The organism is Paraburkholderia yinzeri (assembly GCF_046581065.1).
GTDB lineage: Bacteria > Pseudomonadota > Gammaproteobacteria > Burkholderiales > Burkholderiaceae > Paraburkholderia.
Window position 1 is genome coordinate 2,057,364 of record NZ_JBFOCJ010000002.1, and the last position, 56,280, is coordinate 2,113,643.

Below are 56,280 nucleotides of genomic sequence, written 5' to 3' on the forward strand. Positions count from 1 at the left end.
GCCGCTGGAGTCCGAGGCCGAATTGTTGGCGGGTCTCGACACGCATCCCGGCATGCAAACGATCGGCGGCGTACACGTGGTTATGTCGACCGGTTATAACGTCGATCCCGCGTGGACCCGCGAGCGGACTTTCGCGATCAGTATCGACGACGAATGGGAAAATCCTCGGTGCAAAGGAACCTCGCCACGCTTTCGCGACGTGCTGGTCGAGCATGTGAACCGGCATCAGCGTTCCGGTTTTCCGATGTTTTCCTTCCCGCAATACATGCAATACGCGCAGGACGATTGCGCCGAGCGCAGCGTCTACAACCCGGGGTGTTCCATCGCGTTGATGACGCTCTACACGCCGAATATCGCCGCCTACGCGCGTATTGCAGAGCGCAACTTCCGCCGCTATTGCGACATGCACAGCTATACGCTTTACGTGCATCGCGAGATTCCTTCGGAGATCGGTCTCGATGCGAGCGGCAACTGGTTCAAACCGTGGCTGCTGCACGGCTATATGCAGCATCACGGCTGGGTCGTCTGGCTCGATGCGGATGTGCTGATCGGCGAGATGCAGCAGAAGCTGGAGCCGCTAATGGAGGGGCGCAATTCGCTTCTTGCCCACGACGTGGGGCAGTGGCCGTTCAATTCGGGCGTGATGGGATTTCGCCGCACCGGGCAGAACGATGCGATGTTGCGAGATTTGATGGACCGGATTGCGGCGCTGGCCGATAGATCGCACGTCTATGCCAGCGACGGCGACCAGCTTTATTTTATCCGGGCGCTGGAGCGCGCAGGACTGCTGGACGAAGGAGAAATTCTCGATCTCGTGACCCTCAACACACCGTGGAGCCTGCGGCAGCCCGACAGCTTTATCGTGCACTACTACGGCATGTGGGCGGAGATGCGCACGATGATGATGGCGCACGACGATGCACATCTGAGCTGACCGAAGTCGTCGTCAGGTCACATTGCTGTTCTTTCGGAGATCTGAATGTCTACGAGCGCAGGGCGTATCCCGGGCGATTCTTCGGGCAACCGCCGGCCACTCGTTTATGCAACTCGCTCGCCACTCCAGGGTCTCCTCGGCGAGTTGCGAAAGCGTGCCTGGACCGTCTCCGTTGTTTCAGACGTGAGCGAGATCGGCTCTTCGAACGCGAAGCGGCGCGTCGGCATTCTCGACCTGAGCGACATTTCACACGATGCCGCTGCACGTCTCTCCAACGTTTGCGGCGCGCTGAGCGACAGGGTATGGGTCGCGCTGATCAAGGGCAATCAGATCGACGATCCTTGCATTCGCACGCTGCTCTACGAACATTGCTTCGACTACGTTACGGTGCCGACGGATGTGAGCCGGATTGTCGACGTAGTGGGGCACGCGTACGGCATGGCTAGTCTGCAGGAGTCGAAAGTCGTGACGCCCGTTGCGGACGAGTCCGAAAGCGGCATGGTCGGATCGTGCGAGGCGATGCGCGAACTGTACGACGTCATCCAGCGAGTTGCACGCACGGACGCGCCGGCGCTCGTGACCGGCGAAACCGGATCGGGCAAGGAACTGACTGCTGTCGCGATTCATCGTCAATCGCCGCGCCGTGCCGAACCGTTCGTCGCGATCAACTTTGCCGCCATACCGTCCCATCTCGTTCAGTCGGCATTGTTCGGCCATGAGCGCGGTGCGTTCACGGGCGCCACCCTGCGCAAGATCGGTTACATCGAAGCGGCGAACGGCGGCACCCTGTTTCTCGACGAAATAGGCGATCTCCCGCTCGATAGCCAGGGGAGCCTGCTGCGCTTTCTGCAGGAGCAGACCATCCGGCGGGTAGGGGCAACGAAGCCGATACCGGTGGACGTGCGCATCGTCGCGGCCACGCACGTCGACCTCGAACGCGCGACGGAAGAGGGGCGCTTTCGCGCGGACCTTTACCATCGGCTATGCGTGCTGCACGTCAAGCAGCCGCCGTTGCGCAGCCGGGGCGAGGATATCGGGCTGCTCGCGCAGCACATGTTCGAGCGCTACCGTTCCGATGCGCCACAGCAGGTACGCGGATTTTCGGCGGAGGCGCTAGACGCGCTCTACCTCCACGCCTGGCCCGGTAACGTGCGCGAGCTGATCAACCGCGTGCGTCGATCGCTTGTCATGGCGCGCGGGCGGCTGATTACTGCGGAGGATCTCGATTTGCCGCGGTACGGCGCGCAAGCACCGCTTACCGTGGCGCAGGCCAAAGAGGCGCTCGAACGCGAAGCAATCGAACTCGCGCTCAAACGCAACCGCGGACGTGCGGCTGGCGCCGCCCGCGATCTGCAGATCTCGCGGGCAACGCTCTATCGCCGCATGGAGGCGTTCGGCATCGTCCGCGGCCGCCGTTCCGGCTCCGATTGAGCAACGGGTAGCCGGCGCGTGGCCCGCCCGGCCCGCGCATCGTAGCGATACAAAATCCCGCTTCGCGTACCCATGCTGAGAAAAAAGTATCGATGACGGTGCTGTTTTGGCGTGGCTGACGCGATAACCCCGGTGATAGTCTGCACACGCTATCCGCCGGGGACGCAGGCGATTTCCGGCAGATGACGAAGATTCCAATCAAAATCATCAGGAGACGCTTGTGAACAGATTCCACCATTCCGCGCTGTGCGCACTCATTGGCGCGACGCTGCCCGTCATGTCGTTCGCGCAATCGTGCAACGTGCCCGTCCTGAAGGTGCTGGCGCAAAAAACGCTCGGTCTCGCCGTGATGGAGAAGTCGCTGCCGGACTACGAAAAGAAGAGCGGCACGAAGGTCGAGATCAGCTATTTCGGCGAAAGCGACCGGCGCGCCAAGTCGCGGCTCGATGCATCGACGGGCGCGGGTTCGTACCAGGTCTACTACGTCGACGAAGCCAACGTTTCCGAATTCGCGCAGGCCGGCTGGATCGTGCCGTTGCTCAAGTACTACCCGAAGGAGGCCAACTACGACGATTTCCTGCCGGCACGGCGCGCCGTCGCGAGCTACAAGGGTGTTGCTTATTTCGCACCGCTGATCGGTGGCTCCGACTTCCTGTTCTATCGTCGCGACATCCTGGAGAAGGCGCACATGCCCGTGCCGCGCACGCTCGACGAACTGGTGGCCGACATCAAGAAGCTGAACGCGCCGCCGAATCTGTATGGCTGGGTCGCGCGCGGCCAGCGCGGCTCCGGCATGAACGTCTGGCGCTGGGCGCCGTTCATGCTCGGCGAAGGCGGCACGTGGACCGACAAGTCGGGGCAGCCCGACTTCAATTCGCCCGCTGCCGTGAAGGCCACGCAGCTCTATACCGATCTCTTCCACTATGCGCCGCCGGGCTCGACCACCTATGACTGGAGCAATGCGCTCGAAGCGTTCCGCTCCGGCAAGGTCGCGTTCATGATCGAATCCACGCCGTTTGCCGACTGGATGGAGGATCCGACCAAATCGACGGTCGTCGACAAGGTGGGCTATGCGCGTCCGCCGGCGCCGCTGCCTTCGGCGGCCTACGGTCACGGTCTGGCGATTTCCGCGGTGGGCGCGAAAGACGATTGCACGCGCCAGGCAGCGGGCAAGTTCATTGCATGGGCGACCAGCGAGGAGCAGGAGCAGGCACGGTTGCGCGACAACGTCTTCAGCGACTACAACCGCACGAGCACGATCCAGAGCGACTACTTCCAGAAGCACGTGAAGCCGCAGATCCTGGCCGGTCTGAAAGACACGGGACCGGTTTCGCAGGTTACGTTCTGGCGCACGCCGCAGTGGCCCGACATTGGCGACAACCTCGGCGTCGCTCTCGAAGAGGTCTTCACCGGCACGCAAACGGACCCGCAAAGCGCGTTGAACGACGCGGTGCAGTACGCCCAGGACGCGATGGAACATGCGCGCAAGTAATCCGTGTGCGGGAGCGCGGGTACGCGCTCCCATCCTGTGGGCCGCTGGAGTACGCAATGTTCAATCGCGGTAAAACTAGCCTTCCCTTCGTGTTCCTGGCGCCGCCGCTGGCCGTGATGGCAGTGCTGGGACTCGTGCCGACCGTCGCGGCCATCAATCTCGCGCTGCGCAACCGCGTGCTGACGTACCCGGACAGCGAGTACGTCTGGTTCCGCAACTTCGTTCGCCTCGCGTCGGACCGGCGCTTCGTCAACTCGATCGAGGTCTCCGCAATCTGGGAGTTCGTCACCGTGGTCGGCGCCGTTGCGGTGGGCGTCGTGATCGCGATCTACCTGTTCGAGCACGTGCGCGGGCGGTTGCGCGACCTGATCGGCATCCTGCTGATCGTGCCCGTTCTGTTGCCGCGCGTGTCGGCCGCGTTCATCTGGAAGTTCATGTATTCGCCGCTGAACGGCATCCTGAGCTGGCTGCTCGGCGTGCTCGGCATACCCGACACGGCGTTTCTCTCCGATCCGGGGCTCGCGCTTTATGCCGTCGCGCTCGTCGACATCTGGCAATGGGGGCTGTTCTTCTCGGTGGTGGTGCTGAAGCTGCTCGAAACCTTGCCGCCCGAGCCGCTCGAAGCCGCGCGGCTCGACTATGCGAAAACCTGGCAGGTCTACGCTTATATCGCGTTGCCGATGCTGCGCGCGCCCATCATGAGCCTCGTCTTCATCAAGATGGTCGAGTCGCTGCGTTCGTTCGACCTGATCTACGTGATGACCAAGGGCGGCCCCGGGGTCTCGACCGAAACGCTGGACATGTACGCGTATTCGCAGGGGATCGGTCTTTCGGGAAAGGTTTCGTACGCGTCGAGCATGGCCGTCCTGATGATGGTTGCGACGACCCTGATCTTCACTTTTATCTGGAAGCGGGTGAACAAATGGGAAGACTGATTTCCCGCGGCGCGATTCTGTTGCCGGGCGTTGCACTCGTGTTGCTGGCGGCGTTTCCGATCTTCTGGGCCGTGCTCAATTCGCTCAAGCACCTGCTCGACATCGTCACGCCCACGCCGCGTTTCTTCTTCACGCCGACGCTCGACAACTACCGGCAGGTCATCGCAAGCCCCGAAGTGCTGATCGCGCTGGAAAACAGCGCGGCAATCGTCGGCACGGCGGTCGTGTTGGGCACCGTGCTCGGCGTGCCGGCGGCCTACGTGATCGCGCGCTTTCATGTGCCGGGCAAGCGCGACATCCAGTTCTTCCTGCTCTCGCTGCGCTTTCTGCCGCCCGTTGCGGTGGCGATTCCGCTGATCGCGATCTGGATCGATCTGGGGCTTTACGACACGCGGCTCTCGATGGTCGTCACATATCTGCTGACCACGCTTTCGACCATCACATGGCTGTCGATTCCCGTGTTCCAGCGCATGCCGCGCGAGATCGAGGAAGCGGCCACGCTGGACGGCTACGGTCCTTACGCGGTGTTCTGGCGTATCGCGCTGCCCACCTGCGGCAGCACGCTTATCGGCGGGATCGTGTTCAGCTTCGTGCTGGTGTGGAACGAGCTGATGATCGCGCTCGCCCTGACGTCCTCGCGCAGCGCGACGCTGCCCGTCGTGGCTTCCGCCTTTACGTCGCTGGGCCAGGAGGTGCCGTGGGGCGTCATCAACGCATCGACGGTGCTGCTGGCGATACCGCCTATTATTTTTGTAGGCGTGCTAAGCCGCCTGCTGAACTCAATGCTGAAAGGAAAGTGAGGAGATTGCTGTGAAAGCACTGGTACTCGAAGAAGCACGCCGCCTGAGTCTTCGCGACATCGATCTGCCGCTGACGGTGGGTCCGCGCGACGTCAAGATCCGCATTCATACGGTGGGCGTATGCGGCAGCGACGTTCACTATTTCACGCACGGCCGCATCGGGCCGTTCAAGGTGGAGAAACCGATGGTGCTCGGTCACGAGGCGTCGGGCACGGTGGTGGAGGTGGGCGCCGAGGTCAGCCACCTCGAGGTGGGCGACCGCGTCTGCATGGAGCCGGGCGTTCCGCAATTCGATTCGCCGGCCACGATGCGCGGCCTTTACAACCTCGACCCCGCCGTGCGCTTCTGGGCGACACCGCCGATACACGGTTGCCTGACGCCTTATGTCGTGCATCCGGCGTCGTTCACCTATCGTCTGCCCGACAACGTGACGTTCGCGGAAGGCGCGATCGTCGAGCCGCTTTCGATTGGCCTGCAGGCGGCCAAGAAGGCCGCCATGAAGCCCGGCGACGTGGCGGTCGTGATCGGCGCCGGCACCATCGGTGCGATGACCACGCTCGCGGCGCTCGCGGGCGGCGCCTCGCGCGTGATCCTTGCCGACGTCGTGAAAGAGAAGCTCGCGCACTTCGCCAACCATCCGGCCGTCGTCACCGTGCACGCGGCGGAGCAATCGCTCGTCGATGTCGTTCGTGAGGTCACGCAGGACTGGGGCGCCGATGTGGTTTTCGAGGCGTCGGGCAACGGCGCGGTGTTCGAGACGCTGCTCGACCTCGTCTGCCCAGGTGGCTGTGCGGTGCTCGTGGGCATGCCGGCCGCGCCTGTCGCGCTGGACGTGGTGGCGATGCAGGCGAAGGAAGTGCGGCTCGAATCCGTGTTCCGCTACGCCAATATTTTCCCGCGCGCGCTGGCGCTGATCAGCTCGGGCGCGATCGACGTGAATCCGTTCATCTCCCGCAAGTTCGCGTTCTCGCAGGGTGTGAAGGCGTTCGAAGAGGCTGCCGCGGGGCGTCCCGAGGACGTCAAGATCCAGATCGAGATGGACTGAGCCATGGCCAATATCGTCTGCAAGGGGCTGACCAAGCAATACGACGGCGGGGCGCCCGTGCTGCACCCGCTCGACCTGCATATCGACGAAGGGGAATTCGTCGTGCTGCTGGGGCCCTCGGGCTGCGGAAAGTCCACGATGCTGCGCATGATCGCGGGGCTGGAGGAAATCAGCGGCGGCGATCTGATGATCGGCGGCACGGTCGTCAACGAGGTGCCCGCGCGCGAGCGCAACGTCGCGATGGTGTTCCAGAACTACGCGCTCTATCCGCACATGAGCGTGTACGACAACATCGCGTTCGGCCTGCGCCGCCTGCATACGCCGAAAGACGAGATCGACCGGCGCGTGCGCGAGGTCGCGGCGATGCTCAATCTCGACGCGCTGCTCGAACGCAGGCCGCGGGCGATGTCGGGCGGGCAGCAGCAGCGCGCGGCGATCGCGCGCGCGATGATCAAGACACCTTCAGTATTCCTCTTCGACGAGCCGCTGTCGAATCTCGACGCGAAGCTGCGCGCGCAGCTTCGCACCGACATCAAGCGGCTGCATCAGCGCCTCAAGACGACGACGGTCTACGTGACGCACGATCAGCTCGAAGCGATGACGCTCGCGGACCGCGTGATCCTGATGCGCGGCGGCCGGATCGAGCAGGAAGGCACGCCGGGCGAGCTTTACCGGCACCCGCGCACGTTGTTCGCGGCCGGCTTCATCGGCACGCCCGCCATGAACTTCTTCGACGGCATCGTCGAGCGCGGCGGCGAGGCCGTTGCGGTGCGCGTCAAGGGCGAGCGGTGGCCGCTGCACGGCCCGCGCTTCGCCCGGTTGCTGGACGGACAGCCGGTCAAGCTCGCGATCCGGCCGAACTTCGTCGGCGTGACCGAAGGCGCGCACCCGGCCGAAGCGCTTGCGCTACAGGGTGTCGTGGAGCTCGTCGAGGTGCTGGGCGCGGAGGCGCTCGTGACCGTGGAATATTCGGGCGAACGGGTGGCGGCGCTGGTGTCCTCGGCGCGCGTGCCGGCGCCCGGCGCGAGCGTAACGCTGGCATTCGGCGCGCACGACCTGCACGTCTTCGATGCGGGGACCGAGGAAAATGTCTCGCTCGAACTGCAGTACGATACGGCAGATCCGCAGTCCGGCAACCCGGCCGCGTACGTGGCGCTGAAGGCGGGGGTGCATTAGCAGGACGTCATCAAAAGGACAGCGTAGCGATACGTGAAGGAGACGACGCATGAATCCGGATCTCGAACTGGTTCACACCCGGCAGGACGAATCGTTTCGCGCCTGGGTACACGACTATCCGCACACGGTCGCGAAATGGCATTTCCATCCGGAATACGAAATTCACATCATTCGTGAATCGTCGGGCAAGTATTTCGTCGGCGATTACATTGGCGACTTCGCGCCGGGCAATCTCGTCCTGACGGGGCCGAACCTACCGCACAACTGGGTGAGCGACGGCGGCAATGCGATCGCAGTGCCCTCGCGCGACCTCGTGCTGCAGTTTTCGCGCGAGGCCGTGCAGCGCATGGTTTCGGCATTCGCGGAACTGGGTCCGGTGCTGACGCTGATCGACCAGGCCTCGCGAGGCATCCAGTTTCCCGACCGCCTGGGTCTTTCGATTACGCCGCTCATCGAAGAACTCTGCAGCGCGCACGGGGCGCGCCGCGTCGCGCTGCTGATGGCGATCCTCGACGAACTGACGAACTGCGCACAGAGGAAGATGCTCGCCGGCCCCGCCTACGACGTCAACGCGCGGCGCTACATGTCGTCGACGATCAACCAGGTGCTGTCGTATATCCAGCAGAACCTCGCGGGCAATCTGCGCGAAGTCGACGTGGCGGAGTTGTCCGGCATGAGCGTCAGCGCGTTTACGCGCTTCTTCAAGCGGCATACGGGCTGCACGTTCGTTCAATACCAGAATCGCCTGCGCCTGAACGAGGCCTGCGAACTGCTGATGTGCACGAGCCTTGGCGTGACCGACATCTGCTATCGCGTGGGCTTCAACAACGTGTCGAATTTCAACCGGCAATTTCTGGCGCAGAAGGGCATACCGCCTTCGAAGTTTCGCGCGCTCCATCGCCTGAACGAACCCGCGCCGCACGAGCACAAGGCGGCAGCCTGAGCACGCCTCGAACCGGGCATCTGATTGCCCATCAACAGGATCGTACATTGAGTTATCTCGGCATTGATCTCGGCACTTCGGAAGTCAAGGCAGTCCTGACCGACGACGAATCTCGCGTGGTTGCCAGCGCGGGCGTCGCGCTGCGCGTGGAGAACCCCCATCCTCACTGGTCGGAGCAGAGTCCGCAGGACTGGTGGCGGGCGACCGTCGATGCGATCGGCGCCGTGCGGAGCGCGCAGCCGCGCGCGTTTGCGGGGCTGCGCGGCATCGGCCTGTCCGGCCAGATGCATGGCGCGACGCTGCTGGACCGCGGCGGCAACGTGCTGCGGCCGGCGATCCTCTGGAACGACACGCGCGCCTTCGCGGAGTGTGTCGAGCTCGAAGCGCTCGTGCCCGATTCGCGCGCGATCACCGGTAATCTGGCGATGCCGGGTTTTACGGCGCCGAAGCTGCTGTGGCTTTCCAAATACGAGCCGGCGGTATTCGGTTCCGTGCAAAAAGTGCTGCTGCCGAAGGACTATATTGCCTGGCGTCTGACCGGCGAATTCGTCTCCGACCTGTCCGACGCTTCGGGCACGCTGTGGCTCGACGTCGCCAGGCGCGACTGGTCCGACCGCATGCTGGAGGCAACGGGGCTGACGCGCGAACACATGCCGCGGCTCGTCGAGGGCAGCGAGGCGGCGGCGCCGCTGCGCGACGATCTGCGGCGCGAATGGGGTGTGAACGGCAGCGTGGTGGTTTGCGGCGGCGCCGGAGACAACGCGGCGAGCGCGGTGGGTATCGGCGTGGTCAAGACAGGGGAGGCCTTGCTTTCGCTCGGTACGTCCGGCGTGCTCTTCGCTGCCACCGGACGATATGCGCCGAACCCGGCCCAGGCCGTGCACGCGTTCTGTCATTGCGTGCCGGGGCAGTGGCACCAGATGAGCGTGATTCTTTCCGCGGCCGCGAGCCTGCAATGGCTGTCGCGCGTGCTGAAACTCGATGTCGCCGAACTGGTCGAGATGGCGCCGGCCGGCGAGCGCGCCACGGCGCCGATATTTTTGCCCTATCTGAACGGCGAGCGAACGCCGCATAACGATGCCGAAGCAAAGGGCGTGTTTTACGGCATGAGCGCTTCGCACGGTGCGGCCGAGCTGGCCTATAGCGTGATGGAAGGCGTGGCGTTCGCGATGGCCGACGGCTACGCGGCGCTGCAAGGTGCGGGCACGGTGCTGGAAGCGGCGTCGTTCGTCGGAGGCGGATCGCGAAGCGCATTCTGGGGCCGGCTCTGCGCCACGGCGCTCGGTTTTCCGCTCGATCTTCGCGAAGGCAGCGACGTTGGCGCCGCGCTGGGAGCCGGGCGGCTGGCGCGTCTGGCCCGCACCGGCGAAGCGCTCGACACGGTGTGCGTCGCGCCGCCGGTGGTGCGGCGATACGAACCCTCCGGGACTACGCGTGCCATGCTCGACGAACGGCTGGCGCGCTACCGGCGGCTGTATCGGGCGCTTCGGGAAGAATTTCGGGCGTGAAATCCGTTAGCAATACTCAGGACTGCGGCAAGGGCGGAAGAATGGACTCGACCCGATCGCGCTTGCGGGTGCCGTGCACGAAGCGGCACGGCAAGGAACGCTTTCATCGCCCGTTTTGAGGCGGGAACTTATTGCGCTGGTAGACACATTTCTGAACGCGCCACGGCCCACGGCGATCGCCCGGGATCCAGGCAGGTCGCGGCGTTGGCGATCCATCTGACACTGCCGGAAGCCGCCGATCGCCGGTTGTGCGCCTTCCCTCCCACTCCCGCCCATTGCCTGTCCCCGACGCGGAGCCTTTTGCGCTCCCAGCCCCGGCCGATGCCGATCTTCAAAGCAGATGTCAATATCATGGTATTCCATAGTATCGCCTGGGCGAGGCCATGACTAGTATGGCATACCATAATCTTGTCATCGGATCCCGCATGGCGTGACGCGCGCGGCGGGGCGATTCCGGTTGTGCACGAGATTTCCCATCGGCAGGGCGTTGCGGGGCGATGGGCGACGCCGTTCGGTATTGCCCGGGTTCACGCCCGATTTGGGTCATTTCACGCTTTTCTTTATTAGTTGTACAAAACATGGAAGGAGAATGGCATGCGTTTCGGGAAGTGGAAGATCATGGCTCTTCCTTTGCTGGTGAGTTCTGGCGTGCACGCCCAGAGTACGGTGACGATGTACGGTTTGATCGATGAAGGCCTGAACTTCACGAACAACGCGGGGACCGGCCAAGCGTATCGCCTGCAGAGCGGCGACGTGGTGGGCAGCCGCTGGGGCCTCAAAGGCTCCGAAGATCTGGGCGGGGGGCTGGCCGCGATTTTCAGGCTGGAAAATGGGTTCAACGCAAGCAATGGCGCCTTGCAGCAAGGCGGCCGGCTGTTCGGCCGGCAGGCCTACGTAGGTCTCGCGTCGCAGAATTACGGCACGCTGACCGCCGGTCGCCAGTACGATCCGACCGTCGACCTGTTCAGCGCGATCACCGCCGCGGGCAACTGGGGCGACGTTGGCGCGACACCGTTCGACAACGACAATACGGACTGGGACTTCCGCGTCAACAACTCGCTCAAGTACGTTTCGCCGACCATTGCCGGGCTCACGGGCGAGGCCATGTACGGCTTCAGCAACACGAGCGGCTTTGCCGACAACCGGCTCTTCAGCGTGGCGGGACAGTACCAGTACGGCGGCCTGACGGCGGTGGCGGCCTATATGCGGATCGACAACCCCGGCTCGGGCACGTCGGGCGCCGTCACGAACGATAGCGTTTTCTCCGGCGCCGTCCAGCAGAACATCGACGCCGGGCTTGCCTACAAATTCAAGTCGGTGCAGGTTGCGTTCGCCTGGTCGCATACGAGTATCGACAGTCCGACGGGCAACGCCTATCTGTCGGGTTCGATCGCGCCGGCTAACGGCGGCTCGTGGACCAACTGGAAGTTCGACAACTTTCAGATCAACGGGCAATACTTCTTCACGCCCGCTTTCTGGCTCGGTGCATCGTACACCTACACAATGGGCAAGCTGGATACCACGGCCGGGAACTACAGCCCGAAGTGGCATACGGCCCAGCTCACGCTCGACTACGATCTGAGCGCACGCACGTCGCTTTATCTGCAGGGTGCGTATCAGCACGTGCAAAGCGCCAATACGGGTACGCAGTTCGACAACGCGCAGATCCTGGCGGCGGCGGGCCCGTCCTCCACCGTCAATCAGTTCGTGTACCGGATCGCGATGATTCACCGGTTCTGATCGGGCGCCGACGTTTCGCCGGGCGCGTACGCCGGAGGTGCGCGCCCGGGGCCCGGCATCCAGAGATAGCCAGGTTTTCGAATGGTGGATAATATGGCATTCCAGATCGCCGATTACGACGTCATCGTGCGGCCGCCTTTTTATCCGTCCATCTTTCGTGCCCTATGTCAGACCTTAAAGTTGTCCGCGAGACCAAAACGCTTCGTGAATTAACGCTGGACAAATTGCGCGACGCGATCGTGCAGGGTTACTTCCAGCCGGGTGCGCGCCTCGTCGAACGCACGCTGTGCGATGAGCTGGGGGTTAGCCGCACGATTGTGCGAGAGGTGTTGCGGCACCTCGAGACAGAAGGGCTGGTGGAAGTCATTGCGCGGCAGGGGCCGGTCGTGGCGCAGCTCAATCCCGCCCAGGTCAGCGAGATTTATGAATTGCGCGGCCTGCTGGAGGCGAATGCCGCGCGAGCGTGCGCCGAGCAGTCCACGCCCGCACTCGTGAAAGAACTGCGGGACATCCGCAAGAAAATCGAAGCCGCGTTCAAGGCAGAAGACCTGCCAGCCGTGCTCGCCCATACCGAACGCTTTTACGACGCGCTGTTCGAAGGGGCGCAAAAGACCGTTTCCCTCGCCGTGGTCAAGACGCTGAATGCGCGCATCAATCGCTTGCGCGCGCTGACCATCGCCATGCCGGGCCGCAGCGGAGAGTCGAATCGCGAGATGAACAAAATGCTCGATGCCATCGAGCGGCGCGACGGCGATGCGGCGTTTGCCGCCTCCATCGCCCATATCCAGCGCACTTCGGAACTGGCTCAGTCGGCGCTTGCGCAACGAAGCGAGAGCGTATCCAAAGCCTGATCTGAGCGCGTCATTCCTTCGCTCATCGAGAGGCGCCGTCCGGCGATCTCTCGGCGGACCGACCCGGCTCGCGTCCCTTCCCCGATAAAGCGCTGCTCGTGAGCGGCGTTTTTGATTTCTGCCGTCCCCGCTTCCCTTTTTTCGTCGCGTCCGACTCGCGTTGGCTGGCCGGCGGCGACTCCGCATGCCTTCCAAAACCGGCCTCGCACGGCGCTCCGGCGCGCCGCGGGCGAGATTCATGCCACCCGCCGGCATCGCAAGCATTATGGTATTCCATAATATTCGTGAGCCAAGACCATCCATAGTATGGCATACCATAATCTTCTGTGATGTCGACGCGGCTTTCGGGCTGGTTTGGAGCGCAAAATGAGGTTGGAAGTCCGCAGTCTGGCAAGCAGGTCCGTACCCGGAACGCAGGCAGGGCAAGTCGAATGAAGCCCGATCTGCCGCAGGAGCCTGTCGTCACGCGCGGCGTCACGGCAGGCACGAGCTACAGCGTGTACGCGCCGAAGTCGGACGAAGCGCGGGCGACGGTCGTCCTGATCCACGGCGTGGGCATGAACCAGAGCGTGTGGGCGCCGCAGATCGCTCCGCTGACGGCCGCGAACTATGAGGTCGTGGTCTACGACATGCTCGGCCATGGCGGCAGCGCGCTGCCGCCGGACGAACCCACGCTCGGCGACTATGCGGCCCAGCTCGACCGTCTGTTCGGCGACCTGCATATCGGCCATGCGCATGTCGTCGGGCATTCGATGGGCGCGCTCGTCGCGCTGGAGTTCGCCCTGACGCGCGCGCCGCGCACGCTGAGCGTGGCCGCGCTGAATGCGGTCTACGACCGCACGCCCGCCCAGCGCGAAGCAGTGATGTCGCGCGCTGGGACGCTGGGCGAAGCGCCGCTCGATACGGGCGTCGACGCCACGCTCGAACGCTGGTTCGGCGACCCGGTGCCCGCGCACCTGACCCGGGCCGCGCAAGCGGTGCGCCATCTGCTGCTGTCCGTCAATCCGGTCGGCTATGCGCGGACTTACCGTCTCTTCGCCTGTTCGGACGATGTTCACGTGGGCCGTTTGACGAATCTGTCCGTGCCGGCATTGTTCCTGACCGGCGCCTGCGATCCGAACTCGAGTCCGGACATGTCGCACAAGATGGCTGCGGCCGCGCCGTTCGGTCGTGCCGAGGTCATTGCGAACGCGCGTCACATGATGACCGTTAGCGATCCAGAACAAACGAACGAGCGCCTGCTCGCCTTTTTCGCCGCAGCAACGGAGCCCGGCGCGGCAAACCCACCGAACGCTGGAGGATGCGATGCCTGAGCCGATCATCGAAACGGGTTTCGACACGCTTGAATTTCGCCGTGCGCTGGGCGCATTTGTCACCGGCGTGACGGTCGTTACCACGATCCAGCAGGACGGTTCCCCGCGAGGCTTCACGGCCAACTCGTTTGCCTCGGTGTCGCTCGATCCGCCGCTGATTCTCGTATGCATCGCCAAAACCGCATCGAGCCATGCGGTCTTCTCCCGCACCGATCACTTTGCGGTAAGCGTGCTGGCGGAGGACCAGAAGGCGGTGTCCGGCGTATTCGCCTCGAAGTCGCCCGACAAGTTCGCGCAGGTGGCATGGCGCGCCCGCGCAACGGGAGCGCCGGTGATGGACGGCGCGGCGGCCACGTTCGATTGCAAGACGCACGACGTTGTCGATGCGGGCGATCACATCATCCTGATCGGACGTGTTGTCGATTTCGTTCATACGAACTCGTCGCCGCTGGGCTATTGCCGGGGCGCCTACGTGAATTTCAGCCTCTCGCAGGACGCCCTGGCGGCGACCGGCGCACGCGCCCAGGTGGGGGCGATTCTCGAACACCGCGACGGCCTTGTGCTGCTCGAAACGAAAGACGGCCTGCAACTGCCCACGGGCGTCAAGCTCGAACCCGAAAGCGATGCGGCGAGCCTGCGCGGGGTGCTGGCGAAGCTGGGCCTCGTGGCGCATCTCGACTTCATTTTCGCTGTGTTCGAATCGGGCCATGGGCCGTCGGCGAGTGTCCAGGTCTATTACCGCGGCCGTGTGGTCAACAGCGGCGCGGTGTGGATGGACAACGCGATCCACCTCATCCCGCTTTCCCGGATTCCGTGGAACGAATTGCGCGATGAAGCCGTGCGTTCGATGCTGGAGCGCTATGTGCGCGAGCGCAGCGAAGACGCCTTCGGCATTTACGTCGGCGATACGGAAGCCGGGCAAGTGCAGACGCTTTCAGCCACACGTTGATCGGTAACGTTCGATCACCCGATACTGAAATAAGGAGACCCAATCATGTATTACGAAATCCGTACCTATCGCATCAAGACGGGCGCCGTACCCGCGTATTTGAAGCTCGTGGAAGAAGAGGGCATCGAACTGCAAAAGCAGTACCTGGGCCAGTTGGTCGGCTACTTCTTCTCCGAGATCGGCCCGCAGAACCAGATCGTGCATATCTGGGCCTATCCGGGTCTCGACGAGCGGGAACGCCGTCGTGCGGCACTCGCCGCAGATCCGGCCTGGCAGGCTTTCGCGCCGAAGATTCAGGCACTGATGGAAGAGATGGAAAACAAGATCATGAAGCCGGCGCGCTTTTCGCCGCTGGCCTGAGAGACCACGGTCGAGGCCACCGGCCATCCCCACATTCAACGCAGCGCTACTCAACCGATTCCCACGGACACCGACATGAACAGCACACGCTCTCTGATGATGACGCCGCTGATCGCCCTGTGCGCGGCGGCCTTCACGGCCGCGCCGGCGCTTGCCGCCGATCCCATCGTTTTCACGAGCTGGGGTGGAACGACGCAGTCCTCGCAACAGAAAGACTGGGCGCAGCCCTATACGCAATCCAGCGGCGTCAACGTGCTGATGGACGGTCCGACCGACTACGGCAAGCTCAAGGCGATGGTGGACAGCGGGAACGTGAACTGGGACGTCGTGGACGTGGAGGGCGATTTTGCCTATGCGGCGCAAAAGGCGGGGCTGATCGAGCCGATCGATTATTCCGTGGTCAAAAAGGACGAACTCGATCCGCGTTTCTCGACGACCGACGCCGTGGGCAGCTTCTATTACTCGTTCGTGCTCGGCTACAACAAATCGGCCTTCAAGGGCGCGCAGCCGCAGACATGGGCCGATCTGTTCGATACGAAGAAATTCCCCGGTAAACGCACGTTCTATAAGTGGTCCGCGCCGGGCGTGCTCGAAATCGCGCTGCTGGCCGACGGCGTGCCGCCCAACAAGCTTTATCCGCTCGACCTCGACCGCGCGTTCAAGAAACTCGACACGATCAAGAGCGACATTGTCTGGTGGAGCGGCGGTGCGCAGTCGCAGCAGTTGCTCGCCTCGGGTGAAGCGCCGGTCGGCATGTTCTGGAATGGCCGCCTGCATGCGCTCGAACAGACGGGTGTGCCGGTCGGCATTTCGTGGAACCAGAACCTGACCGCCGCGGACATGCTCGTGATCCCGAAGGGCGCGAAGCATAAGGCCGAGGCGATGAAGTTCCTCGCCGTCGCCACGAGCCCCGAGGCGCAGGCGAAATTCGCAACGGACACGGGCTACGCGCCGATCAACGTGAAGTCGGCCGCGATGATGCCGCCGGCGGTCGCGAAGACGCTGCCGGACCAGTACAAGAGCTCGCAGATCGATCTGGACATGAAGTACTGGGCCGACAATCGCGACGCGATTGCGAAGCGCTGGTACGCGTGGCAATCGAAATAGTCGTCGCAGAGAGAGGCGTGCCCCGTAGCGACGGCGAAGCAGGCGGCGCATAGCAGTAACTGAAGAGATGCAGGAGACACCATGCCCAACGTTCTGAGTACCGTCGCCCATCCGCCGGCGACACCCGCGCGCCGGCGGCGCGACTGGCGCAACATCCGCCTGTTGATACCGGGGATCGTGCTCCTCGTGATCTTTTTCATGCTGCCGGTGCTGTCGCTGCTGTTGCGCAGCGTGCTGGAGCCCACCCCGGGACTGCAGAACTACGCGCAGCTTCTCGGCTCCTCCACCTATCTTCGCGTGTTCGGAAACACGTTTCTGGTGGCGGGCGTCGTCACGGTGGTGACGGTGGCGATCGGCTTTCCGACGGCGTGGCTGCTCGCGATCGCGCCGCGCCGGCTCAGCGCCCTGCTGTTTTCGATCCTGCTGCTCTCGATGTGGACCAACCTGCTGGCGCGCACCTTTGCCTGGATGGTGCTGCTCCAGGCCACGGGCCCGATCAATCGCATGTTGATGGCGATCGGCCTCATTCGCGAGCCGCTGGCGCTCGTGAACAACCTGATTGGCGTGACGATCGGCATGACGTACATCATGCTGCCTTTTCTCGTGATGCCGCTTCACGCCACGCTGCGCAGCATCGATCCCTCGACGCTGCGCGCGGCGGCGGTGTGCGGCGCGAGCCGCTGGCAGGCTTTCTGGAAAATTCTCGTGCCGTTGGCCATGCCTGGCATCGCATCGGGCGCGCTGATGGTGTTCGTGATGGCGCTCGGCTATTTCGTGACGCCGGCGTTGCTTGGCGGCGCGCAATACATGATGCTCGCCGAACTGGTTGCCCAGCTCGTGCAGGAACTGCTGAACTGGGGGCTGGCCGGCGCGGCCGCCTTCGTCCTGCTCGCCGTGACGCTCTCGCTCTATGCGCTGCAACTGCGCTTCACGGGCGGCGCGCGCGCCACTACCGGAGGCCACTGACATGTTGCTCGACTTCGACCGTCTGGGCGCGCTGCGCTGGGCGCTGCTGGCTATCGGCGCTGCCGTCGCCCTGTTTCTTCTGCTTCCCATCGTGTTTATCGTCGCTTTGTCGTTCGGCGATTCGCAGTGGCTGATCTTTCCGCCGCCGGGCTGGACGCTGGAGTGGTATCGCCAGTTGTTCACGGATCCGGGCTGGCTGGATTCGCTGCTGACGAGCGCAAAACTCGCGGTGATCGTGACGGCGCTGTCCGTGCTGATCGGTTTTCTCGCCTCGCTCGCGCTGGTGCGGGGCAAGTTTCGCGGGCGCAACGTCGTGAAGGCGTTCTTCCTCACGCCGATGGTGCTGCCCGTCGTGGTGCTGGCGGTGGCTCTCTATGCATTCTTTCTTCGCATTGGACTGAACGGAACGATGACGGGTTTCGTCATCGGCCATCTGATCATCGCCTTGCCGTTTTCGATCATCTCGATCAGCAATTCGCTGTCGAGCTTCGATACCGCACTGGAAGATGCCGCGTTGATCTGCGGGGCCTCGCCGCTCGAAGTGAAGCTGCGCGTGACGCTGCCCGCGATCCGGCTTGGCCTGTTCGCAGCGGCGATCTTCGCGTTCCTCGCATCGTGGGACGAAGTGGTGGTGTCGATCTTCATGTCGAGCCCGACCTTGCAGACGCTGCCCGTGCGCATCTGGGCCACGCTGCGGCAGGACCTGACGCCGGTGGTCGCCGCGGCGTCTTCGCTGCTGGTCGGACTGACGACTGTTTTGATGCTGGCGGGCGCCGTGCTGCGCCGCGCGCGATAACTGAGGTAATTAGCCATGACTTCCGCATTCCTGCAAATCCAGCGCCTGCGCAAGACCTACGACGACGTCGTCGCCATCGATCAGGTCTCGCTCGATGTGCGCAAGGGCGAGTTCATGACCTTCCTCGGGCCGTCGGGCTCGGGCAAGAGCACGACGCTCTATATCGTCGCGGGCTTTCAGGAGCCGACCGAGGGCCGCGTGCTGCTCGACGGCAAGCCGCTGCTTTCGGTCGCGCCGAACAAGCGCAATATCGGCATGGTGTTCCAGCGCTACACGCTCTTTCCGCATTTGACGGTCGGGCAGAACATCGCCTTCCCGCTGCGGGTTCGCCGTCGCCCCGATGCGGAAATCAAAAAGAAGGTCGAGCAAATGCTGGCGCTCGTCCACCTTTCGGAGTTCCGCGACCGCATGCCGGCCCAGCTCTCGGGCGGCCAGCAGCAGCGCGTGGCGATCGCGCGTGCGCTTGCGTACGATCCGCCCGTGCTGCTGATGGACGAACCGCTCTCTGCGCTGGACAAGAAGCTGCGCGAGGAAATCCAGCTCGAACTGCGCCGCATCCATCAGCAGACCGGCGTGACGATACTCTATGTGACGCACGATCAGGAAGAGGCGTTGCGTCTTTCGGATCGTATCGCCGTGTTCAACAAGGGCTGTATCGAACAATGCGGAACCGGCGAGGAACTCTATGCGAATCCGGCTTCGCGCTTCGTCGCGAACTTCATCGGCAATTCGAACTTCCTGCCTGTGCGCATCACGGCACGCAACGCAGCGCAATCGAGCGCGGTGTTTCCGAGCGGCCATGAAGTCGCCGCCGCGGGCGACGCCACGCTTTCGGTGGGAAACGACGGCACGCTGATGGTCCGCCCCGAACAGATCCGCCTTCGCGCGCTCGATGCGGCGAAAAATGCGGCAGGCTTGCCGGTGACGGTTCGGGACATCACGTATCTGGGCGACGTCATGCACTACTCGGTGAGGACACCCTGGGAACAGGACGTGTCGGTGAGAATGCCGGCCGGCGACCATCGCGATAGCGGCATAGTCATCGGTACCCAGGCCTGGGTCGACTGGGACGCGCGCGACGTTCGGCTGTTCGCGCAAGCTTGATCGGGCACGCGATGAGCGAATCGTTTTTGTCCCTGAAAGTCGAGCGCCGAACCACCACGTTACGAGAGCTGGCGCTAGAGAAAATGCGCGGCGCCATTCTCGACGCCCGTTTCCAGCCGGGCGACCGGCTGGTCGAACGTACGTTATGCGAAGAACTGGGCGTGAGCCGTACGGTCGTGCGCGAGGTCCTGCGCCATCTGGAAACGGAGGGGCTGGTCGAGATCCGGGCGAACCAGGGGCCGATCGTGGCCGTGCTCGATCTCGAACGGGCCACCGAGATCTACGAGATTCGAGCGCTGCTGGAGGGGGAGGCGGCGGCTGCCTGCGCCCAATTCGCCGATCGATCGATCATTGCGGACCTCGAAAAGCGGATCGACCAGATCGAACTCGCTTTCCACGACCAGGATTATGGCGCGGTGCGCTCGCTTACGACCGCCTTTTACGAGCGCATGTTCACGGCGGGGCACAAACATGTCGCCTGGGAGATCGTGCAGTCGTTGACGGCGCGAATCAACCGCCTGCGGGCCTTGACGATCGCGTCCGACGATCGCGGACGCCAGGCCGTTGCGGAAATGCGCCGGATATTGGCGGCGCTACGCGCGGGGGATGCCGCTGCCGCGCGTAGCGCGGCCGTCACGCACGTCAGCCGGGTGGCGGAAATCGCCCGGAAGCTGCTGGTTGAAGGGCAAGAGCACTTGCTGCTGAAACAGGCGGGCTGACGACGGATACGCGCTTTCCTTCTCGCTGGCCCACCGGACGTCGGGTCTCGCGAATCATTTTCAAACACCTTCAGGAAAGTCCATGGAATTGGCAACCCGGTTGAAAGATCCGCTGCTGTTTCGACAGCAGGCGTATGTAAGCGGTGAATGGCGCAGCGCGGCGAATACCGAAACGTTTGAGGTTCGCGATCCCGCGACCGGCTCGCTTGTCGGCAGCGTTCCCTTGATGGGCGCGACGGAAACCCGTGAAGCGATAGCCGCAGCGAATGCCGCCTGGCCCGCGTGGCGCAACAAGACAGCCAGGGAGCGTGCGGCCATTCTGCGCCGATGGTTCGAGCTGATGGCGCAGAATGCCGACGACCTTGCTCTGATCCTGTCGACGGAGCAGGGCAAGTCGCTCAATGAGGCGAAAGGTGAAATTGCGTACGCGGCGTCCTTTCTCGAATGGTTTGCCGAAGAAGGCAAGCGCGTGTACGGCGACACGATTCCGACACCCGCGAGCGACAAGCGCATCGTCGTGGTGAAGGAGCCGGTGGGGGTGTGCGCCGCGATTACGCCGTGGAATTTTCCGGCGGCGATGATTACCCGTAAGGTTGGCCCCGCGCTTGCGGCGGGTTGCACGATCGTCGTCAAGCCAGCCGAGGCGACGCCGTTTTCGGCGCTGGCCATGGCCGTGCTGGCCGAACGTGCGGGCGTGCCCGCGGGCGTGTTCAGCGTCGTGACGGGTGACCCGAAGGCGATTGGCGGCGAGCTGACGTCGAACCCCATCGTGCGCAAGCTCTCGTTCACGGGGTCGACGCCCGTGGGGCGCCTTCTGATGAGCCAGTGCGCAGCGACCGTCAAGAAGGTCTCGCTCGAACTGGGCGGCAACGCGCCGTTCATCGTGTTCGACGACGCCGATATCGATGCGGCCGTGCAAGGTGCCATCGCATCGAAGTATCGCAACAGCGGGCAGACATGTGTTTGCACGAACCGCTTCTACGTTCATGAGGCTGTCTACGATCAGTTCACCGAAAAGCTGGCTTCGGCGGTCGGCCGCTTGAAGGTGGGACGCGGCACGGAGCCCGGCGTCGAACAGGGACCGCTGATCAACGAGGCGGCCGTGCAGAAAGTCGAAGCGCACATCGCGGACGCCGTAGCGAAGGGCGCATCCGTGGTGACGGGCGGAAAACGTCACGCGCTCGGCCACGGTTTCTTCGAACCGACCGTGCTCAGGGACGTCACGCCGGCGATGAAAGTCGCGAAGGAGGAGACGTTCGGACCTCTCGCGCCGCTATTCAGGTTCACGAGCGACGATGAGGTGATCCGGTTCGCAAACGACACCGAATTCGGTCTCGCCGCGTACTTCTATAGTCGCGACATCGGCCGCGTATGGAAAGTCGCGGAAGCGCTCGAGTACGGAATGGTGGGTGTGAACACGGGCCTGATCTCGAACGAAGTCGCGCCGTTTGGCGGCGTGAAGCAGTCGGGCATGGGGCGCGAAGGCTCGCACTATGGCATCGACGACTACGTGATCGTCAAATACCTCTGCATGGCGGTGTGAGCGGGGGCGCGGTAGACCTATCCAATTATCTTGAAGTCTAAAAATGAAAACCATTAAAGACTTGCCCATTGCCAGCAAAATCTCAATCGCGTTTTCGAGCGCGATTTTTGCTTTTATTGTCAGTGCGGGTATTTGCCTTTTCAGCGTTCGCGCTATCGACCAGAAACAGAAGGATATCGAAGCATCGGAGCAGATACTGATTCTGCTAAAGGACGGGTCGGCCGACTATCTCAACATCGTCTGGGCGGTGCTCGCGAACAACCTCAACGGCAAGGCGGCGCACCGGCAGTGGATCGTCGATCACCGGGGCGACTTCGGCGACAAGATGGCGAGACTGCGCGCGATGGACCGAAGCCTCGCAGGGGATGCGCTCAGCCGCGAATGCCAGCAGGAATACGATGCCTGGCTAGGAAAAGTCGTAGATCCGCTCGTGGACATGCGAAAGAAGGTGGACGCCTACAGCGTGAGCGTAAGCGATTTGTCCGGGCTCACCGAAGGTTTCGGATCCTATCTGGGCACCGAAAAGTTGATCGAGGCAATCGGCAAGCTGGACAGTTACGAGCAGACGCGAATGTCGGCCAACCGGGTGGCGCTGGATTCCCTGCGCACGACGATTTACGTGAGCGTAATCGTCGCGTCGCTGATCGCCGTGCTCGCGTCCATCCTCGCGGGGCGGTGGCTTTCGCTTGCGATCTCCCGTCCCCTGAAACAGGCAGTTTCCGTGGCAACGTGCGTCGCCGAAGGCGATCTGACGAATCGCATCCAGGCGACGTCGGAGGACGAAACCGGGCAGTTGATGCTGGCGATGCAGGCGATGAACCAGAGCCTCGGGACGATCGTGGCCGGAGTGCGCTCCGGTGCCGACCGCATTGCTTCCGCCTCCAGTGAGATCGCGGCCGGCAATCTCGATCTTTCTTCGCGCACCGAAGAGCAGGCGAGCTCGCTAGAGGAAACGGCGGCCAGCATGACGCAACTGACCGAAACCGTGCGCCAGAATGCGGACAACGCCCGCGAGGCCAGCCTGCTTGCCACGCGCGCATCCAGTCTGGCGGACGCCGGCAACGAGGCGGTACACGGCATGGTCGAGACGATCGGGCGGATCAGCGGCAGCTCGGACCAGATCTCGGAGATCACGGGGGTGATCGAAGGAATCGCCTTTCAGACCAACATTCTGGCCTTGAACGCGGCGGTGGAAGCCGCGCGGGCAGGGGACCAGGGACGCGGGTTCGCCGTCGTCGCCAATGAGGTGCGTGGGCTCGCGCAACGCTCGGCAACGGCCGCGCGGGAAATCAAGGAGCTCATCGGTTCGTCGGTGGAAACGATTCGCAACGGCGCCAGGCAGGCGCACGACGCAGGCGGCACGATGGCGGAAGTGAAGCTCGCGATCAAACAGGTGGCGGACATCGTGGGCGAGATCGCGGCGGCTTCCGACGAACAGAGCCGGGGCATCGAGCAGGTCAATCAGGCCGTGAACCTGATGGACAAGGTCACGCAGCAAAACGCGGCGCTCGTCGAGCAGGCGGCTGCCGCGGCCCAGTCTCTCGAAGATCAGGCGATGGATCTCAAAGGTGCGGTGTCGGTGTTCGTGCTCGCCGATCACCACGATCACGCTGATCGGCATGCATGAACCGCGGCGCAGCCGGCTCGTGTCTAACAACGATCCGGCTGCAGATCGCAGGGCTTACTCGGAAGCGGTGGCGCCTGCGGGCGCCCGGCTGGGGGAGCGCGAACCGTCGTTCGGCGCGAGCAGGTAGTAGGCAAGTGCTGTTGCGACGAGGCCGACCATCCACGAGACATCGGCGCCGCCCATCATTGAGGCCCAGGGGCCATGAAAGAAGCTCTCTTCCATGAACGGAACCTGAATCGCAATTCCGAAGACGTAAATCGCAATGGCCTTGAAATTGAACGAACCGTACACGCCGCCGTTGTTGCCGATGATCTCGGCGACCCGATAGCGCCGGTGGTTGACGAGATAGAAGTCGACCAGATTGATGGCGATCCAGGGCGCGAGAACGATGCGCAACGCGAAAATCGCATTCAGAAAGAGGGCGATGAAGTTGCTCGACGCCCACAGCGCGGTCACGGTGGACGCAACCAGCAAGACTGTCGATACGACGATACGAACACGCCGGCCAGGCACCCACTCGGGACGGAACGTTTGCGCTGCGGTGATGAACGACAGCACCGCGCCATACAGATTCATGCCGTTATGGCCAATGATGTTGACGAGGAAAAGGAAGATCAGGACGTAGCCGAACAGGCCTGTCTGCGTCCGGATGGCCTGCATCGCGTCGGTGGAGTGACCGGTACTCACGGCGACCACGCCGAAGACGAACGCGAAGATCGTTCCCAGCGACGTGCCGAAGTACGTGAAGGCGAAGGTCTTGCCGAACCCGGTGGACACCGGCAGATAGCGCGAGTAATCGGACGTATAGGGTGCGAAGCTGATTTGCCAGATCGCGCACAGTCCGAACATGGCAAACCAGTTCGAAAGCTCGAAATGGCCTTGCTGGAAGGCGCGGGCGTCGAGGTTAGGCGCCATCAGCAGCATGCCGATCACGAGCGCGCTGCCCATGAACCACGCGCCGATCTTGTTGAAGCGATGGATGAAGTGATAGCCGATCACGCCGACCAGCGTCGCGAGGAGAGCGCCCAGCACGGTCGCCAGCGGTACGGGAACCGGCGGCGCGGCAGCGTGCAGCGTCTTGCCCGCGAGAATGATGTTCGAGACGAAGAAGCCGAGATAAATCAAGGTGGTGAAGCCCACCACGAGCAACGACCCATAGCGGCCGAATTGCGCGCGGCTTTGAATCATCTGCGGCACGCCGACGAGCGGCCCCTGCGCGGAGGTGAGGGCATGAAAGATCGCGCCGAAGAACTGCCCGGCCGCAATGGCGAGAATGGCGCTCACCAGATCCAGGTGGAAGATCAACACCGAGGTGGCGCCGGAAATCACGGCCAATGGCGCGACGTTCGTGCAAAACCACAGGGTGAAGAGGTCGACCGGTTTGCCGTGCCGATTCTCCGGGGCAACATACTCGATCGAATTGCTTTCGATGGTCAGAACGCTGTTATCGTTCGACGGGTTGTTCATCATGTCTCCATCTTTATTGCCAGGCTACGCCGCGCCATGCCCGGTAAGGGCATGGCGCAGGTTTTGAATCGATGCGGCGGGTGAGTGGCGCGCGCCGGTGTGCGCTCAGCGCATCACGAACGGGTCGCTGATCGGATCGTCCGACGTGCGAAGCCATACCGACTTCGTCGTCGTATATTCCAGCGCGGCGCTGAATCCGCCTTCGCGGCCGTGCCCGGAGCGTCCGAAGCCGCCGAACGGCACGAGCGGCGATACGGCCCGATAGGTGTTGATCCAGACGATGCCGGAGCGAACGCGCTTCGAGACGCGGTGCGCGCGCGTGAGATTGGTGGTGAAAATACCCGCAGCGAGACCGTAGGCCGTGCTGTTGGCCTTTTCGATCGCTTCCTGTTCGGAGGCGAACGTGTCCACGGAAAGCACCGGCCCAAAGAGTTCGGTCGTGATGCTGTCCGCGTTCGCAACGCCGCTGCAGTCCAGAATCGTGGGCGCGTAATAGTACCCGGGCCGATCGAGCTTCTCCGCACCGGCGAGCGCCCTGGCGCCCTGCTGCACGGAACGCGCGACGACGGACTCGATGTGGCGCAGTTGCTTTTCGGTACACAGCGGCCCGTATTCCGTCGCCATGTCGTTCGGCAAACCCACGCGAATGCGCGAAACGCGTTCGACCAGCAATGCAAGGAATGTGTCCTTGATGGAGGCCTCGATCAGCAGTCGCGATCCCGCGACGCAGCTTTGACCGCTTGCGGCGAAAATAGCCGCAACCTGCGCATTCACCGCGCTCTGGATATCCGCGTCGGCGAAGACGATGAACGGCGACTTGCCGCCCAGTTCCAGCGAGACCCGGGCGAGATTGTTCGATGTGTTCGCGACGATGTGCTTCGCGGTTTCCGGGCCGCCCGTGAAGGCGACCTTATCCACTTTGGGATGGCCGCTGAGCACCGCGCCGCATTCCGCGCCGAAGCCCGTGATCACGTTGACGACGCCCGGCGGAAAGCCGGCCTCGTGCACGAGCCTCGCGAACTCCAGCAAGGGGCCGGGCGCTTCCTCGGAGGCCTTCAGCACCACCGTGCAACCGGCGGCGAGCGCGGGCCCTACCTTCACCGCGGAAAGGAACAACTGGCTGTTCCACGGCACGATCGCGGCCACCACGCCAACCGGTTGCCGTTCGAGCCAGACCTGCATGTCCGGCTTGTCGACCGGAATGTGGCTGCCCTGGATCTTGTCGGCGATGCCGGCGTAGTAACGGTAGTACTCCGCAACATACGCGATCTGGCTGGACGTCTCGCGGATGATCTTGCCGGTATCGTGGGTTTCAATTTCAGCGAGTCGCGGCGCGGCCTTTTCGACAAGGTCGGCGAGCTTGTAGAGCAGTTTGCCCCGGCTCGACGCGGTGATGCCGGCCCACGCGGGATCGCTCAGCGCGCGGCTGGCGGCTTCCACGGCCCGGTTGACCTCGCCGGTCCGGGCTTCGGGCATCTGCGCCCAGACTTCGCCCGTGGCCGGGTTCAGGCTGCCGAAGGTCGCGGCGCCGGGTTCGAACCGGCCGTCGATATACAGCTGAAATTGAACACTCATGGAATCACGCCCTCACTGAAAGGCAGGCATCACGTCGTTGATCATGCGCTCGAGCGAAGCCTTCTTGCGCTCGAAGCTCATGCCGGTGTCGATCCAGAAGGAGTACTCGTCGAATCCGAGTGCCTCGTAGGCCTTCAGGCGCGCGATCACCTCTTCGGGCGTGCCGATCACGTTGTTCTTGCGCATGGCTTCCGGCGTATAGAACGGGTGCGCGTCGATCTCTTCCTGGCTCAAGGTCTTGATGAGACCGCGGCTGACCGGACGCTCGTTCTTGAACCACGCGCCGAAGTAGTTGTAGAACACGTTCACTTCATTGGCCGCCACTTGCGCGTCGTCTTCGCTGCTCGCCACGTAGGTATGGCGCAGCAACATGATCTGCGGGCGCGGCATGTCGCTGAACTTCTCGCACGCCGCGTTGAAGTGGCCCACGAGCTTTTCGACCTCTTCGTCGCCGAAGTGCAGCGGCGTGACCTGAACGTTGCAGCCATTGGACACGGCGAATTCATGGCTGTTGGGGTCGCGCGCCGCGACCCAGATGGGGGGATGCGGCTGCTGGAGCGGCAGCGGAGACGAGGTCGTCGAAGGGAACGACCAGAACTCGCCTTCGTGCGCATAGTCGCCTTCCCATAGCTTTTTCACTGCCGGAATGAGTTCGCGCATTCTCTGCCCGGCGCCCCATGCGTCGAGGCCGGGGCTCAAGCGTTCGTATTCGAACGAATAAGCGCCCCGCGCGATGCCCAGCTCCAGGCGGCCGTTGGTGATGATGTCGGTCATCGCCGCTTCGCCCGCGAGCTTGATGGGGTGCCAGAACGGCGCGATGACCGTGCCGGTGCCGAGCCTCACGTTCGTCGTCTTGTTGGCGAGGTCCGCGAGGTTGAGGAACGGATTGGGCGCGATCGTGAAGTTCATGCCGTGGTGCTCGCCGGTCCAGACGGCGTGCATGCCGCCCCGGTCCGCGATCTGGCACAACTCGACCATTTCGTCGTACAACTGCTTTTGACTGGTCTGGTCGGAGACGCGCTCCATATGAACGAAAAGCGAAAAACGCATGGGGTAACCTTTCAGGAAAGAAGCGGGCGGACCGTGCCGTTGCTGTGATCGCCGTAATACATGCCGTAGCTCTTCAACTGGCTTTCCTTGCGGTAGCGTTCGAGCATGCTGGCCACTGCGCCGTCCTGGAAGCCGTCTGTCCCGATGTCGTCGAGGCTGACGAATTCGCCCGTGGCGGCGGACTCATCCGGTGCACTGCAGAGAAACGAAATGTACTGGTAATGCGTTTCGGTGTTGTTGTACGCCGAATAGATGAAACTTGCCGAAGCGTGCGGCTGGTAGGTGTTGAAAAGCTCGGCGAGCGCCTTGTCCGCGCCTTCCTTGCCGATTTCCTTCGAAGGCAGGCTCCATTTGTTGTCCGCCGTCTTGGTCAGCAGCACCTTGTCGTCGCGCGCGATGATCGCGCTGACGATGACTTTCGGCCCGGCGATGACCTCGGCGGACACCTTCGCCGGCGTGAAATAGCCGCCGCGGTAATAACCGAGGCCGGCGTAGCCCGCGGAATGGAACGCCTCGACTTTGCCGACGATCAGGGCGTGGTCGCCCGCGTCGATCACCGCGTGCGTGGTGCAGTCGAACCAGGCGCTGACGTCGTCGATGAGCGGGTTGTGATTCGCGCTCAGATGCCAGCCCAGATTGGCGAAGCGATCGTCGCTGGGCCGCGCGAAGGTATTGGACAAATCCTTCTGGCCCTCCGCGAGGATATTGATGGCGAAGTGCCGCGTCGTGGAAAACGTCGGATAGTTGCCCGACGTTTTCGCGATGCTCACCAGCAGCAAGGCGGGGTCCAGCGACACCGACGTGAACGAATTGGCGGTGAAGCCGAGCGGCTTGCCGTCTTCGCGCGCGGTGGTCACGATCGTGACGCCCGTCATGAACGCGCCGAATGCGTCGCGAAGTTCGCGGGTATTGAGTTTTGTCTCGTGGCTCATGTCACGCTTCCGACTTCATGGTTTCGACCCGCGGCTCGGTCTGCAACCAGGCGCGCAAGGCGAGATTGACTTCGTGGGGTGCGGTCAGGTTTGCCATGTGCCGCTCGTTTTCGATCACGACCGCCGTTCCGTTGCTGGCTGCCGCGGCCATCTGTCTTGCCATCTCCGGCGTCGAATTCGGATCGTCGGAGCCGGTGAGAACGAGAGCCGGGCAGGCAATCGTGTGCCAGCCATCGGCATAGATTTCATCGCCCTTTGCGAAAGCCGTATAAGCCGTGGCGTAACCCGCGAGATCGACGGATTTTAGCCAGGACTCGACCTTCTGCGCCGCGGCCTGTTGTGCTTCCTCGGCATTGAACCAGCGCTTGAGCGGCGTATCGATGTCAATGGTTCCGGATCGCAGTTCGGCGGCGCGCTGGAGCACCGCTTCGCGCGCCTCCTCCGTGCGGCGATATACACCGTTCAGGACCGCGACGCGCTGGACCAGATCGGGCCGCGTAACGGCAACGCCTGCCGCAATCAGCGAGCCCATCGAGTGGCCGGCCAGATTGACCGGGCCGAGATCCAGCGCCTCGATGAACTCGATCGCCCAGGCCACGAACTGCTGCAGCCCGGCATTCGCTTCGAGTGCGCCGCTCTTGCCATGCCCCGGCATATCGACCGAAATGACGCGGAATCCGGAAGCGAGCTCGTCGATCTGCGGATACCACGCGAGCGCCTGCATGCCGACACCGTGAATCAGGACCAGCGGCTCGCCGGTGCCCTGTTCGAGATAATGGGCAACGCGATTAGTTGACAGCTGCAGGGTTCTTGACATCATTTCCGAGCTCTGCGAGATCTTTGTAGCGGTCGCCAATGCGGTGATGCGGACGGCCGCCGGTCGCGCCGCCGATAGCGACGACCAGTTCGTCGGCCGCCGGCGCATCGGCAATGGCGAACTGGAGCGTCAGGTAGTGCGAGCGGCGGCCCTCGTCGTTCTTGTCCATCATCGGGATGAGCAGGGGCGCATTCGCCGGGCCGCGCGTGTTGTTGAAGGCCAGATACGACTTCGCGCCAACGGCCGAACGGTAGGTGTTGCCGAAGTGCAGCGTATGGATCAGCGCCGAGGCATGCTCCAGTTCGCCGTCCACGCCGACGATGGCGCTCTTGCCAAACGCCTCGACCGCTTCGCCCGAACCGGCTTCGTCCAGGATGAGCTTCGTCAGGTACTCGCTGAGTTGCGGCGCGAGCGCGCGAATCTCCGGCGAAAGGTCTTCGATGTAGCCGCGGCCCGCCCACGGGTTCTTGATGACCGCTGCCGCGCCAATCATCTTCAGTGGCTTTGCGGCGGCTTTGTCGCCGTCTACATAGACGGTCTCGACGTGGAGGACGGATTTGCGAATCAGGCTCATGGCACGTTCCTTTCGTACGTTGATCACGGGTTTCATTTTGGTATACCATGTTACGGAACACCATAAGCGTTAACCCTGCAAGGGAATTCACAGAGAACGGCCATGGCCTTTCGGCGTGGAGAATGCGATGCTCCTGGCTGGCGCGGATCCGATCAACGTGACGTATCGGGCGCCTGGCTTGTTCTTCTCATGGGTAGGGATTTTTTATGTCTGCGATTGCTTCGCCGACTCGACCGCTGGCCATATTCAAGCTCGATTCGACTTTCCCCGAGCTATCTGCGGCGGCGGGAGATTTCGAGGACTGGTTTCAGCAGGCCGTCATTGATCACGGTATGCCGGTGCAGATCTGGAATGCGCGAGGCGAAGGTGCGCTGCCCGAGCCGGCCGCGCTAGCCGGCGTGATTCTGACCGGCTCCGCGTGTATGGTCACGGCTCGACAGCCGTGGAGCGAGCGTCTGCGACTATGGCTGCGACAGGCGGTGGGCGCCGGGCTTCCCGTGCTGGGTGTCCGCTACGGGCATCAATTGCTGGCCGATGCACTGGGCGGGTGTGTGGCTGCACGGCCCGAGGGGGCCGAGGTTGGAACGATATCGGTGGGACGTCACGCGATTTCCGATAACGACCCGCTGTTTGCCGGATTACCGCAGCAGTTTTTTGCGCAGTCGGTTCATTGGCAGTCTGTCATGCGCTTACCCGAACAAGCCGTCCTGCTGGCGGGATCGGAGGCCGATCCCCATCAGGCTTATCGTGTCGGGGAGAACGCGTGGGGCGTGCAATTTCATCCCGAGTTTCCAATGGCTGCCATGCGCTTCTACATCGAGACCTACGAAGACACGCTGCGAAAAGAAGGACAGGACCCGTTACGGCTTGCCCGGCAGGTTCGGGAGACGCCCGAGGCGGGAGGATTGTTGCCCGCGTTTGCGAAGATATGCAACGCGCGTCTCCTTCGGATGACTGAATAAGAGCAGCGTGATCTCGAAGGGTTAAACGTTGGGGATGCCGGGGTACCGGGCGCCGGAATGGCGCGCTACGGGACGCAGCAATGGCATCGCGTGAACTTGCGATAGAGCTGGAGCGCGAGCCCGCCGGCCACCACGATCAATGCGCCGCCGATACTCGAGTCGACACTCGTCATGACCTCGGCGAGATAGACCGCGGCCGCTGCTATCCGGGGATGAAAGAGCGCCCTGTTGCGAAGGTTATGCACTTGAATTCTCCAATGGATAGATGGCGGCCGGACCCTCAACGCTCCGGCCTCAGGCTTGCCAGGCGTAGGGCTGGAACCTCTCTTCCAGCGGCAACCGGGCGACGCTCGCGGTGTAGTTCGTCATTGTCGAGGCGGCAACCACGAGGATGACGTCGAGCACCCGCGCCGGGTCGAAGCCTGCTTCGGTAAACGAAGCGATGTCGTGATCGTCGACGCGGCCGCGCTTTTCGATCAGCGTGCGGGCGAGGCGTGACAGCGCCGCAAACTTGAGGTCCTGCGGGAAGCGGCGTTCGCGGATCGCCTGCACGTCGGCCTCGCTCAGACCTTCCTTGAGCGCGAGGAACGAGTGGAAGGCGACCGGCCACGCGGAGCCGTTGGTCACCGCGTTGGTGAGCAGCAGCACCTGGACCTGAGCTTCGGTGAAGTTGCCGCCATGCACCTGCTGGAACACGCCGACAAGGCCATTGATCAGCTTCGGCGAGCCGGCGATGGCGCCGGCAATGTTGGGCACCATGCCGAAGGCCTGAGCGAGGCCGTTCATCGCGGGCTTCGATTGTTCGGGTGCGGAGTCGAGCCTATAGATGGGGAAGTGAGCCATGATGTTTCCTTGAGCGTGGAAGGTATCGTTGAGATCGGTCAAGCGACAGGCACAGGTTAGTGAGCGGCGCGAGGTCTGCCAATTACATGGCAGGTAATCAGCAAGTCGAATTATTCGCGGGCCAGATCGAGCAAGGCGAGGTGCCGCGTTTCGGTTTCGTCGTCGGCGGAAACAGGCATTCGATCCGCAGTTCCTGCGCAGCGACAGTCAACGGCGTTCCGACCGTGGTGATCATCGAGAAGTAGTCGAGTACCGCGCCGTCGTTGATGAAGCCCATTGGCTCCCGCGTGCGATAGTCGCTGAACCTGGCGTCAATCGCGGGCAGGCTCGCTCTGGACGACGGGCTGCAGGCTCTCGCCGAATTGCAGACGAACGGTCGATCCCGCGTTGCCGCCGCTGACGATGGACAACTGCGCGCCGATCATTCGCGCGCGCTCTTTCATGCCCTGCAGGCCATAGGAGCCGCCCGCCGCCGCACCTGCCACGTCGAACCCGATGCCGTCGTCGCGGATCTCCAGGGCGAACTGGCCGACGGTGCGTAGCACGACCTCCACGCGCGACGCCTGCGCGTGCCGGCTGACATTGGTGAGCGCTTCCTGGGCGATGCGGAATACCGCCGTGGCCCGGTCGTCGTTCAGAGCGGGTTCGGCGCCGTCCAGCCGGAATGCACAGGTGGTCGAATTATGGCGCGCGAAATCCTGAACCAGCCACTCCAGCGCGGAGAGCAGGCCGAAGTTCAGCGCGGCGGGGCGCAGGTGGCTCGCAATGTTGCGCACGATGTCGATGGTCCGCTCCACGAGCTCGCTCATCTGGGCTGCCTTGTCTTTCCATGCCGAACCGTGGACCGGCAGGCGCTTCAGCAACGATATATCCATCTTGATGGCGGTCAGCAACTGGCCCAGTTCGTCGTGGATTGTCATGGCGATCTGCCGGCGCTCTTCTTCGCGCACCGATTCCTGGTGGGCCGATAGCTGGCGCAGCTTTTCCCGCGAATCGCGCAGTTCGAGCTCCGTTCGTACGCGCTCGCGTACCTCCTGTTCGAGCTGGTCGCGATGACGCGTCAGATCTTCCATGGCCTGTCGGCGCGCGCTGATGTCGGTCAGTTGCCCTTCGAGCCGTAGCGGACCTGCCTCGTCGCAGCCAACCCCGCGCGCGTTGAGCTGACACCATACCGCCGTGCCGTCGGCGCGCGTCAGCGGTATTTCGAGTCCGGCGATCTCGCCCGTCAGGTGCAGCGTCTCGAACAGGCGGCCGACCTGCGTGGCCGTCAGCGGCTGCGCGAGCAAGGCCGGCTGCGTGTCCTCCGCCCGTGTGTCCAGCAGGCGGGAGACATCGCGATAGCCCAGCAACCGGGCCATCGCCCGGTTCGCGTCATGGAGCCTGCCGTCGCGATCGAGCACGAAGATGCCTTCGAGCGAGTTCTCGATGATGCTCCGGTACTTGATCTCGCTCTCCCTCAGCGAGGCAGTGGACGCCTGCAGCCGTTCCGCCATGACGTTGACGCGCGCCGCCAGTCGACCCAGTTCGGCGCGCGACTCGATCGCGCACCGGGCATTGAGGTCGCCGCCGGCAATCCGGTCGACCATTTCCTCGAGGCGTCGTATGGGCTCGCGCACGAGGTGCCTGATGAGCAGGAAGGTCGCGATGTAGAGCAAGGCGAGCACGAGGGCAAGCGTCGCGAGCACGGCTTCGCGCGCGACCACGAGATCGTGTGCCGCCACCGCCCTCGTGAGTTCCACCCGCACCTCGCCGATCGTTTCACGCGGTGCCTCGACGGGAGGCTGGTACTCGATGGGCCGTACCCGCACCACCCTCTCGTCCGGCCGCGGCGCCGGCGCGTTGCTCACGTCGGCGAGCACGCCGTAGCTGGTTGCCGTGACCGTGAGGCGGACGACTTCGGGATTCGGTCTCAGCGTGTTCAACTGGCGCACGATCGCGTCCCGGTCGACGTTCCACAGCGGTTGCGCGAGCGATTGGCTAAAGAGATGGGCGATCCGGCTCGCACGGTCGTCGAGCTCGACGAGCCGGCGTTCCTGTGCCTGTCTGAGCACCACGAACGCCGAGCCGCCCGCCACCAGCGTGATGAGCACCAGCAGCGAGAGCATCAACTGGGCGTGCAGGCTGTGAGGAAAGCGTGGGCGCAAGATGGCTGGCCACATCATGCAGTGGGAGAACGCCTGGTTAGCAGGGGGCCGAGATTGAAGTCGTAGGCTCCCGGATGTCTGCGGGACAAGCGCGAGAAGACGCTGAAGTCCGGGGCGTCGCGACGGTCGAACGCGATTTCGTAGTACCGGGCGGCGGAGTCGCCGTACAGGACTTTCAGATAGTCGAGTCGCTGCCGCGGACCGCCCGCCAGTGCGAAGTCCGCGCCATGATGATAGTCGTAGATCAGCACCATCGCACACGCGCCGATGAACTGGTCCCCTGCGACGATTGCGGCGAGTTCGCCACGAAGCACGGATGCCACCGCGTCGGGCAGCGCGCCCAGACCGCCGACGACCGCGCTGGCGTGTCGCTCCCGTACGGCGCTGAACGCGCCCAGGGTCATCGAATCGTTAGCAGCCCAGATGATGTTCGCATCGGGATAGCGCGACAGCAGCACGAGTGCCTTCTGGCGGGCGTCGGAGAAACTCCAGTCGCCGTACACGAGCTGGCAGGTACGGTCCGCGGGACGCTGCGCCAGCGCGGCCTGTACGCCGGCTGCGCGTTCCTCTGAAACGGGTGTGGCTGGGTCGCCGGTGATGCCGATGACCCTTGCCGGTTGGTTGCCGTTTGCCGAGCACAGGTAATCCATGAGCCGGAAGCTGCCGCGTTCCGCGTCCGCGGTGATCGTGCCGATCCAGTTCGGGATCGCGCCGCGTTCGTTGCCGATCTCGGCGCGTTGGGCATCGGTCAGGTCGTTGTGGATGAGCAATACCCTGGCGGGCGAGCGCGACAGCGTCTGCAGCATTTGCCGGGCGGCCATCTTTTCGTTGACGATCACGACGTAGTCAGGCGCCTCGGCCCGGGCCGCGACCGATTCGGCGAGGCGCTGCATGAGCAGATGATCGCGTTCGGCATACAGCACTTCGAGCTGCATGCCGAAACGCCTGGCGGTCGCGGCCATGAAGCGGGACACGAGTTGCCAGTGCGGGCCGGTATCGCCTTCGGCGGCTTCGCCCGGATTCAGAAACACGATCTTCGCCGGAGCGCTGCGCACGGGCATCGCCCTCAGTGCGGGGGCCGTCGCAAGACACGCGCCGAGGCCCATGCAGCGGGCGAGCATCTGTCGTCTGTTCATGGTGATATCCGGGCGTGCGGCGGCCAGTTTTCCTCTACTGCGCCGCCCGGAGAAGCAAAGGACGATCTGGCACGGCAACCCGTACGGGTGGGTGGATTCAGGAGGCGAGCATGCGCGAAGCATAGCGCGACGTAATGGCGCCGACAATCCGGCAATCGGCTTCCGCTCGCTTTCCGCGGCCCTTGTGCGCGCCTCGCAAAAGTACGACGAATCGCAGGCGCGTGCCACGCGAACAGGGCTGCACGCTTTGGGGCCCGGGTTGCGCGTTCAGGATTTCCTGACACGTAATTCAGGACATCCTTTGATTTTTTGCAGCGAGACCCGACTGTCCGGAACGTCCGCAGGGTTCATGATGGAGCAGGACGAACCATGCATCGGATGAGGCGAGACGAGATGGATTCCTGGCCGCTTGATCGCAAGGAGCGAGTCGACGAGGTAGAGACGCTATGCCTGCGTCTGTTCGATGCCTGGTGCGAATCGCGCAGCCTGGTGCCGCTGACTTACCTGATGCACTGCTGGCCCATGCCGCACCGCTGCGCGGGCGCGATGCGGCGCTTGTACGAAACGGTGACGGACCTGCGCCGCTACCATTCGGACTGGCTGGACATGCAGACATCGGCAACGCTCGGCGAACTTTGCGAATGTCTCGGGCGGCTGGTCGACGATGCGTCGGCGATTTCGCCCGGGATCGGCGCTCCCGCCGCGTGAGCCGGATCCGGGCAACCCGGAGCGACGGAGGCCGGGTGCGAGGTCTGCTGTTCGCTGCGCTACACTGCGTGCATTGCGCTTGCAGGGCAACCACAACAACTTATGATCCGGATACTCATCGCCGACGACCACGCTATCGTGCGCGGGGGGCTCAAGCAGATCATCGCCACGACGACCGACATCGTCGTGGTCGGGGAGACGGGGCAGGGCTCCGAAGTGATCGAGAAGCTGCGCAGTTGCGAGGTCGATCTGCTGCTGCTCGACATGACGATGCCAGGCATCAGCGGTATCGACCTGATCCGCCGCGTGCGATCCGAAAAGCCGGCGCTGCCCGTGCTGGTATTGAGCATTCACAACGAAGCGCAGGTTGCGTCGCGGGCGCTGAAGGCCGGGGCGACCGGCTATCTGACGAAAGACAGCGATCCCGACGTGCTGATTGCCGCAATCCGCAAACTCGCGGACGGCGGGCGTTTCATCGACCCGAAGCTCGTCGACGCGATGGTGTTCGAGAAACATTCCGGCGACGTGGCACCGTACGAGATTTTGTCCGACCGCGAGTTTCAGGTGCTGCAGATGATGGCGGCGGGAAAGAGCATCAACGAAATCGCGGATGCCTGTGCGCTCAGCGCCAAAACCATCAGTACTCACAAGATGCGGCTGATGCAGAAGCTGGGTCTGTCGAACAACGCCGAGGTGATCCGCTACGCGATCCGGCACGGTCTTGTTACCGAGTGAGCGGTTGCCGTGCGCGCCGCGTGAAGGAAATCCTGACGCGTGAACCAGCGTTTCCTTAAGGAACTATCCGCCGGCGCCGATGGAGCCGCACGCGCGCGTCGCCTACGATGGGCTGCACGGACTCTGGGAGAGCGGCGATGGCGGGACGGCAGTCGTTACGAATGGCAGTCGGCAAATGGCTCGGCGCTACGCGCAAACAGACGGTTCGGGTGATCGCGGTGCACCGTTCCCGCTCAGGCCGGATCGTCAGCGTGTGTGTGGAGATGCAGGGGGCGAGTCGTTCCTGCGGGCTGTTTTTCTTTCACCACCCGGAACGCGGGTGGCAGGTCTTTCCGCCGGAAGGCACGCGTCCGGCGATGAGCGTGGCGCGGCACGCCGCCTGAGCGGGGTTCCTGTCGTGACGTACGGAGCGAACTGTGGGGAGATCGCACGTGGATGAAAAGACGATAGAAACGGTACTGCCGCAGTACGAAGTCAAACTGCGTGAATGGATGAGCCAGTGGTACGACCATTCCGTGCTGAAGGGATTCATACAGCCCCCGTTCTTGCTCGACCAGTCGAAGGCCGAACGCCTTGAGGGCTATTTCGTCGTCGGATTGACGCCGGCCGAAGGCGCTCAGGCATTTTTCGGCACGGTACACTGAACCGTCCTGGTTCTCGATTTCTAACGCTCATACCCATCCGGCCGGCCAGGCTCCCGCGCGCATCGCGGGCCGCCCGGACCGCCATTTCTCCTTTCCCCACCCCGGTTCACGATCCGCTTTTCATGCTGCAGTGCATCTCAAAAAAATAGTTATGTGATGTAACTATTATGGTATAAAACTATCAGACGGCATTCGACCGGAACCAAGGAGACAACTGCAATGAACCTGAACGGCAAGACCCTGATCGTCACTGGCGTGGCGTCCGGCATTGGCGCAGAGACGGCGCGCCTCGCCCGGTTTCACGGCGCTCGCGTGATCGGCGTGGATCGTCAGCCGGTGAACATGACGCTCGACGCGTTTCACCAGGCCGATCTGGGGGACCCGGCCGCGATCGATGCGCTGGTCGCGCGCCTGCCGGACCGCATCGATGCCCTGGCCAATATCGCGGGGGTGCCCGGCACGGCGCCGGTGGATCTCGTGGCGCGCGTGAACTACCTGGGTCTACGCCATCTCAGCGAGGCGCTGATGCCGCGCATCGTGCCGGGAGGCAGCGTGATCAACGTCGCGTCGATCCTGGGCGCGGAGTGGCCGCAGCGGCTCGAACTGCACCGCGAGCTGGCCGATACGGCCGGTTTCGAGGCGGGCGCTCAGTGGCTTGGCGCGCATCCCGTACCGCAGGCCACCTGCTACCAGTACTTCAAGGAAGCCCTGATCGTGTGGAGCGCACGCCGCTCGCAGGACTGGTTCGCAAAGCATTCGGTGCGCGTCAACAGCGTCGCGCCGGGCCCGGTCTTTACGCCGATTCTGGGCGATTTCGTGACGATGCTCGGACCCGAGCGCGTGGAAGCCGACGCCGCGAAGATGAAGCGCCCCGCCTACGCGGACGAAGTTGCCGAAGCCATCGTGTTTCTTGCCTCCGGCGCTGCACGCTGGATCAACGGCATCAATCTGCCCGTCGACGGCGGCCTGGCCGCCACGGCAATCTAAGCATACCTGATCAATACCTACTGGAGACATGCGTCATGAGCAATCCGTCAGGCTTTCCGCTTGCCAACGCGGACACGTGGCAGGGCAAGATTTTTAACGGCGACTGGGTTGGCGTTCCCGGCGTGCTGGACGTCATCGAACCGGCTTCCGGCCGGCCGTTGCATCAGGTCGGCAAGGCCACGCCGGAGGACGTCGCAGTCGCCGTGAAGTCGGCCCGCGCGGCGCAGCGCGCGTGGGCCGCCACGCCGCCGCGCGAGCGGGCAGCGGTGTTCCATCGCGCCGCGGCGCTGTTGCAGGAGCGGGCAGGCGCTGCGGCGGCGCTCATCGCGCGCGAGACCGGCGCCATCCTGGCGAAGGGCGAGCATGAGGTGCGCGAAGCGATCGTGTTGCTGCAGCGCGCGGCGGCAATGCCGCTGGAAGCCAACGGACGGGTGCTGCCGGGCCAGCCGGGGCGCCTGAGCATCGCGCGCCAGTTGCCGCTGGGCGTGATCGGCGTGATCTCGCCGTTCAATTTCCCCCTCGTGCTGTCGCTGCGCTCGGTCGCGCCCGCGCTGGCGGTCGGCAATGCGGTGGTGATCAAGCCGGATCCGCGCACGCCCTATGCGGGCGGATTCGTGATCGCCGAGGTGCTGGCGGCCGCGGGCTTGCCCAAAGGACTGCTGCACGTGCTGCCGGGCGGCGCGGACGTCGGGCAGGCGCTGGTCGAAGCCCCCGGCGTGCCGATGCTCGCGTTTACCGGTTCGACGGCAGCCGGCCGCAAGATCGGCGAGCTGGCGGGGCGCCATTTGAAGAAGGTTTCGCTGGAGCTCGGCGGCAAGAATTCGCTGATCGTGCTGGAGGATGCCGATCTCGACAAGGCGGCCTCGGCCATTGCATTCGGCGCCTGGTTCCACCAGGGTCAAATCTGCATGGCGACGGGCCGCGTGCTCGCCCATCGCAGCATTGCGGGCGAACTCACGCGCCGTCTTGCCGACAAGGCACGCCATCTGCCGGTGGGCGATCCCGCCGTGGCGCAGGTCGCGCTCGGGCCCATCATCGACCAGCGGCAACTGCAGAACGTGGTCGATATCGTGGGCGCGTCGGTCGCGGCCGGCGCCGTCGTGGAGGCGGGCGGGACGCACGAGGGGCTGTTCTACTCGCCGACCGTGCTGTCCAACGTGAAGCCGGGCATGCGCGCGTTCGACGAAGAAATTTTCGGGCCTGTCGCGAGCGTGATTCCGTTCGACACCGACGAGGAGGCAATCGAACTTGCCAATCGCACCGAATACGGCCTGTCGGCGGGCGTGATCTCGGCCTCGGTGGGGCGCGCCATGGCAATTGGCGAGCGGCTGCATACGGGCCTGCTGCACATCAACGACCAGACCGTGGCCGACGAGGTCATCAATCCCTTCGGCGGAACCGGCGCTTCGGGCAACGGCACCAGCGTCGGCGGCCCTGCCGACTGGGAGCAATACACGCACTGGCAGTGGGTAACGATCAAGGACGCGGTGCCGCAGTATCCGTTCTGAGCCGCGGCGAGGGCGCCCCCTGGGAGGGCGCCGCGGCCAATGTCTTCAATTATCAATAAGGTATACGAAATGAGCAGTCAGGCAGAAGAGCAAACCGTGACTTTCAGCATCGAGGACGGTATCGCGTGGGTGAAGTTCAACCGTCCGGAAAAACGCAATGCCATGAGCCCGGCGCTGAACCGGCGCATGATGCAGGTGCTCGACGAGCTGGAGTTCCATCCGGACGTGGGCGTGCTCGTGCTGACCGGCGAGGGGACGGCGTGGACGGCCGGCATGGACCTCCAGGAGTATTTCCGCGACACGGAAGCGCAAGGTCTGCGAGGCACGCGCAAGGCTCAGCGTGAGAGCTACGGCTGGTGGCGGCGCCTGCGCTGGTATCAGAAGCCCACCGTCGCGATGATCAACGGCTGGTGCTTCGGCGGCGGCTATGGTCCGCTCTTTGCCTGCGATCTCGCCTTCTGTGCCGAAGAGGCACGTTTCGGCCTGTCGGAAATCAATTGGGGCATTCTGCCGGGCGGCGGTGCGTCGAAGGTCGCCGCAGAACTGCTGTCGTTCCGCCGCGCGATGTATCACGCGATGCTGGGCGAGAACATCGACGGCCGCAAAGCCGAGGAATGGGGGCTCGTCAACGAGGCAGTGCCCGCCGCGCAGTTGCGGGCACGCGTCGTCGAAGTGGCGCAGGCGCTGCTCCAGAAGAATCCGGTCGCCCTGAAGGCTACCAAGGATGCGATTCGCCGGGTGCGCGAGATGACTTACGATAATGCCGAGGACTTCCTCGTGCGTGCCCAGGAGGCGGCCAACAGCTTCGACGACGATGGCCGCAAGGAGGGCCTCCGGCAGTTCCTCGACGACAAAATCTACAAGCCCGGCCTTGGCGCCTATGATGTGACCCGGAAGCGTGCCTGACCGCAGGAGCCCGTTAACATGAACAGGATCCAATCCGCGACCCATGCCGGTGTGCGGCCCGGAGTGCGTGGCGAAACCGTGACACGTCTGCTGCGGCCGGCGTCGATCGCCATCGTCGGCGCTTCGCCGACACCGGGCGCGCTCGGCGCGTCGGTGCTGGCCAATCTCGAACGCAACGAATACGGCGGGCAAATCTACCTCGTCAATCCAAAGCGCGACGAGATCCATGGCCGGCCATGCGTGAAATCGATCGAGCAGTTGCCGTCGGGCGTGGACGTCGCTGTGCTGGCGATCCCGCAGCCGGCGGTGCTCGACGCCGTGCGGCAGCTCGCCTCGCGTAACGTGGGGGCCGTGGTGATCTTTTCGGCTGGCTTTGCGGAGGCGGGCCCGGAGGGCATCGCGCAGCAGCGCGAGATCGCGAGGATCGCCGCCGAAACCGGCATGATTGTCGAAGGGCCGAATTGCCTCGGTTGCATCAATTATCGCGACCGCGTGCCGCTGACCTTCATCGAAACCAGCGTGAGCGAGGTTCAGGCGCAGCGCAGCCGCGCCCAGCCGGCCATCGGCATTCTGTCGCAGAGCGGGGCGATGATGGCCGTGCTCAACACCACGCTGACGAGCCGCCATCTCCCGCTCTCGTACGCGGTATCGACAGGCAACGAGGCAGCCAGCCATCTTGAGGATTACCTGGAGTTTCTGCTCGACGATCCCGGCACGCGCGTCGTTGCGATGATCGCCGAGCAGTTCCGGCAGCCGCGCCGGCTGCTGGATGCCGCGCGGCGTGCGCGCCGCGCGGGCAAGCTGCTGGTGCTGCTGCATCCCGGCAAGAGCGCTGCGGCGCGCGCTTCGGCGGCGACGCACACGGGCGCGATGGCGGGCGATTACGCGGTGATGCGCACCAAGGTCGAACGGGCCGGCGTCGTGATGGCGCAGAGCCTGGAAGAGCTGGGCGATATCGCCGAGATCGGCCTGCGCTGCGCGCGCCTGCCCGCACGCGGAACCGCGATCCTCGGCGAGTCCGGCGCGTTCAAGGCGCTGTGCCTCGATATCTGCGAGGAGCTCGGTCTGGAACTGCCCGCCGTCGACGACGGCAATGCGTCCGCGCTACGCGCAGCCATGCCGCCGTTCGTCGCGGTTTCCAATCCGCTCGATCTGACCGCCCAGGGGCTCGTCGATCCTGAGTTGTACTACCGTACGCTGTCCGCGCTATTCGACGACGAACGGTTTTCGGCCATTGTCGTCGGCCTGATCCAGACGGATCCGGTCACGTGCGCGATCAAGATGCCGCCGGTGCTGCGCGCGGTTCGGGAACTGCATCCGCAAAAGCCGGTGATCTGCGCGGGGCTCGATGAAGGTGCCATCGTGCCGCCCGAGTACATCGAGCAAATGCGCGAGCTGGGCATTCCGTATTTTCCGGGCACGGAACGCGCCCTGCGGGCCATCGCGCGGCTCAGCGATTCTCGTACCCGGGACTTTTCCGAAGCCGCGTTCGAGCCGGTTGCCGCCGATGTGCCGCGCCAAAGCGGCGTCGTGCCCGAATACCGCGCGAAGCGCGTGCTCGCGCCGCTCGGTATTCCGTTCGCTCGCGGCGAGCTTGCCACCGGTCTCGATTCGGCGCTGAAGATCGCGGAGCGCCTGGGTTATCCGGTTGCGCTCAAGGCGCAGGCGGCCGAATTGAGCCACAAGAGCGACGTGGGCGGCGTGATGCTCGGCGTCGACGGGCCCGGGTCGCTACAGGCCGCGTGGACGCAGCTAGACCGCAACATCCAGCGGCACGCGCCGGCAACGATGCTCGACGGCGTACTGATCGAGGCGATGGGCGCGCGCGGTCTGGAGATGATCGTTGGTGCGCGCCACGATCCCCAGTGGGGACCCGTCATCCTCGTTGGTTTTGGTGGCGTGACAGCCGAGGTGACGCGCGATGTCCGGTTGCTGCCTCACGATCTTTCCAGAGACGCGGTGGTGCGCGAGATCGGCCGGCTCAAAGGCGCGCCGCTGTTGCACGGCTATCGCGGTACGCCCGCGCTGGATGTCGAAGCGCTCGCGGAGGTGGTCGTGCGTCTAGGTGCGTTGCTGCAGTCGGAACCGGACATTCGGGAGATCGACCTGAATCCGGTCGTCGTCTACCCCAGCGGGCAGGGAGTGCTGGCGCTCGACGCGCTGATGCTGATCGAGGCGCCACGGCAGGTCGGCTGACCGTTCTGATCCGGCGGGGCGGAACACCGTCCCCGCCGGACCGCTCAGCCGGCGAAGATTCTTGAAAGAAGGTGCCGCAGTTGTTCCCGCTCGGCCCCGGAGAGCCGATGAACCGCGGCTTCATCGGCTTTCTGCGCGGCCTTCAAGGCTTGCGTGTGGAGTTTGATGCCTTGCGGCGTGAGCGAGACCAGCTGGATGCGTTTGTCGTCCGTGCTGCGCTGTCGCGTGAGCAGCCCGTTCGACTCCAGCCGGTCCAGCAACGTCGCCAGATTGGGCGGCGCGATGGCCAGGGCTTCGGCCAGTGCCTTCTGGTTCGTTCCCGGGTTGTGCCGCAGCATCGACAGGACCGCAAAATCGGCCTGCCGCAAGTCGAGTTTCTCTATCTGGGCGTCGAAATGTGTCTGGACTACGAGATAGGCTCGCCGAACGTTGTATCCGAGAAGACCCAGCAGCTCCGACTGATCGACCAGACCGGAGGCTTCGTCATTGATGTTATGGGTAGCGGGCTTGGTCGGCATGTCAGGAGAGCAAAGCGGTAAGGCGGTTCCGGGAAATCATAGCATGTGACGATCGATAGCCGTCCTCAAGGCGGCGAGAGGTTTGACGTGGGTTGTGCCGGCGCTGCCGCGCATTCAGCGTTTTCCCCTAAACCGGGATTCTTGCGTTTCCGCGTAAACAACTTATCATATATAACAAATATACAAGATAATTAAAATTCCGAGACCCATCACCAGAAATCGCCAGGAACCGCCAGGAGACAACACATGCATGCTTCGTCGCCCCACGATTCAGGAAGTAACGGGAAACATGATTCGGTATACGAAATAAAAACACTGATTCTGCTGGGGCTGGGCTTCGGCCTGGTCGGGCTGGACCGCTGGATCGTCGCCCCCTTGTTTCCGCACATGATGCGCGACCTGAACCTGAATTTTCAGCAGCTCGGCAGCCTGATCGGTATCCTGAGCGTCGCCTGGGGAGTGTGGGCGATGGCGATGGGGCCGGTGTCCGACCGGATCGGCCGCAAGCGCATTCTAGTGGTCACGATGGTCGCGTTTTCGCTGCTGTCCAGCCTGTCCGGCCTTGCCACCGGCTTCGCGAGCCTGATGCTGATCCGGGCGGTGATGGGGGTGGCGGAAGGGGCATTTACGCCGGCCAGCGTCGCCGCGACCGGCGAGGCCTCGCTGCCGTCCCGGCGCGGGTTCAACCAGGGGTTGCAACTGAGCATGTTCTCGCTGCTGGGTCTCGGGTTTGCGCCGATTCTGGCGACGCAACTGCTGCGCGTCCTGCCGTCCTGGCATTGGGTGTTTACCGTTTCCGCCGTGCCGGGCCTGATCGTCGCGTGGCTGATTGCCCGTACGCTGCGCGACAAGCCGCGCAGCGAGTTGCCCGCTTCACCGGCGACCGCAGGGCGTCCGCGCTGGAGCGCGCTGTTTGGCAGCCGCAACGTGTGGCTTGCGACACTCGCGATACTGTGCGCGATGACAGGCATTTTCGTGGTCAGCGCGATGGTGCCGACCTATCTCGTCGAGGTGCTGCATCTCGATACCCAGGAAATGGGGTTCGTCGTCTCGGCGATCGGCTTTGGCGGTTTCGTGGGCTCGTTCGGTGTGGCCGGCGTGTCGGATTTCATCGGCCGGCGCAATGCCGCACTGATCGCGTTCGCCGGCGCAGCGGCGCTGCTGTATCTGTTCGCCGGTACGGGAGCGGATCCGCAACGGCTGTTCGTGTTGCTGTTCGGCGTTGCGGTGTTCGCGCTGGGTCTGCTCGGCGTCCTGAGCGGTCCGATCGCGACCGAAGCGGCGCCCGCGGGCCTCGTGGCGTCTTCCGTCGGCTTCGTGTCGGGCGCCGGAGAAATCTTCGGCGGCGGCCTGGCGCCTGCGGTAGCCGGCTTCGTCGCCCAGCACTTCGGTCTGGCCTCCACGCTGACTTTCGCGCTCGGCGGCCTGGTCGCCGGCGGCGTCGTCTCGCTGTTCCTCGTCGAGACCTCCCCGCGCCGTCGCGGCGCCGCCGCGTCGCCCGCCTCGATGGGCATCCCCGAGGACATTGCCTGAGGCGTTGCCCGCCGAGTCGCTTCCTCTGCATGCATTGCCCGCCGCGCGGGCAGATTGCCGATACCTGAACCCCTTGTCAGCCCGGCTGGCCGTTGCGCCAGCGGGCGGCGCTCGTCCCGTGCCTTCGTGCTGGCCTGCCAGTCGCGCGCCGGTGACGGCGTCATGTAGCGAAACACCTATTCGATCCTGGAGATAGTCAATGAGAAGTCAAGCCATTTGCGTTGCCGCGAGTCTGTTGTTTGCGTGCCACGCCTATGCACAAAGCAGCGTTACGGTCAGCGGCCTGCTGGATGCCGGTGTGTCTTATGTCAGCAATGAGGCCGGTGGTCACGTCTTCAAGTTCGACGACGGCGTCGCCGTGCCGAACCTGCTGACCTTCAGCGGCAAGGAAGATCTGGGCGGCGGCGTGCATGCGGTCTTCGAACTCACGGACCAGTTCGAGATGGCCACGGGCTCGTTCATGCCGGACGAGAGCCTCTTCAGCCGCACCGCGCTCGTCGGTCTCGACGATGATCGCTGGGGCCGCCTGACGTTCGGCAACCAGTTCGATTTCATGTTCGACTCGCTGTTCCTGGACGACGGCTCCATCTACGCGCTGGGTATCTACGACTTTCCGAATGGACCGTTTGCGAAGCTTGCGCTCCCGGACAACCCCACGGGCGCATTCGACTGGGACCGCATGGCGGGCGTCGCCGTCAGCAACTCGGTGAAGTACCTCAGCTCCAACTTTTACGGCTTTTCCGCAGGGGCGATGTACGGCTTTGGCGGCGTGCCGGGATCGTTTGGTTCGGATAGCTCAATGAGCGCGGGCATCAACTACCTGAACGGCGGGTTCGGGGCAAATGCGGCTTATACCGAAGTGAAAACCGACGTGGGCGGCGTACAGGACAGCGTGCGCAACTGGGGTGTCGGCGCCCGTTATCGCATGGGCTTCGTGACCGCGACGGCGCTCTACACGGCCGTGCGCAACGAGCTGAATGGCGCCGAGGTCTGGCAGACCGAACTGGGCGGCTTGTGGCAGATGGCGCCGCAGTGGGCGTTGAGCGGCGCGTATATGTACATGAAGGGCAACGACGTCGTCGACAACAACCATGCGCATCAACTGACCGCCATGCTGACTTATACGCTCTCGAAGCGAACCAGCGTTTATGTGGCAGGTGTCTATCAACGCACGAACGAGGGTGCGACGGCGCTGATCGACGACGTCATGGTTGCGTCGAGCAGCGCATCGCAATTCGTCGGCCGGATTGGCATGCAGACGCGTTTCTGAACGACAGGACAAAAAAATTCGCATTGCCAGGGAAATTATTTTTTACAGATCGAAATTTCGACGACAGGAGACAGTCCATGCGGAGCGCACCCTTCAATCCACTCCGTTTAGCGCCCGACGTGCGCGAGTTGCTGGCGGCAATTGCCGCCAGCGGCGCGCCGCCCCTCGAATCGCTGCCTCTCGCGCAGCGCCGTCTGGCCTACCAGCAGATCGGCGCCGGACTGGGCGGCGAATCCTTGCCGCTGCGAGAAGTCCGCGAGCTGCAGGCGGAAGGACCGGCGGGGCCGATCCCGTTACGCTTGTACCTGCCGGATCAGACGGGGGCCGGGCCGCATGGCGTAACCGTTTATCTGCACGGTGGCGGCTGGACCCTGGGTGATCTGGACAGCCACGACAAGATTTGCCGGCGCCTCGTCCACGCGGCCGGCTGCGCGGTGGTCGGTGTCGGGTATCGCCTGGCGCCGGAACATCCCGCGCCGGCCGGACCGGAAGACGTACTGGCGGCGATTCGCTGGGTGGCGAACCATGCGCAGGCGCTTGGGCTCGACCCTGCGCGGATTGCCGTGGCCGGCGACAGTGCGGGAGGCAGCATGGCGGCGGTGGCGTGCCAGCGACTGCGCGGCGAGGTGCTCCTGCGGGCGCAGGTGATGTTTTACCCGTCCACGGATTTGTCACCGGCGGCGCAAGACTTTCCTTCGCGGTTTGAGAACGGGTCGGTACCGCCGCTGACACTGGAATTGATGCAGGTGCTATCCAGTCCGTTCGCCGACGGATTCGATACCTGTGACACGCGGTTGTCGCCGTTGCGGGAGCCGGATCTGCACGATTTGCCGCCGGCGCTCATCGTCACGGCGGAATGCGACGTGTTGCGCGACGACGGCCGGCTCTATTGCGACGCATTGCGGGCGGCCGGCGTTCGGGTGAATTACATCGAAGTGCCTGGCATGGTGCACGGCTTCGTCGAGATGGCGGGTGTGCTGCCCGCCGCGATCGAGGTGATCGAAGGAGCCGGAGCGTATCTGAACCGGATCCTCGCGAGCTGATATGAGAAGCACTGCTTATGTTATGAGGTCGTAGTGCAACATCTTCGGCGAGCTGTCGGTCGTTCGTACGGTTCCTGGCATCACATCGTAGCGGACTATCTTGCTGCAACAGAGTCTCCGGGAGGATATCATCCGTGTCGACAGGACGGATGAGGAGCTATCGTGCAAAAGGGCGTCAGTCGATACCTCGCTGCTGCCATCATTTCGGCAACCCTGTGCCTGGCTCTTGCTGGCCCGGCGACCGCAGCGAAGGTATCTCCCGAACCGGTTATCCCCGCCGGCGATCTGTGCGGGCACGTGCAGAGCCGCGACGTATATGCGCTGATTGCGTCCCCCGGCGACGGTATCTTCTCGGTCGATTCGAGCAATGTCGAAGCCGGCAAGCTCACCTGTGTCTGGTCCGCCCTGAAAGCCGGTGCGTCGGACGGCTCGGCACCCGATGCGGCGCTTACGCTCGATCTCTATCATTTTGCGAGCGTGGCACGGGCTCGGACCGAGTTGCGCGGCTTCGGCATCGCTGCGCACGCACCCCATGCCCAAACCGGTAATGCCGACGACGAAGTCATCCAACTCTCGCCCGGTGCGATGGCGGCACGCCATGGCCTGGAAATTGCTGTCGCCCGCGCGACGGTGCCGCAGTCCCTTGTGCGGGATCCGGACTGGAATGCGCGGTTCGAAGCGTTGACGCTGGCCGGTGCCGGCGCGCGATTGCTGGCGCCGCCGGAACCGCCAGGGGCCGTCGCCTCAACTCCGTCACCGGCCATTGCAGCCAATGCCTGGCGTCCCCCGGAGCGCCACCTTCCGGCAAACAGTGCGATCTTCGTGCCGGTCGTGCACGTGATGTGGCAACTCACGCACTGGCGTTTCGAATTCGTGCCGGTCGCCATCGTGGTTTCGATCCTCATAGGCGTCGTCGCGATCCGCCTGCGTCGTCTTGCGATCCTGTGGCTGGTGCCCCTCATCTTCGGCTACGCGATTCTGAACGTGATCTTTGGCCCGGATTGGGGGGTGGCGCTCATTTATCGCTTCGGCAATCAGGCGCCGGCGACCGTCACCGGGACATTCCCGACCAACGACATCTACAACGATCAGGCGGTCGTCGGCTATCACGTTCTGATTCGACCCGCAGACGGCGCCGTCGTCGAGGGCAGTTTCCGGAGCGATGACTTCAACGTCTATCCACCGCACAACGCCACGCGCTATCCCGATAGCGGCGACGTCTTCTCGGTCCGATATCTGCGCGGCTATCCGGCTGATTTCGTGATCGTCAGCGACGACGGGAGCCCATGGAGCAACCGGCTGCGTTGCGAAGCACTCGCCGTTGCGGCTGACCAGGCCGACCAGAAAGCCGGCTTTGCGCCGGATAATCCGCCTTTCCGGCAGGCGGCGCAAGCCGCCCACGCAGCGTTGCAATCGGCAGGATGTCAGGTGGACGACAGTACGAACTGAGGCAGACCGGTTTTGAAAAAGGAGCCGCGTTTGCGATCTCGGGCTCCATCTGCGTCGTCGTGACTCGCTTCGCCCTGGCGCCGTTGAGAGATTCTTCAACAGTACCCGTTCGCGGTGCGACGACCCGGTCGGGCCGACCGTTTGATGCGGCCAACGCCGCAGCCGCATTCCAACAAGCTAACGCAGGAGAAACCGAAAGAAGTCCATCAGAAGCATAACGACTCCCCCGATCAGGAGCAGCGCGGACAACGCATGGCCTTGATAGATACGGCTGCTCTGCCACCGGCGCAATAATCCCGGTGCCGGTTGTGGCTGGTCCTCTCGCCTCGTCCAGCCACTATCGCACCTGAAGGCATCGGGCAGCGTGTCGAGCAATTCGGCTGGTCCCTCGATGTCCCAGCTCAGAACGCAGCAGCCACATCCTTTCTGCTCCGAAACGAAAAACAGGCGATCGGCCGCAGCTTCAAGCCACGCTTCGGCCTCCGTAACGTCAGCCGGATTGTCTACCTCGACGAGAATAGTCTCGCGTCGGTAAATCGGCTCAGGACGATCGTCGATCGCGGATCCGTTGTCCATACACTCGCTTTTGCTTTCAAGTGTCCGGGTAGCGGAATGGCAGACGGTTGCCTGCCGGCCCATCAGCCCTCCCGCCATGTCGAGACTTCAAAACCGGTGCGCTCGCACACTGCGCTCCGCTACGATTATAGGCACCAGTGAGAAGTCGGGCGGAGGTTGCCAGAGTGGTCTTTCGCGCTTGCCACCCACCAGGATGACTGCGGGCGGGATTCGCGGGAACGACCGAAAGTCAGCAGCCCCAGACGTCATTTTATTAAGGCTTTTTAGTGACAGTGTGGGGTTATATCCGTTACCGACGGATTCGACTGCGTTAATCTCAAGTGTGTAGAATGATTCCCCGGAGCATCCGCCCGCAATGTCATTTTGCTGGCCGGCAATGTAATCGACGATGCTTCAATACGGTTGTAGCCTGCACTCTATCAAGGACCACTGGAAGAGGAGCACAACATGTTCGGCATTGGTAAGAAAATCCAGGACGCAATAAAGAAAGCGGAGACAGACCCCGTAGGTGCGATAGAAGATCACAAGAAGTCTCTGAACTCCGGATTAACAGGCCTCGTGACAAAGACTTTTATGGGCAAAGGATTTGTCGACAAAATGAACGATGTCATGGATATGGGCCAGAAGGCCATGGCGGGACACCAGGAGCGACTGAAACTGATTCAGACCGGACTGGATGGGACTGCCGATATCCTCTCCGTGCAGGATACCGGGGCCACGGTCAACGATAATCCCGTAGTCCTGATTCATATGACCGTCAGTCCTGCGAACGGCACGCCTTACGATGTCAACATCCAGACTTTGGTCTCCCGCATTGCCGTGCCGCGGGTTGGCGATAAGGTAAAGATCAAGTATGCCCCCGAGGATCCCCAGCACGTAGCCATTCTGTAGTGGGCTGTAGCGGGCCGGCATGGGTTGGTTTGGAAGGCGAAAGCAGATTGAAATATCGGATCCGAAATCCGGCACGACTACCAGGTTTCGTTCGAGAAAATTCCCGCATTTTCCATTCTGGCCTTGATACTGAGGAGCCTGTCGATATCCATGAATCGCGCCACGCCGGTCTGGTCACGGTAGGGAAGGTCCATGGCCTGAGCGACGGCATTCGCGCGAGGCACAACATCGTCCGACGCTTTGTATTTTCGCCGGGTCTCGAATCGCGTTGGCGGCGCCAGACGATGGCCGTTCCAACGCCACCGGCTGACGATATAGGGATGGGCCTCTGCCTCGGATTCCGCACCTGGGTCGGCTGCCCAGACCACGATTCCCGCGCCAGGCGCCGTTATGAATGGCCCGAGATAAAACCCGTCTTTGCCGGTGGTCTCGATTGTCTGGATCGGTCCTTGAACACGGCCGTTGTGCAATAGAAAAAGACGGTGGACATAGTTCGTTCCATCACCCGCCATTTGCATCGTCACGAACTGAAGGATCGGTGCTTGACCCAACTTGTCGATCTCGAACCGGGATTCGAGGCCATTCGCCTTCTCGTTCAGCAGCACGTGGCATTGGTCGTCGAATACCACCAGACGGGACCCATCGTCGTTCAAGGTGGTAAGAGAGGCTGCGACCACCTCCAGCCGGTGCCCGTCCTGATCTATCCAGGCCGATTGCGTGACCACGACATCATGAGGTATCGGGCATGCTGCAGCGGGCAGAATGCCCCCCAGGGCGCTGACGAAGAGGGCCGCCACGCCACGAAGAATTCTCGCGGCAATGCGCTGTGCCCTTGGATGAGGGGCATGACTGATATCCCGATGAGGCATTGATTGGCTGTTTTCCCTCTTGCCGATGTTGTCTTGGCCTGTTCCTGCAGATCTGTTAGACCGCCATCCTGAGGCCAGGCAGCCGGATAGATTTTGGCAAAAGCATATCGGATAGCTACTACGTTCTCCGAAGGTAACGCGGTGCTGCAAACAGCATGGATACTACCCTCATACCTGGAAATTCGCTCACCACTGCTACGCCGGAAGAAGGGCGGAAACTGGCAATCAGGATGGTCCGATTGATCATAAAGACGACGCAACCGGACGATACCGTTCGGGCACGCCCGCCGGGTACGTGCTAACCAACGCGTCGCTCCATAAATGAGCGGGCCAACCGCGCAATTTCGTCTGCCGCTTCGTCTAGTGCGAAATGGCCGCCTTCCACTTCATGGACCTCCGCATCGGGCACATCGCGTGCGTAGGCGTGAGCCGCGGCTACCTCGAAGGAGGGGTCGTAGCGTCCCCAGACTACCAGCGTCGCGGGCTTGTGCTGACGAAGCCATGCCTGCCACTTCGGATAGGACGCGACATTGGTCTGGTAGTCATAGAAAAGATCCGTCTGAATTTCTTGCTGACCGGGCCTCGCCAGGAAGGCGAGTTCGTCTGTCCATAGGTCCGGGTCGTAGCGCTCCGGATTCGGACTCTTTCCGACGTGCCGCAGCCGTGTGGCATTGAACGAGAAGAAATTCGCCCGCAGCGCTGCTTCATGAGTGGCACGATCCCGCCAGAAGGCCCGTCGCGTGTCCCATAACGGACCGAGTCCTTCCTCGTGCGCCACCGCATTCTGAACGATCAACGCTCCGATCCGATCGGGGAGCGCCTCGGCAACACGGAACCCGACCGGCCCCCCATAGTCCTGAACGAACAAGGCATAGCGTCGGAGTCCAAATTGTTCGATAAAACTCACGATCACTTCGGCGAGGTGATCGAACGTGTAGTGGAACTGCTTCGGATCCGGCGCGCCGGAATGCCCGAACCCCGGCAGATCCGGCGCGATGAGCCGGTATCGATCCGACAGGCGTTGGATCAGCGGTTCGTACATGCGCGAAGACGAGGGAAAGCCGTGCAGCAGCAGGATGACCGGCGCGTCGCGAGGTCCTGCGTCGCGGTAGAAAACGGGCAGACCGTTGACATCGGCCGTGCTGTAGGTCGTTGGCACGCGGAGTGGGGTGTTGGCGTGTGGGGTCATGAGTTAACTCCCGGGTGGAGATTTCATTCGTAAGGGGGCCGCGATTGCTTCACGGGAAATGAAATAAATCGTGAGTCATCCAAGGCAGCGAGCACGCCATCTTTTTCCGTCCGGTGCCATGCGTAGTTCACTGAAAACGATTATATCCATCACCAATCATCACTTGATGCGATCTATTGGCCGTCCTATCGTCCAGATCAGAGGAAGGCCGCGCGACCCCGGTCGTCGACATGACCTGGGGCGGAATTCAAGAAGATTTTCGTGGACGGAGACAATCGAATGGAGACGACCGAACTCTCGGCGGTTCGAGACACCCGCGTTATTTGCGGCGCTGGTCCAGCGACGCAGGCGATTTGTGGTTGGGCCGACGGCCGCAATCCTGATTCCCTGCTACGCCGTTATTCTCGTCGCCGCGTTTGCGCCTGATTGGCTGGCCGGCAGATTTCCGGGCTGCGAGGCGGTGAGTATCGGCTGGCCAGTCGGCGTGGGGCCGATTATTGGCACAGGGCTGTCGACGGGCCTGTCCGTTCGCCGGGCCAACGCTGGTGATGACCTGGTGGGCCGCCAACCGAACCCGGTCGATGAGTGACTTCTATACGGCATGCCGATGACCATTGCCTTCGTCTTTCGCTGGTCGGGCCCGGTGACGGATAACGGCGAAGAGGCCGCGCGCGAGCGCAACCAGTTTGACGATCGGCAGGGTGCCGTGCTACTTACACAAAGGAACGACGTATGCAGCTAAGAGATAACGGCCTGAAATTTTCGCCGGTCACCATCGTTATGCACTGGGCCGTGGTGATACTTCTACTTTCGATCATGGGTCTGGGCGTTGTGCTATCGCAGTCCGGCGATGATGCGCAAAAGCAGGGGTATCTGCACTTGCAGAACCTGCTGGGTGCGATGCTCTTCTTTATCTCGGTCTATCGGTTTTGGGCGCGGATCACCTCGTATCATCCGTTGCCTCTTGGTGCTCCCAATCCCGTTGAAGTGATCGCGAGCCGGTCAGTCGCGGCGGCGCTTGCGCTGGCCATGGTGTTGCTGCCGCTCGCCGCGTGGCTGACGAAGTGTGCTGCCGGAGAAACAATCGGTCTGCCCGGTGGCTGGGCGATTCCTGCACCGTTCGGACCGAGTGCAGAGGCGCATCGTATTTTCGGAGTCCTGTTCAAGATTGGTGCGACGGCATTCCTGGCAGGTCTTGCGCTGCATATCTTTGGCGCACTCAAAAATCATCTCGTCCTGAAGAACGACGCTCTCAAACGGATGCTGGGCAAACAAGTGGAGCTTTGACACCATGAACCGCTACGAAACGAATTACCCTGGGAACGCGCTCGCCCGGCTGTGTGGTGTGCGCTATCCCATCTTCCTCGCGGGCATGGCCGCGATCTCCGGTCCGAAGCTGGTTGCCGCGGTGGGCGAGGCGGGAGGGATGGGTACGCTTGGCGGGTTGCGACTTGCTCCGCTCGCGTTGCGCAAGTGGATCAGGGAGACCCGCGCGCTGACGGACCACCCGTTCGGTGTGAATCTGGTTCCTTCCTTCGGCGGTCCCGAGGTCTTCGAGGCCCAGTTTCAGGTGCTTCTGCAGGAAAGGCCCAGAATGCTGTCGCTCTTTTACGCCGAGGATTACAGCGCCGATATGATTCCGCGCGCGAAGGACGCCGGCATGATTGTCATGGTACAGGTGGGCACGGTCGCCTTGGCGCGACAGGCGCTCGAGCGAGGGGCGGACATCATCGTTGCACAAGGCAGCGAATGCGGCGGGCACCTCAACCGCGGTACCATCGGACTGCTGTCGTTGCTTCCGGCACTATGCGATGTTGCTCGGGACCGGCCCGTGCTGGCGGCGGGAGGCATCACGACTCGCGACGATGTGCGCGTCGCGATGGAGCTGGGCGCCTCGGGCGTGCTGGTGGGTACGGCTTTCGTCGCCAGTGAGGAGTCCAATGCACATCCGCTGTACAAACAGAAGATCGTGGATGCAACGGTGGACGATACGGAATACCGAACGGGCTACTCGTTCGGCTGGAAATATGGCACACCGCATCGCGTGATTCCCAACCGCGACCGCTGGAACCTTCTACGGTTCATTGGCGGAGGTGCCCGCATCATCGACAAGCCGCGCATGGCGCAAAAGCTCTCGCTGTATGCCGGACAAGGTGTGGGGAAGATTCATCGCGTCACGCCGGCGGGGGAACGGATTGCGGAGCTGGTAGCTGGGCTTCCCGAGCACGCGGTCGCCCAGGAAGCCGGGGAGATCGAACGCGCAGGTAGCCGGGGGAGCCCTTGCACGTCGCAGTCGGTTGAACCTTTGACCCACGAGATACGATGTGTTCCGGCGCCTTGTTACGCGCAAACTCTTATTTAAAGCCCGACAGGTCAGTCATTCGACTCCACAAGCGAGTGACGCACTTCTGCAAAGGAGGACTTCGGTGATATTGGACTCCCAGTCATCTCGCTGCCGATTCGGCCTGGCTGATCGCGAACCACATCGATAAACGCGCTGAGTGCCGGCGTGGTCAGCGTATCGGCACGGCGAATGAATACGGTCTTGACGTTGGAGAAGGCTTCCGGCAACCGATGAAAGCGTATCGCGTGTCGTGTGCCGTAACTCTCGGCGATACATTCAGGCAACAGGGTGACGCCCATTCCGGCGGATACGCACGACAGGATGCCATCGAGCGTGCCCAGTTCCATGACCTGACCTGGCACCAGACCCACCTCGTGAAACCAGTGCTCAAGCGTGGACCGGTAGAAACAGCCGGTACGAAAAACGAGGACGGTCTGCTGCGGCATCGTCTGGATCAGCGCGTCAAGTGAATCGAAATCGCTGCTGCTCACCAGAACCAGCTCTTCCTGAAAAATCTCGTCCTGCAGCAACGCCGAATTCTGGTGCAGCCCTCCGACAAGGGCACCATCGAGACGGTGGTTTTCAACGGCCTTGATCAACTCCACGGTTGTGCCCGTGACAAGGGATAGTTGGACCTGAGGGTATTTTTCCCGGTATCGGGTCAGCACCTGAGGCAGCCGTGTCGCCGCAGTCGTCTCCATCGAACCGAGGCGTAGATGCCCGCCAGGCGTTGCCGTATCAAGCAGCGCATTGCGGCTCTCGTCGGCGAGTTGCAGTATCCGCCGCGCGTAGCCGAGAAAGGTCTGTCCTGCCGAGGTGAGAACGACGCCAGTCTTTTGCCGGATGAAAAGTTGCTGGCCCAACTCGGATTCGAGTTCTTTCACCCGCATGGTGATGTTCGACTGGACGGTATGCACTTTGTCCGAGGCGGCCGTGAAGCTGCCATATTCGGCTACCGCGCAGAAAATCTTCAAATGACGTAATTCCATGGCTGCACCCTTTCATCATCAAGAGTGATGGTCAACATCGCTCACAATCGCTTTACGGGGTCGAGGCGGCACGGCACAGTAGCGCAAATACGTAGCGGGACATAATTTGGCGATGCTGACGATTTCAAACATTGAGCAACTCTTCGCAGGTGGTCTGGAAAACCTGGAGCCGGAAGGTCAGCTCACCGGTATCTATAAACGCCGCGTTCCTGGGGTTGTACGGGTCGGGAAGCTGGGTATTGTGGGGGACGAACACGGAGATCCCCGGGTGCACGGTGGGCCAGAAAAGGCCGTGCATCAGTACGCCGCAGAGAACTACGGGCGGCTGGCGGAAGCGTTTCCGCAATGCGTGGACCTGTTTGTCCCGGGCAGCCTCGGCGAGAATATTTCCTCCCGGCACATGACCGAGCGGAGCGTCCACGTCGGAGACGTATTTCGGTTCGGCACCGCGGTCCTGCAGGTGTCGCAGCCGCGCAGCCCGTGCTGGAAGATTAATCACCGTTTCGGCGTGGAACGGATGTCGATGTTTGTCGCTCAGGCGAGGATTACGGGTTGGTATTACCGGGTGCTGCAGCCGGGGAAAATGCAGGAGGGCGACGAGATATGGCTCCTCGAACGGCAGACTCAGCGGTTTTCCATTGAGCAGTTCTGGCAGGTTCAGATGTCGCACCGTCCGTCCATCGACGATCTTGCCGAGCTGGCCGTCGTCCCCGGGCTTGCGCCGGAGTGGCGGCAACGGCTGGAGCACAGAGCGAAGTGGCTGCGTGCTCAGGCCGGCGGTCAAGCCTGAAGAAGTCAGGGTGGGGGCTGGCGCGGCGATGACGCTCATGCTCAAACTCTTTTCATCTGGTTCAGCAAGTTCCGGAAAGCCGGGACGTCATAGCCCGAACGCCAGATCAGGCACGTGTCGACGTGCCCTGCAGGCAATCTCTTGAGGTCTTTCGGAACCCTGGCCAGCTCCAGCACACTTTTGGGTAGCAGGGTGACACATGCGCCCGCTGCAACGCAGGCAATCATGGCGTGATAGGAGCCCAATTCCTGCACTTTCCAGTCCGGGGAATCCGGAATGCCGAGCAGTTCTTCGGC

General features: G+C 63.1%; 56 protein-coding genes and 1 pseudogene (2 of these 57 running past the window's edge). 40 read left to right on the forward strand and 17 right to left on the reverse strand.

Annotated elements, in window-relative coordinates; all coding sequences use genetic code 11:
• From WJ542_RS26375 to WJ542_RS26475, 21 genes are all read left to right on the forward strand, one after another.
• Positions 1-934: the 3' portion of a galactosyl transferase GMA12/MNN10 domain protein gene (locus WJ542_RS26375; protein WP_411192400.1), read on the forward strand. The gene continues 386 nt to the left of window position 1, outside the view; only the last 934 of its 1,320 coding nucleotides appear in the window; its start codon lies beyond the left edge, outside the window; it ends in the stop codon at positions 932-934.
• 45 nt (positions 935-979) lie between these two features.
• Positions 980-2,365: a sigma-54 dependent transcriptional regulator gene (locus tag WJ542_RS26380; RefSeq protein WP_411192401.1), complete on the forward strand. Its 1,386-nt coding sequence runs from the start codon at positions 980-982 to the stop codon at positions 2,363-2,365.
• Positions 2,366-2,642: 277 nt separating this feature from the next.
• Entirely contained in the window at positions 2,643-3,857 is a 1,215-nt protein-coding gene (locus tag WJ542_RS26385) for an ABC transporter substrate-binding protein (RefSeq protein ID WP_411192551.1), read from the forward strand.
• A 56-nt stretch (positions 3,858-3,913) separates the two neighbouring features.
• Positions 3,914-4,792, forward strand: coding sequence for a carbohydrate ABC transporter permease (locus tag WJ542_RS26390; protein ID WP_411192402.1), 879 nt, complete (start codon positions 3,914-3,916; stop codon positions 4,790-4,792).
• Positions 4,780-5,592, forward strand: a complete 813-nt coding sequence (locus tag WJ542_RS26395; protein WP_411192403.1) for a carbohydrate ABC transporter permease — start codon at positions 4,780-4,782, stop codon at positions 5,590-5,592. Before WJ542_RS26390 ends, WJ542_RS26395 begins: the two co-directional genes overlap by 13 nt.
• A gap of 10 nt (positions 5,593-5,602) precedes the next feature.
• Positions 5,603-6,637: an NAD(P)-dependent alcohol dehydrogenase gene (locus WJ542_RS26400; protein WP_411192404.1), complete on the forward strand. Its 1,035-nt coding sequence runs from the start codon at positions 5,603-5,605 to the stop codon at positions 6,635-6,637.
• A gap of 3 nt (positions 6,638-6,640) precedes the next feature.
• The gene (locus tag WJ542_RS26405; protein ID WP_411192405.1) at positions 6,641-7,813 is read left to right on the forward strand and encodes an ABC transporter ATP-binding protein; all 1,173 of its coding nucleotides are present in this window, start codon (positions 6,641-6,643) and stop codon (positions 7,811-7,813) included.
• A gap of 49 nt (positions 7,814-7,862) precedes the next feature.
• Entirely contained in the window at positions 7,863-8,756 is an 894-nt protein-coding gene (locus WJ542_RS26410; RefSeq protein WP_411192406.1) for an AraC family transcriptional regulator, read from the forward strand.
• A gap of 47 nt (positions 8,757-8,803) precedes the next feature.
• The gene (xylB, locus tag WJ542_RS26415; protein ID WP_411192407.1) at positions 8,804-10,264 is read left to right on the forward strand and encodes a xylulokinase; all 1,461 of its coding nucleotides are present in this window, start codon (positions 8,804-8,806) and stop codon (positions 10,262-10,264) included.
• 594 nt (positions 10,265-10,858) lie between these two features.
• Positions 10,859-12,004 (forward strand): porin, encoded by a 1,146-nt coding sequence (locus WJ542_RS26420; RefSeq protein WP_411192408.1) that lies wholly within the window; start codon positions 10,859-10,861, stop codon positions 12,002-12,004.
• 164 nt (positions 12,005-12,168) lie between these two features.
• On the forward strand, positions 12,169-12,855 hold the full coding sequence (locus WJ542_RS26425) for a GntR family transcriptional regulator (RefSeq protein WP_411192409.1): 687 nt from the start codon (positions 12,169-12,171) through the stop codon (positions 12,853-12,855).
• 431 nt (positions 12,856-13,286) lie between these two features.
• Positions 13,287-14,168: an alpha/beta fold hydrolase gene (locus tag WJ542_RS26430; protein ID WP_411192410.1), complete on the forward strand. Its 882-nt coding sequence runs from the start codon at positions 13,287-13,289 to the stop codon at positions 14,166-14,168.
• Entirely contained in the window at positions 14,161-15,117 is a 957-nt protein-coding gene (locus tag WJ542_RS26435; RefSeq protein ID WP_411192411.1) for a flavin reductase family protein, read from the forward strand. Before WJ542_RS26430 ends, WJ542_RS26435 begins: the two co-directional genes overlap by 8 nt.
• Positions 15,118-15,162: 45 nt before the next feature.
• Positions 15,163-15,477 (forward strand): NIPSNAP family protein, encoded by a 315-nt coding sequence (locus WJ542_RS26440; protein WP_411192412.1) that lies wholly within the window; start codon positions 15,163-15,165, stop codon positions 15,475-15,477.
• 75 nt (positions 15,478-15,552) lie between these two features.
• Positions 15,553-16,584 (forward strand): ABC transporter substrate-binding protein, encoded by a 1,032-nt coding sequence (locus WJ542_RS26445; RefSeq protein WP_411192413.1) that lies wholly within the window; start codon positions 15,553-15,555, stop codon positions 16,582-16,584.
• An 81-nt stretch (positions 16,585-16,665) separates the two neighbouring features.
• Positions 16,666-17,550: an ABC transporter permease gene (locus WJ542_RS26450; protein WP_411192414.1), complete on the forward strand. Its 885-nt coding sequence runs from the start codon at positions 16,666-16,668 to the stop codon at positions 17,548-17,550.
• Between the two features lies 1 nt (position 17,551).
• The gene (locus WJ542_RS26455) at positions 17,552-18,346 is read left to right on the forward strand and encodes an ABC transporter permease (RefSeq protein WP_411192415.1); all 795 of its coding nucleotides are present in this window, start codon (positions 17,552-17,554) and stop codon (positions 18,344-18,346) included.
• Positions 18,347-18,361: 15 nt separating this feature from the next.
• Complete coding sequence (locus WJ542_RS26460) at positions 18,362-19,450, forward strand: ABC transporter ATP-binding protein (protein ID WP_411192416.1); 1,089 nt, start codon at positions 18,362-18,364, stop codon at positions 19,448-19,450.
• Between the two features lie 11 nt (positions 19,451-19,461).
• Entirely contained in the window at positions 19,462-20,169 is a 708-nt protein-coding gene (locus WJ542_RS26465; protein WP_411192417.1) for a GntR family transcriptional regulator, read from the forward strand.
• Positions 20,170-20,251: 82 nt separating this feature from the next.
• Entirely contained in the window at positions 20,252-21,712 is a 1,461-nt protein-coding gene (locus tag WJ542_RS26470; RefSeq protein WP_411192418.1) for an NAD-dependent succinate-semialdehyde dehydrogenase, read from the forward strand.
• A gap of 43 nt (positions 21,713-21,755) precedes the next feature.
• Positions 21,756-23,339, forward strand: coding sequence for a methyl-accepting chemotaxis protein (locus tag WJ542_RS26475; RefSeq protein ID WP_411192419.1), 1,584 nt, complete (start codon positions 21,756-21,758; stop codon positions 23,337-23,339).
• A gap of 54 nt (positions 23,340-23,393) precedes the next feature.
• On the opposite strand, the gene WJ542_RS26480 is transcribed toward WJ542_RS26475, so the two are convergent.
• From WJ542_RS26480 to WJ542_RS26505, 6 genes are all read right to left on the reverse strand, one after another.
• Positions 23,394-24,809 carry a purine-cytosine permease family protein gene (locus WJ542_RS26480; RefSeq protein WP_411192420.1) on the reverse strand — a complete coding sequence of 472 codons (1,416 nt, stop codon included), beginning with the start codon at positions 24,807-24,809 and terminating at the stop codon, positions 23,394-23,396.
• A gap of 102 nt (positions 24,810-24,911) precedes the next feature.
• Positions 24,912-26,381 (reverse strand): aldehyde dehydrogenase, encoded by a 1,470-nt coding sequence (locus WJ542_RS26485; RefSeq protein ID WP_411192421.1) that lies wholly within the window; start codon positions 26,379-26,381, stop codon positions 24,912-24,914.
• 12 nt (positions 26,382-26,393) lie between these two features.
• Complete coding sequence (locus WJ542_RS26490; protein ID WP_411192422.1) at positions 26,394-27,431, reverse strand: LLM class flavin-dependent oxidoreductase; 1,038 nt, start codon at positions 27,429-27,431, stop codon at positions 26,394-26,396.
• Positions 27,432-27,442: 11 nt separating this feature from the next.
• Complete coding sequence (locus WJ542_RS26495) at positions 27,443-28,363, reverse strand: flavin reductase (protein ID WP_411192423.1); 921 nt, start codon at positions 28,361-28,363, stop codon at positions 27,443-27,445.
• Between the two features lies 1 nt (position 28,364).
• Complete coding sequence (locus WJ542_RS26500; RefSeq protein ID WP_411192424.1) at positions 28,365-29,183, reverse strand: alpha/beta fold hydrolase; 819 nt, start codon at positions 29,181-29,183, stop codon at positions 28,365-28,367.
• Entirely contained in the window at positions 29,152-29,754 is a 603-nt protein-coding gene (locus tag WJ542_RS26505) for an amino acid synthesis family protein (protein ID WP_411192425.1), read from the reverse strand. The genes WJ542_RS26500 and WJ542_RS26505 overlap by 32 nt, the downstream gene beginning before the upstream one ends.
• A 206-nt stretch (positions 29,755-29,960) precedes the next feature.
• Here WJ542_RS26505 and WJ542_RS26510 point away from each other — a divergent pair, with 206 nt between their 5' ends.
• The gene (locus tag WJ542_RS26510; protein ID WP_411192426.1) at positions 29,961-30,716 is read left to right on the forward strand and encodes a glutamine amidotransferase; all 756 of its coding nucleotides are present in this window, start codon (positions 29,961-29,963) and stop codon (positions 30,714-30,716) included.
• Between the two features lie 65 nt (positions 30,717-30,781).
• Here WJ542_RS26510 and WJ542_RS26515 read toward each other — a convergent pair whose 3' ends face one another.
• The 5 genes and pseudogenes from WJ542_RS26515 to WJ542_RS26535 form a co-directional block, all read right to left on the reverse strand.
• Complete coding sequence (locus tag WJ542_RS26515; RefSeq protein WP_411192427.1) at positions 30,782-30,961, reverse strand: hypothetical protein; 180 nt, start codon at positions 30,959-30,961, stop codon at positions 30,782-30,784.
• A gap of 49 nt (positions 30,962-31,010) precedes the next feature.
• On the reverse strand, positions 31,011-31,559 hold the full coding sequence (locus tag WJ542_RS26520; RefSeq protein ID WP_411192428.1) for a carboxymuconolactone decarboxylase family protein: 549 nt from the start codon (positions 31,557-31,559) through the stop codon (positions 31,011-31,013).
• Positions 31,560-31,669: 110 nt separating this feature from the next.
• A pseudogene (locus tag WJ542_RS26525) lies at positions 31,670-31,839 on the reverse strand (transcriptional regulator); the annotation flags it as partial.
• A 31-nt stretch (positions 31,840-31,870) separates the two neighbouring features.
• Positions 31,871-33,721 carry a sensor histidine kinase gene (locus WJ542_RS26530; RefSeq protein WP_411192429.1) on the reverse strand — a complete coding sequence of 617 codons (1,851 nt, stop codon included), beginning with the start codon at positions 33,719-33,721 and terminating at the stop codon, positions 31,871-31,873.
• Positions 33,718-34,839, reverse strand: a complete 1,122-nt coding sequence (locus WJ542_RS26535) for an ABC transporter substrate-binding protein (protein WP_411192430.1) — start codon at positions 34,837-34,839, stop codon at positions 33,718-33,720. Before WJ542_RS26535 ends, WJ542_RS26530 begins: the two co-directional genes overlap by 4 nt.
• Before the next feature lie 393 nt (positions 34,840-35,232).
• Between WJ542_RS26535 and WJ542_RS26540 the strand changes: the two genes are divergently transcribed.
• The 8 genes from WJ542_RS26540 to WJ542_RS26575 all read left to right on the forward strand — a co-directional run bounded on the left by WJ542_RS26540 (position 35,233) and on the right by WJ542_RS26575 (position 42,523).
• Positions 35,233-35,547 carry a hypothetical protein gene (locus WJ542_RS26540; RefSeq protein ID WP_411192431.1) on the forward strand — a complete coding sequence of 105 codons (315 nt, stop codon included), beginning with the start codon at positions 35,233-35,235 and terminating at the stop codon, positions 35,545-35,547.
• Between the two features lie 102 nt (positions 35,548-35,649).
• The gene (locus WJ542_RS26545; RefSeq protein WP_411192432.1) at positions 35,650-36,282 is read left to right on the forward strand and encodes a response regulator; all 633 of its coding nucleotides are present in this window, start codon (positions 35,650-35,652) and stop codon (positions 36,280-36,282) included.
• Between the two features lie 161 nt (positions 36,283-36,443).
• Positions 36,444-36,665, forward strand: a complete 222-nt coding sequence (locus tag WJ542_RS26550) for a hypothetical protein (RefSeq protein WP_411192433.1) — start codon at positions 36,444-36,446, stop codon at positions 36,663-36,665.
• Between the two features lie 48 nt (positions 36,666-36,713).
• A complete protein-coding gene (locus WJ542_RS26555) occupies positions 36,714-36,926 on the forward strand; it encodes a hypothetical protein (protein WP_411192564.1) in 213 nt (70 codons plus the stop codon).
• 219 nt (positions 36,927-37,145) lie between these two features.
• Positions 37,146-37,913, forward strand: a complete 768-nt coding sequence (locus WJ542_RS26560) for a coniferyl-alcohol dehydrogenase (RefSeq protein ID WP_411192434.1) — start codon at positions 37,146-37,148, stop codon at positions 37,911-37,913.
• Between the two features lie 35 nt (positions 37,914-37,948).
• Positions 37,949-39,421: a benzaldehyde dehydrogenase gene (locus WJ542_RS26565; RefSeq protein ID WP_411192435.1), complete on the forward strand. Its 1,473-nt coding sequence runs from the start codon at positions 37,949-37,951 to the stop codon at positions 39,419-39,421.
• Positions 39,422-39,490: 69 nt separating this feature from the next.
• The gene (locus WJ542_RS26570; RefSeq protein WP_411192436.1) at positions 39,491-40,327 is read left to right on the forward strand and encodes a p-hydroxycinnamoyl CoA hydratase/lyase; all 837 of its coding nucleotides are present in this window, start codon (positions 39,491-39,493) and stop codon (positions 40,325-40,327) included.
• 18 nt (positions 40,328-40,345) lie between these two features.
• Positions 40,346-42,523, forward strand: a complete 2,178-nt coding sequence (locus WJ542_RS26575) for an acetate--CoA ligase family protein (RefSeq protein WP_411192437.1) — start codon at positions 40,346-40,348, stop codon at positions 42,521-42,523.
• A gap of 44 nt (positions 42,524-42,567) precedes the next feature.
• On the opposite strand, the gene WJ542_RS26580 is transcribed toward WJ542_RS26575, so the two are convergent.
• Positions 42,568-43,041, reverse strand: coding sequence for a MarR family winged helix-turn-helix transcriptional regulator (locus tag WJ542_RS26580; RefSeq protein WP_411192438.1), 474 nt, complete (start codon positions 43,039-43,041; stop codon positions 42,568-42,570).
• Positions 43,042-43,287: 246 nt separating this feature from the next.
• Between WJ542_RS26580 and WJ542_RS26585 the strand changes: the two genes are divergently transcribed.
• The 4 genes from WJ542_RS26585 to WJ542_RS26600 all read left to right on the forward strand — a co-directional run bounded on the left by WJ542_RS26585 (position 43,288) and on the right by WJ542_RS26600 (position 48,336).
• Positions 43,288-44,574 carry an MFS transporter gene (locus tag WJ542_RS26585; protein WP_411192439.1) on the forward strand — a complete coding sequence of 429 codons (1,287 nt, stop codon included), beginning with the start codon at positions 43,288-43,290 and terminating at the stop codon, positions 44,572-44,574.
• A 199-nt stretch (positions 44,575-44,773) separates the two neighbouring features.
• Complete coding sequence (locus tag WJ542_RS26590) at positions 44,774-45,844, forward strand: porin (RefSeq protein WP_411192440.1); 1,071 nt, start codon at positions 44,774-44,776, stop codon at positions 45,842-45,844.
• A 77-nt stretch (positions 45,845-45,921) separates the two neighbouring features.
• Positions 45,922-46,887 (forward strand): alpha/beta hydrolase, encoded by a 966-nt coding sequence (locus WJ542_RS26595; RefSeq protein WP_411192441.1) that lies wholly within the window; start codon positions 45,922-45,924, stop codon positions 46,885-46,887.
• A gap of 162 nt (positions 46,888-47,049) precedes the next feature.
• Positions 47,050-48,336 (forward strand): type 1 periplasmic-binding domain-containing protein, encoded by a 1,287-nt coding sequence (locus tag WJ542_RS26600; protein WP_411192442.1) that lies wholly within the window; start codon positions 47,050-47,052, stop codon positions 48,334-48,336.
• A gap of 177 nt (positions 48,337-48,513) precedes the next feature.
• Here WJ542_RS26600 and WJ542_RS26605 read toward each other — a convergent pair whose 3' ends face one another.
• On the reverse strand, positions 48,514-48,912 hold the full coding sequence (locus WJ542_RS26605) for a hypothetical protein (protein WP_411192443.1): 399 nt from the start codon (positions 48,910-48,912) through the stop codon (positions 48,514-48,516).
• Positions 48,913-49,359: 447 nt separating this feature from the next.
• Here WJ542_RS26605 and WJ542_RS26610 point away from each other — a divergent pair, with 447 nt between their 5' ends.
• Positions 49,360-49,803, forward strand: a complete 444-nt coding sequence (locus WJ542_RS26610) for a hypothetical protein (protein ID WP_411192444.1) — start codon at positions 49,360-49,362, stop codon at positions 49,801-49,803.
• A 77-nt stretch (positions 49,804-49,880) separates the two neighbouring features.
• On the opposite strand, the gene WJ542_RS26615 is transcribed toward WJ542_RS26610, so the two are convergent.
• The gene (locus WJ542_RS26615; RefSeq protein WP_411192445.1) at positions 49,881-50,600 is read right to left on the reverse strand and encodes a hypothetical protein; all 720 of its coding nucleotides are present in this window, start codon (positions 50,598-50,600) and stop codon (positions 49,881-49,883) included.
• A 227-nt stretch (positions 50,601-50,827) separates the two neighbouring features.
• On the opposite strand from WJ542_RS26615, the gene WJ542_RS26620 reads away from it, so the two are divergent.
• Positions 50,828-50,974 carry a hexameric tyrosine-coordinated heme protein gene (locus WJ542_RS26620; RefSeq protein WP_411192446.1) on the forward strand — a complete coding sequence of 49 codons (147 nt, stop codon included), beginning with the start codon at positions 50,828-50,830 and terminating at the stop codon, positions 50,972-50,974.
• Here WJ542_RS26620 and WJ542_RS26625 read toward each other — a convergent pair.
• Positions 50,971-51,861 (reverse strand): alpha/beta fold hydrolase, encoded by an 891-nt coding sequence (locus WJ542_RS26625; RefSeq protein WP_411192447.1) that lies wholly within the window; start codon positions 51,859-51,861, stop codon positions 50,971-50,973. The two genes, WJ542_RS26620 and WJ542_RS26625, sit on opposite strands and share 4 nt — an antisense overlap.
• Before the next feature lie 166 nt (positions 51,862-52,027).
• Between WJ542_RS26625 and WJ542_RS26630 the strand changes: the two genes are divergently transcribed.
• From WJ542_RS26630 to WJ542_RS26640, 3 genes are all read left to right on the forward strand, one after another.
• Positions 52,028-52,450, forward strand: coding sequence for a DUF485 domain-containing protein (locus tag WJ542_RS26630; RefSeq protein WP_411192552.1), 423 nt, complete (start codon positions 52,028-52,030; stop codon positions 52,448-52,450).
• A 143-nt stretch (positions 52,451-52,593) separates the two neighbouring features.
• Positions 52,594-53,148, forward strand: a complete 555-nt coding sequence (locus WJ542_RS26635; RefSeq protein WP_411192448.1) for a cytochrome b — start codon at positions 52,594-52,596, stop codon at positions 53,146-53,148.
• A gap of 4 nt (positions 53,149-53,152) precedes the next feature.
• Positions 53,153-54,223, forward strand: coding sequence for an NAD(P)H-dependent flavin oxidoreductase (locus WJ542_RS26640; protein ID WP_411192449.1), 1,071 nt, complete (start codon positions 53,153-53,155; stop codon positions 54,221-54,223).
• An 11-nt stretch (positions 54,224-54,234) separates the two neighbouring features.
• On the opposite strand, the gene WJ542_RS26645 is transcribed toward WJ542_RS26640, so the two are convergent.
• Positions 54,235-55,194 carry a LysR family transcriptional regulator gene (locus WJ542_RS26645; protein WP_411192450.1) on the reverse strand — a complete coding sequence of 320 codons (960 nt, stop codon included), beginning with the start codon at positions 55,192-55,194 and terminating at the stop codon, positions 54,235-54,237.
• 112 nt (positions 55,195-55,306) lie between these two features.
• Here WJ542_RS26645 and WJ542_RS26650 point away from each other — a divergent pair, with 112 nt between their 5' ends.
• Positions 55,307-55,984 carry an MOSC domain-containing protein gene (locus WJ542_RS26650; RefSeq protein WP_411192451.1) on the forward strand — a complete coding sequence of 226 codons (678 nt, stop codon included), beginning with the start codon at positions 55,307-55,309 and terminating at the stop codon, positions 55,982-55,984.
• A 41-nt stretch (positions 55,985-56,025) separates the two neighbouring features.
• Here WJ542_RS26650 and WJ542_RS26655 read toward each other — a convergent pair whose 3' ends face one another.
• On the reverse strand, positions 56,026-56,280 hold the final stretch of the coding sequence (locus WJ542_RS26655; protein ID WP_411192452.1) for a LysR substrate-binding domain-containing protein. It continues 612 nt past the right edge of the window; 255 of the gene's 867 nt are visible here — the last part of the coding sequence; its start codon lies off the right edge, out of view; the stop codon is at positions 56,026-56,028.

Bases quoted from the DNA above. Each gene is read 5' to 3' on its own strand.
- WJ542_RS26380 (WP_411192401.1), top strand. From the start codon at position 980: ATGTCTACGAGCGCAGGGCGTATCCCGGGCGATTCTTCGGGCAACCGC.
- WJ542_RS26385 (WP_411192551.1), top strand. From the start codon at position 2,643: ATGTCGTTCGCGCAATCGTGCAACGTGCCCGTCCTGAAGGTGCTGGCG.
- WJ542_RS26390 (WP_411192402.1), top strand. From the start codon at position 3,914: ATGTTCAATCGCGGTAAAACTAGCCTTCCCTTCGTGTTCCTGGCGCCG.
- WJ542_RS26395 (WP_411192403.1), top strand. From the start codon at position 4,780: ATGGGAAGACTGATTTCCCGCGGCGCGATTCTGTTGCCGGGCGTTGCA.
- WJ542_RS26405 (WP_411192405.1), top strand. From the start codon at position 6,641: ATGGCCAATATCGTCTGCAAGGGGCTGACCAAGCAATACGACGGCGGG.
- WJ542_RS26410 (WP_411192406.1), top strand. From the start codon at position 7,863: ATGAATCCGGATCTCGAACTGGTTCACACCCGGCAGGACGAATCGTTT.
- WJ542_RS26420 (WP_411192408.1), top strand. From the start codon at position 10,859: ATGCGTTTCGGGAAGTGGAAGATCATGGCTCTTCCTTTGCTGGTGAGT.
- WJ542_RS26425 (WP_411192409.1), top strand. From the start codon at position 12,169: ATGTCAGACCTTAAAGTTGTCCGCGAGACCAAAACGCTTCGTGAATTA.
- WJ542_RS26430 (WP_411192410.1), top strand. From the start codon at position 13,287: ATGAAGCCCGATCTGCCGCAGGAGCCTGTCGTCACGCGCGGCGTCACG.
- WJ542_RS26435 (WP_411192411.1), top strand. From the start codon at position 14,161: ATGCCTGAGCCGATCATCGAAACGGGTTTCGACACGCTTGAATTTCGC.
- WJ542_RS26440 (WP_411192412.1), top strand. From the start codon at position 15,163: ATGTATTACGAAATCCGTACCTATCGCATCAAGACGGGCGCCGTACCC.
- WJ542_RS26445 (WP_411192413.1), top strand. From the start codon at position 15,553: ATGAACAGCACACGCTCTCTGATGATGACGCCGCTGATCGCCCTGTGC.
- WJ542_RS26450 (WP_411192414.1), top strand. From the start codon at position 16,666: ATGCCCAACGTTCTGAGTACCGTCGCCCATCCGCCGGCGACACCCGCG.
- WJ542_RS26455 (WP_411192415.1), top strand. From the start codon at position 17,552: ATGTTGCTCGACTTCGACCGTCTGGGCGCGCTGCGCTGGGCGCTGCTG.
- WJ542_RS26460 (WP_411192416.1), top strand. From the start codon at position 18,362: ATGACTTCCGCATTCCTGCAAATCCAGCGCCTGCGCAAGACCTACGAC.
- WJ542_RS26465 (WP_411192417.1), top strand. From the start codon at position 19,462: ATGAGCGAATCGTTTTTGTCCCTGAAAGTCGAGCGCCGAACCACCACG.
- WJ542_RS26470 (WP_411192418.1), top strand. From the start codon at position 20,252: ATGGAATTGGCAACCCGGTTGAAAGATCCGCTGCTGTTTCGACAGCAG.
- WJ542_RS26475 (WP_411192419.1), top strand. From the start codon at position 21,756: ATGAAAACCATTAAAGACTTGCCCATTGCCAGCAAAATCTCAATCGCG.
- WJ542_RS26480 (WP_411192420.1), bottom strand. From the start codon at position 24,809: ATGATGAACAACCCGTCGAACGATAACAGCGTTCTGACCATCGAAAGC.
- WJ542_RS26485 (WP_411192421.1), bottom strand. From the start codon at position 26,381: ATGAGTGTTCAATTTCAGCTGTATATCGACGGCCGGTTCGAACCCGGC.
- WJ542_RS26490 (WP_411192422.1), bottom strand. From the start codon at position 27,431: ATGCGTTTTTCGCTTTTCGTTCATATGGAGCGCGTCTCCGACCAGACC.
- WJ542_RS26495 (WP_411192423.1), bottom strand. From the start codon at position 28,363: ATGAGCCACGAGACAAAACTCAATACCCGCGAACTTCGCGACGCATTC.
- WJ542_RS26500 (WP_411192424.1), bottom strand. From the start codon at position 29,183: ATGATGTCAAGAACCCTGCAGCTGTCAACTAATCGCGTTGCCCATTAT.
- WJ542_RS26505 (WP_411192425.1), bottom strand. From the start codon at position 29,754: ATGAGCCTGATTCGCAAATCCGTCCTCCACGTCGAGACCGTCTATGTA.
- WJ542_RS26510 (WP_411192426.1), top strand. From the start codon at position 29,961: ATGTCTGCGATTGCTTCGCCGACTCGACCGCTGGCCATATTCAAGCTC.
- WJ542_RS26520 (WP_411192428.1), bottom strand. From the start codon at position 31,559: ATGGCTCACTTCCCCATCTATAGGCTCGACTCCGCACCCGAACAATCG.
- WJ542_RS26530 (WP_411192429.1), bottom strand. From the start codon at position 33,721: ATGATGTGGCCAGCCATCTTGCGCCCACGCTTTCCTCACAGCCTGCAC.
- WJ542_RS26535 (WP_411192430.1), bottom strand. From the start codon at position 34,839: ATGAACAGACGACAGATGCTCGCCCGCTGCATGGGCCTCGGCGCGTGT.
- WJ542_RS26540 (WP_411192431.1), top strand. From the start codon at position 35,233: ATGGATTCCTGGCCGCTTGATCGCAAGGAGCGAGTCGACGAGGTAGAG.
- WJ542_RS26545 (WP_411192432.1), top strand. From the start codon at position 35,650: ATGATCCGGATACTCATCGCCGACGACCACGCTATCGTGCGCGGGGGG.
- WJ542_RS26550 (WP_411192433.1), top strand. From the start codon at position 36,444: ATGGCAGTCGGCAAATGGCTCGGCGCTACGCGCAAACAGACGGTTCGG.
- WJ542_RS26560 (WP_411192434.1), top strand. From the start codon at position 37,146: ATGAACCTGAACGGCAAGACCCTGATCGTCACTGGCGTGGCGTCCGGC.
- WJ542_RS26565 (WP_411192435.1), top strand. From the start codon at position 37,949: ATGAGCAATCCGTCAGGCTTTCCGCTTGCCAACGCGGACACGTGGCAG.
- WJ542_RS26570 (WP_411192436.1), top strand. From the start codon at position 39,491: ATGAGCAGTCAGGCAGAAGAGCAAACCGTGACTTTCAGCATCGAGGAC.
- WJ542_RS26575 (WP_411192437.1), top strand. From the start codon at position 40,346: ATGAACAGGATCCAATCCGCGACCCATGCCGGTGTGCGGCCCGGAGTG.
- WJ542_RS26580 (WP_411192438.1), bottom strand. From the start codon at position 43,041: ATGCCGACCAAGCCCGCTACCCATAACATCAATGACGAAGCCTCCGGT.
- WJ542_RS26585 (WP_411192439.1), top strand. From the start codon at position 43,288: ATGCATGCTTCGTCGCCCCACGATTCAGGAAGTAACGGGAAACATGAT.
- WJ542_RS26590 (WP_411192440.1), top strand. From the start codon at position 44,774: ATGAGAAGTCAAGCCATTTGCGTTGCCGCGAGTCTGTTGTTTGCGTGC.
- WJ542_RS26595 (WP_411192441.1), top strand. From the start codon at position 45,922: ATGCGGAGCGCACCCTTCAATCCACTCCGTTTAGCGCCCGACGTGCGC.
- WJ542_RS26605 (WP_411192443.1), bottom strand. From the start codon at position 48,912: ATGGACAACGGATCCGCGATCGACGATCGTCCTGAGCCGATTTACCGA.
- WJ542_RS26610 (WP_411192444.1), top strand. From the start codon at position 49,360: ATGTTCGGCATTGGTAAGAAAATCCAGGACGCAATAAAGAAAGCGGAG.
- WJ542_RS26620 (WP_411192446.1), top strand. From the start codon at position 50,828: ATGGATACTACCCTCATACCTGGAAATTCGCTCACCACTGCTACGCCG.
- WJ542_RS26625 (WP_411192447.1), bottom strand. From the start codon at position 51,861: ATGACCCCACACGCCAACACCCCACTCCGCGTGCCAACGACCTACAGC.
- WJ542_RS26630 (WP_411192552.1), top strand. From the start codon at position 52,028: ATGCGATCTATTGGCCGTCCTATCGTCCAGATCAGAGGAAGGCCGCGC.
- WJ542_RS26635 (WP_411192448.1), top strand. From the start codon at position 52,594: ATGCAGCTAAGAGATAACGGCCTGAAATTTTCGCCGGTCACCATCGTT.
- WJ542_RS26640 (WP_411192449.1), top strand. From the start codon at position 53,153: ATGAACCGCTACGAAACGAATTACCCTGGGAACGCGCTCGCCCGGCTG.
- WJ542_RS26645 (WP_411192450.1), bottom strand. From the start codon at position 55,194: ATGGAATTACGTCATTTGAAGATTTTCTGCGCGGTAGCCGAATATGGC.
- WJ542_RS26650 (WP_411192451.1), top strand. From the start codon at position 55,307: ATGCTGACGATTTCAAACATTGAGCAACTCTTCGCAGGTGGTCTGGAA.